Source organism: Frigoribacterium sp. CFBP9030 (assembly GCF_034045195.1).
Lineage (GTDB): Bacteria > Actinomycetota > Actinomycetes > Actinomycetales > Microbacteriaceae > Frigoribacterium.
Genome location: NZ_JAXCWG010000008.1, coordinates 59,250 through 116,699 on the forward strand (window position 1 = coordinate 59,250; position 57,450 = coordinate 116,699).

Consider the following 57,450-nt stretch of genomic DNA (forward strand, 5'->3'; position numbering starts at 1 on the left):
CGCCCTCGTGTTCTCGCTCGCCGCGTGCTCGATGGACTCCAACAGCGGCTCCACCGAGTCGACCACCTCGGCTTCGGCATCGGCCGAGCCCAGCGCCGAGGCCACCCCGGTCGCCTCGCTCCCCGACCTCAGCAACGGCGTCGACACCCAGGTCACCGTCGACCAGTCCTTCGTCGACGCGCTCACCTCGCTGGGTCTGACCCCGGCCCCGGTCGGCACCGGCACCTTCGACGGCGCCACGGGCACGTTCGCGTTCCCGATCACCGGCGGCAACGTCGACTACTACGACCCCTCGTCCGACGTGCGTCCCTACGTCCAGGGCGAGCTCGACCACGACGGCTCGGGCCTGTCGCTGACCGCCGGTGACACCACCGTCGAGCTCACCGACTTCCGCATCGACCCGGGCGAGTCGAAGCTCTACGGCACCGTGTCCGCCAACGGCGAGGTCGTCGTCGAAGACGCCTACCTGTTCAACCTCTGGGGCGGCACCCTGAAGCCCCTGCAGATGGAGGGCACCAACGCCGTCCTCGAGGGCACGACCGTGCACATCAGCCCCGACGCCGCCGCGCTGCTGAACGAGACCTTCAGCACCGACGCCGTCCAGGACGAGATGCTCGTCGGCGTCGCGAAGATCACCGTCGCCACGGAATAACACCCTCTGGTGAATCCGTGACGACAGCCGGCCTCGCCCACCCGGGCGGGGCCGGTGTTCCCGGTGGGCCCCCTCTCGCACCTCGTGCGGGAGGGGGCTTCTCCTCTGCGCCCGCCGCACCCCGGGCGCACGAGTAGCCACCGGGCTCGGCTCCTGCCTACTATTGTCAAGACATGTCGGAGGGGCGAGGTGGCGAGTGACTGATACGCAGCTCCCAGCCGACCTCTTCGCCGATCTCGACCGGCACGGGCCCGTCCCGCTCTGGTATCAGATCTCCACGCGTCTCGAAGCCTCCATCTTGAGCGGCCGACTCCCCGCGGGGGCCCGACTCGAGAACGAGGTCGGTCTCGGCGAGAGACTCGGACTCTCTCGACCGACCATCCGTCGGGCCATCCAGGAGCTCGTCGACAAGGGCCTCGTCGTCCGTCGACGAGGCATCGGCACACAGGTGGTGCACGGCCCCGTCACGCGCAACGTCGAACTGACGAGCCTGTTCGAGGATCTCACCGAGAGCGGCCAGGCCCCCACGACACGCCTTCTCGCGCACGGCGTCGTCCCCGCCGATGAGAAGACCGCCCTCGCGCTCGGCATAGGAGTCGGAGACCAGGTGAGCAACGTGAGGCGTCTCCGTCTGGCCGACGGTGTGCCCGTCGCGATCCTGGAGAACTTCCTCCCACTCGATCTCGCGCAGTTCTCCGACGACGACCTCAGCACCCGAGGCCTGTACCAGCTGTTGCGAGCACACGGCGTCACCATGCGGGTCGCCAAGCAGCAGATCGGCGCTCGCGCCGCCCACTTCGACGAAGCGCACCTGCTCGAGATCGAGCCCCGGGGCGCCGTGCTGACGATGACCCGTACCGCGTACGACGCCTCTGGTCGCGCCGTGGAGGTCGGGCACCACTGCTACCGACCCGACCTCTACTCGTTCTCGATCACCCTCGTCGACAAGTGACCCTCCTCGACAGGTGACGCCCGTCGAGGAGTGACGCTCGTCGACAAGACGATCCGTCAGCCGAGGGTCGGCGCCGCGGCGGGCACTCTCAACTCGCCGTTCAGGTACTGAGCGACCCCGAACCCGAACGACCAGTCTTGCGGGCCGTTCTCGACGTAGCCGATGAAAACGTCCTCCCCCGCGACGCCGACCGCGTCGAGGCCCGCGGCGATGCGGGCATAGAGGGCCTGCTTCGTCTCATCGCTCCGCCCCCGTTGCGTGAAGATCTGGATCATCACGACGCCGCGGGTCCGTTCGAAGCCCAGCCCGGCGTCTTCGGCGATGATGCGCCCTGCGGGCAGCTCGTTGACGACTTGGAAGCGGTCACGGACGGGGATGCCGTAGACATCGACGATCGCCTGGTGGATCGCGTCGGCGATCGAGGTGATCTGTTCGGGTGTCCGGCCGGTCATCAGGTCGATGCGAACGAGGGGCATGGTGGTCGTCCTAACGTCAGGGCAAATGTCATTACATACTAACAAAGAGCGACGGATCGCACCAGCCCGGACAGCAGGAGGCGCGGTGCCCTGATGCGGACACCGCGCCTCCTGCGCGTCTTTGCCGTCGGATCACACGGCGGGCACGAGCACGTCGCGGACGAGGGCGTCGAGCTGGGCGTCCGCCTCGAGGAACTGCCGCAGTGTCCTGACGACGGCGCCGAACCGCTCGAACTCGTCGAGCGTCATGCCGTCGACGTCGTAGGCACGGTGCCACTCCTCGGGCAGCTTCGTGGCCAGCGAGTCGAGGATGCGCGGGTCGACGGGGACGTCGATCCTGTCTTCCGCAGGCAGCTCGGCCGCGTTCATGTCGACCTGCCACGCGAACGGGGGCGACACGACGAGGTCTCCGCCGACGAGCTCGGACCACTGCAGGTGATTGCGGAACGCCGCCGACAGGATGCGCGAACGGAAACCCCGGGCGACGAACTCGTGGTGCGCCTTCTTCAGCGCAGAGACACCGGCCCATTCGAGGTGCCCCGGGTCGATCATGATGTGGTCGCGCTTGACCACGGCCTTCAGCCAGTCGTCGAGGCGCCCGCCCATGATCGTGACGACCGATCCGAACTCGTGGTTCTCGATCCCCTCGGCCGTGCGGCGATCGAGACCCCGTTCGATGGCGGTGCCCACCGCGACGGCCTGGGCGACGGTGAATGAGACCGTCGCGTTGATGCTGACACCCCGATAGGTCGCCTCCTCGATGGCCTCGATGCCGACCCGCGTGGCGGGGATCTTCACGATGATGTTCTTCGCCAACGACGAGAAGTGCACGGCCTGCTCGACGAGCGCGTCGGCGTCTCGGTGGAGGCGCGGATCGGTCTGCATCGACAGCCGACCGTTGCGACCGCCCGAGGCCTCGAACTCGCCTTCGAGCAGTGCCGCCGCCTCGATGCTGAGCCGCTCGACGGCGAGCCAGCCGATCTCGGACTCGCCGGCGGTGGGGTGCTCCTCGGCGATCTGGCGGAGGCGGGGAACCCAGGTGCCCAGGTCGTTCTTGATGGCCGTGTAGGCGATGACCGGATTGCAGGTCGCACCGACCGCACCGAATCCGATGGAGGCGGCCAGCTCGGCGGGATCGGCCGAGTCGTTCCACAGGCTGGTGGGGGTGTCCTGCGCTGCTCTGAGCAGAGGGGGGCGGTCGTCGAGGGGTGTGACTGCGGCTTCGGTGACGGTCGTCATCGGTCTCCTCCTGGAGGGGTCGTCGGTTTGCTGGGCTGAGCGCGGTCAGGCGCGGGACGCGGCGATGATCCGGTTCCGGATCTGCTCTCGCTGGTAGCGGCTGACGGCGTCGACGTCTTCGTCCTCGGCGAAGACGCTGGACACGGCGATCGTGTCGGAGCGGTCGAAGAAGCCGAGCTGCCCGAGACCGTCGAAGAAGGAGTCCCAGTCGACGTCTCCGTCGCCGATCTTCAGGTGCTGGTGCACCCGGGCCGCGGTGCCGGGCGGGTTCGTGATGTAGCGCAGACCGTGCGACCGGCGGTGGTCGAAGGTGTCGGCGATGTGGACCAACCCGAGTGTCGGCCCCGCGGCGGCCATGATCTCCGCCATGTCGCCGCCGTAGTGGAACGTGTGGCAGGCGACGTAGGCCAGACCCACGTTCGAGGAGTTGAGCCCTCGGATCACGCGCAGAGCCTCGAGTCCGTCTTCGACGAAGTCGTCGGGGTGCGGATCGATGTAGACCTGGATGCCCTCCCGCTCGATGATCGGGAGCAGCTCCTCCATCGACCAGTAGAACTGGCGCTCCGACTCCTCCTGCAGCTCGGGGCGCCCGCTGAACTCGGTGTTGATCACGCCGACGCCGAGGCGGGCGGTGATCTCGATGACGCGCTTCCACTGCTTGACGGCGGCCCGACGGGACTCCTCGTCGGGGCCTGACCAGCGGAGAACCGGCAGCACCGATGCGATCTCGACCCGCGCCTCCCGGCAGGCGGCGGCGAAGGCGTCGACGAGGTCGTCGTCGGCCTTCGGGTGACGGAAGAACGGGATGAAGTCCCGGTGGGGCGTGAGCTGGAGGTGGTCGTAACCCAGCTCGGCCACCTTCGCCGGGATCTCGAGCAGGGAGTGGCTGTGGTGCAACGGCGTAGGGTCGAGTGCGATCTTGACCACGGACTAGGCCTCGATGGCGGCGTCGGCACCGGCGGGCAGGTCGTAGAACGTCGGTCTCTCGATCGCGTAGTCGACCTCGACCCGGCGCCCCGTCCGCTGGGCCTCGACGCCCGCGGTCGCGACGACGCTGGCCAGGTAGCCGTCCCAGGCGCTCGGCCCGTCGATGGTCCCCCGGCGGGCGGCGTCGACCCAGCGCTGCACCTGCGTGTCGTAGGCGGCGCCGAAGCGCTCCTTGAACGTCGGCGGGACCGGCGCGCCGACGCGACCGGCGCTGGTCAGCTGGAGGCCCGTCTCGCGACCGATCGAGGCCACACCGCTCTCGAAGACGGCGTCGGTGGTCACCTGGTAGCCGAACTGGATGTTGACGTTGATCTCGACGACGGCCAGTGTGCCCGACACCGTCTCGAGGAGGACGAACTGCGGGTCGCGGAGACCGTCGGGGGCGAGGGAGTTGCGGCGCGGCTTCTTCACCTCGACGGCGACGATCGGCTCGCCGGCGATGAAGGGCACGGCGTCGATCTCGTGGATGACGGAGTCGAGGATCAGCATCTCTTCCGAGTAGCTGGGCGGGGTCGTCGCGTTCCGGTGGGCGCAGTGCAGCGCGACCAGGGCGCCGTGCTCGCCCGAGGCCACGAGCGCCCGGAGGTCTTGGTAGCCCTGGTCGAAGCGGCGCATGAATCCGACCTGGATATGCGGTCGGTCGAGCTTCTGCTCGGCCTCGAGGACGCGCAGGGAGGCGGCCTCGTCGGTGGTGAGCGGCTTCTCGCACAGGATCGCGAGACCACGCTCGAGGGCGGGCATCAGCACGGCCTCGTGAAGGAAGCCCGGGGTCGCGATGATGACGGCGTCGATCTCTGTCGCGTCGAGCGCCTCCTCGAAGTCGGCCGCGGTGATGGCGCCGGGCGCCTGGGCGGCGGCTGCGGTCGCTCGCGCGGTGTCGGGGTCGACGACGGCGACGACCGTGGCGCCGCTGATGGTCGAGGCGATGCGGGCGACGTGGTCGGCGCCCATCATGCCGGCGCCGACGACGGCGACGCGGAGATCGTGGGTGATGGGGGTCATGGCTGGTTCTCCTTCGAACAGGGGTGTCGTCAGACGAGGCGGGCGCGGGGCGAGCAGCTGAGGATGTGCTCGCGGGTGCGGGTGGCGATGCCGAGGGGCAGGTCGATCGACGCGACCGGGAACATGTCCTGCTCGACGATGGCGAAGATGTCGGGATCGATGCGGCTGACCGCCTCGAGCACGGGCGCCAGCTCGGGCACGCCCTTCGGGGGCTCGACCATCACGCCCATAGCGACGGCGTCGCCGAAGGGCACGTCGTTCTTCAGCACGGTGAAGCGGAGGTCGCTGTCGACCTGCTTGAGGTGCAGGTAGCCGATGCGGTCGGGGTGGGCCTCGATGAGGCGCACGTTGTCGCCGCCGTAGTAGGCGAAGTGGCCGGTGTCGAGGCAGAGGTTCGTGTAGCGCGCGTCGGTCTCGGCGAGGAACCGCTCGGTCTCCTGATACGTGCCGACGTGGCTGTCGGCGTGGGTGTGGAACTGCTGCTTCACCCCGAACTCCTGAAGCAGCGCCTTGCCGAGCTTGTCGTGGCCGGCGCCGAGCTTGGCCCACTGGTCGTCGGTGAGTGTGCGGGCCTCGAGGACCTCCGTGGTCGAGTCGCTGCGCCAGAGGTCGGGGATGACGACCAGGTGCTCGGCGCCGAGCTGCGAGGCGAGCCCCGCGACGGCGAGCGCTTGGTCCCACGCGCGCTGCCACTGGTCGTCGCCTTTGTGGAACCCGGTGAAGACGGTCCCGGCCGACAGCAGCAGGTCGCGCTTGCCGAGTTCGTCCTCGAGCTGGTGAGGGTCGGTGGGCAGGTAGCCGTAGGGGCCGAGCTCGATCCACCGGTAGCCGGCGTGCTGCACCTCGTCGAGGAACCTCGGCCACGGGATCTGGCTGGGGTGCTCGGGGAACCAGACGCCCCACGAGTCGGGGGCGGTGCCGATGCGGAGTCCGGGCGCGTCCGGGGCGGTCGAGGCGGCGGACGGCGTGGTGTCGGGATCGGTGACGGTGTCGGTCATGGCGGCGGTGCCTTTCGAGAGGATGTCGTCGAGTTCGAGGTGGAGGTGCGGGTCAGCCCAGCAGGGGGCGCTGACCGGCCTGGTGGTCGCGGTAGTCCACGAGGGCGGCACGGGTGCTGTCGAGGGTCGAGACCTGCGCGACCGGGACGTCCCACCAGCCTTCGCCGTCGGGGGCGTAGACCAGCGGATCGCTGTTGATGTGGATGAGCGTGCTCGTCGACGATGCCTTGGCCGTGGCGAGGGCGGCGGAGAGGTCGGCCACGGCGTTCTCGGTCGGCTGCACCTCGATCACGTCGACCCCGTAGCTGCGGGCGTTCATGGCCAGATCGACCGGGAGCACCTCGGTGCCCTGGAAGTCGAGCGACTCGGGGTCCAGTCGGCGGTACAGGGTGCCGAAGCGCTCGGCGCCGACGCTCTCGGAGAGATGCCCGATGGAGGCGTAGCCGTGGTTCTGGATGAGGACGACGATGATCTTGATGCCCTCCGCCACGGCCGTCACGAGCTCGGTGTGCAGCATCAGGTACGAGCCGTCTCCGACCATGACGATGACGTCGCGATCGGGAGCGCCCCGCTTCACGCCGAGTCCACCGGCGATCTCGTAGCCCATGCACGAGAACGCGTACTCGACGTGGTAGCCGAGCGGGTCGCGGACCCGCCACAGCTTGTGCAGGTCGCCGGGCAGCGACCCGGCCGCCTGGACGACGACGTCGCGGGGGTCGCTGGCGGCCTGGACGGCGCCGATGATCTCGGGCTGACCGGGCAGGGCGAGCCCCGACGGGAGGAACGCCTCGTCGACGAGGGCATCCCATGCCGTCTTCTCTGACGCCACGCGGGCGGCGTGCTCGGCGGGAACGGCGTGCCCGGCGAGGGCCTCGAGGAGTGCGTCGAGGGCCTCGCGCGCGTCGGCTACGACGGGTAGCTGCGAGCCGTGCTTGTAGGCGTCGAACGAGGCGATGTTGATGTTCACGAATCGGACGTCGGCGTGTTGGAAGGCGGTTCGGGAGGCGGTGGTGAAGTCGCTGTACCGGGTGCCGATGCCGATGACGAGGTCGGCGTCGGCCGCGATGCGGTTAGCGGCCGTGGTGCCGGTGGCCCCGATGCCGCCGAGGTACTGCGGGTGATCCCAGGTGAGGGAGCCGCCACCGGCCTGCGTGGTGCCCACGGGGATGCCCGTGGCGCGGGCGAACTCGTCGAGACGCTGTTCCGCCCCTGAGTAGAGGACTCCCCCGCCGGCGACGATCACCGGCCGCTCCGCCGAACGGATCGCCGCGATCGCCCGCTCGAGCGGCCCGCGTTCGGGGACGGGCCGTCGGATGTGCCACTCGCGCGGCTGCAGGAACTCCTCGGGCACGTCGACCCACTCGGCCTGCACGTCTTCGGGCAGGGCGATCGTGACGGCTCCGGTCTCGGCCGGGTCGGTGAGCACGCGCAGGGCGGCGAGAGCGATCGAGAACAGCTGCTCGGGTCGATCGACCCGGTCGAAGAACCGCGACAGCGGCCGGAACGCGTCGGTCACCTGCAGAGAGGTGTCGTGCGGCAGCTCGATCTGCTGCAGCACGGGGTCGCTGACCCGGGTCGCGAAGGTGTCGCTCGGCAGCAGGAGCGCAGGGAGGCGGTTGGTCGTCGCCAGTGCGGCGGCCGTGAGCATGTTGGCCGCGCCAGGACCGACGGAGGCGGTGCTCGCGTAGGTGGCGCGCCGCCGGTGCATCCGGGCGTACCCGACGGCCTCGTGGACCATCGCCTGCTCGTTGCGCGCCTGCAGGTAGGGCATGAGGCCGGGCCGGTCGACGTGGTACTGCTTCAGGGCCTGGCCGACGCCGGCGACGTTGCCGTGGCCGAAGATGCCGAACATGCCGGGGATCGTGCGCTCGCGCACGTCTCCGTCGATCGTCCACTGGTTCGCGAGGAACTCGACCAGAGCCTGGCCGACGGTGAGTCGTCTCGTCGTCATCGACGTGGTCCTTTCGGTGCTGCTGCGGGGAGGTAGGGCAGTCGGGGGTCAGGAGCCTGCGACTCCCACTGCGTGCGGACCCAGCCGTGTGCCGGGTCGTCGGTGATGAGCCAGGCACGCTCGGGATCCGGGCCTGCCATGACGTTCAGGTAGTAGAGGTCGTAGCCCGGAGCCGCGACGGCCGGGCCGTGATAGCCGAAGGGGACCAGGGCGACGTCGCCCGTGCGGACGAAGTGGTTCACGTCGATCCGCCCCGCCGGTGAGCTGTAGGTGGCGAACAGGCCGAAGGGGTCGGCCTGCTCGGGGGCGTCGAGACCGCGGCTGACGGCCGACTCGAAGTAGTAGATCTCCTCGAGTCGGGACTCGACGCCGGGGATGGACTCGTCGTGCTTGTGGGCGGGGTACGACGACCAGTTCTCGGCCGGGGTCACGACCTCGCAGACGATGAGCTTCTGCGCGTGGAGGCCCGCCGGCGTGCCGAAGTTGTGCACCTGGCGGGTGGAGCGGCCCGACCCTCGGATCTCGACCGGGATGTCGGCGGCTCGCAGCACCTGCACGTCGAGCACCTGGTCGGCGGGGGCCTCGGCGACCGCGACCCGGCCTTCGCCGGTGAGGCGCGCCTCCGTGTCGATGCCGAGGTAGACGACGTCGGCGGGGCCTTCGAAGACGGAGGAGCGACCCGCCAGCTCGACGGTGCCCGAGCCGCCGCGGGCATCGCTCCACTCGACCACGACGTCGCCGCACAGCGGCACGATCATCCGCTCGACGCCGACCGCGGGCAGCCGCGCCCCGGTGCCGGCCAGCTCGCCGACCCTCAGCCCGGTGTGCTGCCAGCCGTCGACCTCGCCATCGACCACCGTCTGCCAGTCGTGGCGGGCGAGGTCGCCGCGGGGGAAGAACCAGCGTGTGTCGTCGTCCATGTCGTCCACCTCATCATCGAGTGCCGCGACACCGTGGTCGCGAGCCTGCAGCCTGGGGAGAGATCCTCCGTCGGGTCAGTTCTGGGGGAATCCCAGGTCCACCCCGCCGTGGCTCGGGTCGAGCCACCGTGATGTGATCGCCTTCTCGCGTGTGAAGAACTCGAACCCCTGCATGCCGTACGCCTTGTCGGACCCGAAGATGGAGTCTTTGAAGCCGCCGAACGAGTAGTAGGCGACGGGCACGGGGATGGGCACGTTGATGCCGATCATGCCGACCTCGATCTCGGCCTGGAATCGCCGCGCCGCGCCTCCGTCGTTGGTGAAGATGGCGGTGCCGTTGCCGTACGCGCCGGCGTTGATCAGGGCGACCCCCTCTTCGTAGGAGGCGACCCTCACCACCGAGAGGACCGGGCCGAAGATCTCCTCCGTGTAGACCCGGCTCGTCAGCGGCACCCGGTCGATCAGCGTCGGGCCGAGCCAGAAGCCATCGGCCTCGCCGTCGACCTCGATGCCGCGGCCGTCGACGACGACGTCGGCACCGTCTTCGATAGCGATGTCGATGTAGCCGGCGACCTTGTCGCGGTGCTGCTCGGTGACGAGCGGGCCCATGTCGCAGCTGCGACGCCCGTCGCCGACGGTGAGGCCGGACATGCGCGACGTGATCTTCTCGATCAGCTCGTCCGCCACTGGCTCGACCGCGACGACGACGCTGATCGCCATGCAGCGCTCGCCCGCCGAACCGAACCCCGCGTTGATCGCGCTGTCGGCCACGAGGTCGAGATCGGCGTCGGGCAGCACGAGCATGTGGTTCTTCGCACCGCCGAGAGCCTGGACGCGCTTGCCGTGCTTCGCAGCGGTCTCGTAGATGTACTGCGCGATCGGCGTCGACCCGACGAACGAGATGCTCTTCACCTCGGGGTGCTCGAGCAGACCGTCGACGGCCTTCTTGTCGCCGTGGAGGACGTTGAACACACCCTCGGGCAGGCCGGCCTCGGCGAAGAGGCGGGCGAGGAACATCGCACTCGACGGGTCTTTCTCGGACGGCTTCAACACGACGGTGTTGCCGACCGCGATGGCGATCGGGAAGAACCACATCGGCACCATCGCCGGGAAGTTGAACGGGCTGATGATCCCGACGACGCCGAGCGGAGCCTTCGTCGAGTACACGTCGACACCGGTCGAGACCTGCTGGGAGAACTCGCCCTTGATCAGGTGCGGGAACCCGGTCGCGAGTTCGACCACCTCGAGGCCACGGGTGATCTCGCCGAGAGCGTCGGAGAGGACCTTGCCGTGCTCGCTCGTGAGGATCTCGGCGAGTTCGCCCTTCCGCTCGTTGAGCAGCTCGCGGAATCGGAACATGATCTGCTGCCGCTTCGTGATCGAGAGGTCGCGCCAGGCGGGGAAGGCCTTGGCGGCGGAGGCGACGGCGGCGTCGATCTCGGACCGGTCGGCGAGCGACACGTTCTTCGTGACGCGGCCGAGAGCCGGGTCGTAGACGGGCGCGGTGCGTCCGCCGGCGCCGGGTGCTTCGGCGTTATCGATCCAGTGCGCGACGAGAGGGAGGTCCGTGGGCGTGGAGGTCATCGTTCTGTCGATCCGTTCGTGTGGGCGGGCGTGTGGACCAGGCCTGCTGCGAGGTCCACGGCGGCGGCGACGTCGTCGTCGCCCGGGTAGAGGAGGGTTCGTCCGACGACGAGACCTCGGACGCCGGGGAGGGCGAGCGCCTCGGCCCAGCGACGGTAGGTGTCGGCCGGGTCTCCGCCGGGGTCTCCGCCGAGGAGCAGCGTGGGGAGGGTCGTGGCCGCCATGACGCGCTCCATGTCGTCGACCACGGGGAGCTTCAGCCAGCTGTAGGCGGACGACTCTCCGAGCCCTGAGGCGATCGCCACCGACTTGATGACGGCGTCGGCGGTGAGGTCGTTCTTCACCCGCCCGTCGACCCAGCTGCTCATGAACGGTTCGAGCATGATCGGCAGGCGCAGCCTTGCCGACTCGGTCACCGCGCGCGCCGTCGCGTCGAGGGTCGCTGCGGTGCCGGCGTCGTCGAGGTTGATGCGGACGAGCAGCTTGGCGAAGTCCAGGTTCGACTCCGTGATGGACGAGGCCGAGTAGGCGGTGAATCTGTCGTCCATCTCGAACGAGGCGCCCTGGAGTCCGCCGCGGTTCATGCTGCCGACGACGACCTTGCCGTCGAGTGCTCCGAGCAGCGCCAGGTCTTCGAGGATGTCGGGGGTGCCGAGCACCCCGTCGACGCCGGGTCGGTCGAGGGCGACGACCAGTCGCCGGAGGAGGTCGTAACGATCGGCCATGGCGGTGGCGTCGTCCCGCACTCCGAGGGCGCCCCGGGCGGGGTGATCGGCGGCGATGATGAACAGGCGCCCGTCGGCCGCCAGCGGTGCGGGCCGCGTTCTCGATGCGAGGAGTTCGGCGATCCGGTGCGGGGCGGCGGCGCGGATGCTCCGGAGTCGCTCGAAGTCGACGGTGGGTGCGATGGGATCAGACATGGTGCGCCTCCTGGAGGACTGCCTCCACCTCGTCGGTGGTCGGCATGGCGGTGGAGCACTCGAAGCGCGTGGCCACGATGCCCCCGGCGGCGTTGGCGAACCTCAGGGTGCGTTCGAGCGACCAGCCGGAGAGCAGACCGTGGCAGAGCGCCCCTCCGAAGCCGTCGCCGGACCCGAGGCCGTTGATGACCTGGACGCGATGCGCGGGCACCTCGATGCGTTCGTCTCGCGTCTTGGCGAGGACGCCCTTCGGCCCCTGCTTGACGATGGCGATCTCGACGCCTCGATCGAGGAGGGCGTCCGCAGCGCGTTCGGGTTCGGTCTCGCCGACCGCGATCTCGCACTCCTCGCGATTGCCGACGGCGACGGTCACGTGCTCGAGCGCCCGACCCACCTCGCGGGTCGCCACCTCGGGGCTGCTCCAGAACATGGGCCGGTAGTCGAGGTCGAGGATGGTCAGCGGGCGGCGGTCACGGGTCTGCCACGCGATATGGTGCGCCTGCCTGCTGGGCTCTTCGCTGAGACCCGTCACGGTGGCCCAGAAGACGCTCGCCTGCTCGATAGCCGCGTGGTCGAGACCGCCGGCCGTGATCATCAGGTCGGGGGCTTTGGGCTGCCGATAGAAGTACAGCGGGAAGTCGTCGGGCGGGAAGATCTCGCAGAAGGTCACGGGCGTGTTCAGACCGTCGACCGTCGAGATGAGCCGGGTGGAGACGCCGAGTCGTTCGAGCTCACGGACGACGTAGCGACCGAAGGGGTCGTCGCCGGTGCGGGTGAGGACGGCGGAGCGACGCCCATGACGAGCGGCGGCGATGGCGACGTTGGTGGCGCTGCCGCCGACGGACTTGCTGAACGTGTCGACCTCTTCGAGCGGGACCCCGGACTGCTGAGGGTAGATGTCGACGCCGACACGACCCATCGTGAGGACCTCGAGAGAGCTGCTGTCGGTCACTTCCTGCCTTCTTTCACGATGTAGATGGCCCCTGTGCTGAAGTCCTCCTCGAGCTGCTCGAGCGAGCGGCCGTTGGTCTCGGGGACGCGTGTCGCGGCGAAGACGAAGGAGGCGGTGTTCAGCACCGCGAAGATGAAGAACGTCGTCGAGATGCCGATGCCGGCGACCAGGATCGGGAAGAGCAGGCTGACGGCGAAGTTCGTGAGCCACAGGATCAGCACGGTGAGGCCCATCCCGACTCCGCGGAGCTTCAGGGGGAAGATCTCGCTGAGCATGAGCCACACGAGCGGCCCGATGGTGCCCTGCATGGTGCCGACGAAGCAGATGACGAAGATCAGGACGACGATCGCACGGCCGAGGCCCTCGGGGATCAGGAGGGACGACAGGCCGATGAGCAGGTGGAAGATCGCGACGCCGGCGAAGCCGAACATGAGCATGTTGCGTCGGCCGACCCTGTTGATGACTCGGAGGGCGACGAGCATGGCGACGACCGCGATCACACCGGCGCCGACGTTGGCGATCAGGGCGCCGCTCTGCGAGAAGCCCGACTGCTGCAGCACCTGAGTGCCGTAGTACATGATCGAGTTGATGCCGGTGAGCTGCTGGGTGACGGCGAGGCCGATCCCGATGAGCAGGATCTTGCGGAGCCATGGCTCGGCGACGAGATCGGCGAGGCGGGCGCTCTTCGCCTCCTTCTCCTCTTCAGCGAGTTCGCGGACCTCGGCCATCTCGGCCACGGCGCGGTCGTCGGCGCGGATCTGCTTGAGGACTGCGAGGGCGTCGTCGTCGCGGCCCTTCGCGATGAGCCAGCGCGGGCTCTCGGGCACACGGAACATGCCGATGAAGAGTGCGATGGCGGGGAGCACGGCGACGGAGAGCATGTATCGCCAGACGTCGTCGTGCTCACCCCAGATGCTGCCGATGACGGCGTTGATCGTGAACGCGGCGAGCTGGCCCGAGACGATCATGAGCTCGTTGCGACTGACGAGACCGCCGCGCTGCTCCGTCGGGGCGAGCTCGGCGAGGAAGACGGGGACCGTGACGGAGGCGCCGCCGACCGCGATCCCGAGGAAGAACCGAGCCCCGGTGAGGAACTCCCAGGTGGGGGCGAGGACGCACGCGAGAGCGGCGAAGAAGAACAGGATCGCCAGGGTGTTGATGGTGGGCTTCCGGCCGAAGGCGTCCGAGATGCGTCCGATGAAGAACGCGCCGACGGCGGCTCCGATGAGGATCGCCGACACCATGACGCCTTCGCTGGCGGGCGTGAGCCCGAGGCTCTCCTCCATGGAGTCGAGGGCGCCGTTGATGACACCGGTGTCGTAGCCGAAGAGCAGCCCGCCGAACGTCGCGATGACCGCGACGGTGCCGAGTCGTCTGGTGTGAGGCCCTGAGACCAGGGCGGGAAGCGCTCTTCGGGGAGAGCCTCCGGATGCGTTCGTGACCACGATTCCTCCATTGGTTGTGGTGACTGCTCCCCGCTCTGCCGCGGGGTGCCACCCTGATGCCGGCGACAGGATGAGGCTAATCATGTTCTCATGTCCTGTCAATCAGTCAAATGATCTGATCATGGACGACGACGAGTTGCTGAGCTCGAGGCCGTCTTCGCCTCGCGCCCACGGTAGTGCACTACGGTGCACTCTATGGTGAACGGAATGGGCGACCTCGCGGCACTGATCGGCGGACGCGTCCGGGCGTCGCGCCAGGCGAACGGGTGGACGCTCGACCAGATGGCGGAGCGATCCGGGGTCAGCCGGCGGATGGTCGTCAAGGTCGAGAAGGGCGACACGAACCCGAGCGTGACGACGCTGCTGCTGCTGAGCGACGCGCTCGGGATCGGACTGCCCACCCTGGTCGCCGAGCGGGAGGGCGTGCCCGCGGCCCTCACCCGCGACGGCGAGGGGACGACCCTCTGGCGCAGCCCCGGAGGCGGATCGGGGGTGCTGCTGGCAGGGACGCCGTCGCCGGACGTCCTCGAGCTCTGGCAGTGGAGCCTCGAGCCGGGCGACGAGCACGACAGCCTCCCCCACGCACCGGGCACGAGGGAGATCCTGCACGTGACCGCCGGCACGGTGACCCTGAGGACGGGCCCCGCCAGCACCACGCTCGGCACCCGCGACACCTGCGCCTTCGACGGCGACCAGCCCCACTCGTACGCGAACACGACCACCGAGCGGGCCGCGTTCACCCTCGCCGTCTTCGAACCGGACGTCGGCACCGCGCCCCTCCGTGACATCGCTCCGCACCCGATCGACGAAGGGACCGACTCATGAACGAGACCACGAAGGGCTGGCTGCTCCTCGCGGCGGCGATCCTGTCCGAGGTGACCGCGTCGCTGTCGCTCAAAGCCGCCCTCGAGCAGCCCGCCTTCTACGCCGTGGTCGCCGTGGGCTACCTCGCCGCGTTCATCCTCCTGGCCCTGGTGCTCCGCACCGGGATGGCCCTCGGGGTCGCCTACGGCATCTGGGGTGCCAGCGGCGTCGCCCTGACGGCGGTCGCATCGAGTCTGTTCTTCGGCGAGCCGATCACCCTCCTGATGGGCATCGGCATCGTCGTCGTCATCGTCGGCGTCCTCTGCGTCGAGCTCGGCGCCCAGGCTGCGAAGAAGCCGGAGACCGACTGATGGCCTACCTGTTCCTCCTCCTCGCCATCGCCTTCGAGGTCGCCGGGACGACGTCCCTCCGCCTCGCCATCGACGACAGGCGCTGGTACGGCGGCGTCGCCGCCGGCTACGTCGTCGCCTTCTCCATGCTCGCCCTCGCCCTCGCCGGCGGCATCCCCCTCGGAGTCGCCTACGGCATCTGGGCCGCGGCAGGGGTCGCCGTCACCGCGATCATCTCGAGGTTCCTGTTCGAGGAGCCGCTGACCTGGCTGATGAGCCTCGGCATCGTCATCATCGTCGGCGGCGTGCTCCTCATCGAACTCGGCGCCAGCCACTGATCGTGCGTTCTGCACCGGGGATGCTCGGGCGGCGCTGGTATCGTCGGCTGATCGATGCACCCCGGGGGACGACCTCCGCGGGTCGGCAGCTCTCGGGGACGACCTCGCGGAGGTGACCATGCCCCACACGACTCGTCCACACCCCTCGACAGAGGCACCGGCGACGCCCCTCGGCGTCGTCCTCGCCCCCTCGACCCTCGTGCCGCTGATCGCCGTGTGGCTGGTCGTCGCCGCCTCCGTCATCGTCGGACCGGGTCTGCTCCGCGACCCCGTCGCTCCCCCGGTGGCCGCGGTGTCGTTCGTCGTGATCCTCGCGGCGATCGTGGTCGCGGCGTTCCGCGTCGTCCACGAGGCCGAGCATCTGGCGAGAGCCCTCGGAGAGCCCTTCGGCACCCTGATCCTGACCCTGTCGATCGTGATCATCGAGGTCATCCTGATCGCCTCGGTCATGCTCGGCCCGGGTGAGTCGACGACCATCGCCCGCGACTCCCTCTTCGCCGTGATGATGATCATCATCAACGGCGTGCTGGGTGCCGCCCTCCTGGTGGGCGGACTGCGGCACGGCCCCCAGCGCTACAACCGGGAGGGCACGTCGCAGTACCTCGGCATGATCGTCGTCTTCACGCTGCTCGCGCTCGTCCTGCCGAATGCCACCACCTCGGCCGCCGCCGGGTCGTTCTCGGACGTGCAGGCGGTCGGCGTCGCCGTCCTGGCGGCCGCCGCCTACGCGATCTTCCTCGGCCTGCAGACCACGAAGAACCGCGAGCTGTTCACGCAGCCCTCCCCCACAGCGGCGACGATGTCGGAGGCGACGACGGGCGGCACGGGGAACGAGTCCGCGGCCCATCCGAGCAGATCCATCGTCATCACCCACTCGGCTCTGCTCGTCGTCACCGTCCTCCCCATCGTGCTGCTCTCGCACGATCTGGCCACCCTGCTCGACGTCGGGATCGCCCTCCTCGGCGCCCCCGCGACCCTGAGCGGCGTCCTGATCGCCCTCATCGTCTTCACTCCCGAGGCTGTGACGGCGATCCGCGCCTCCCTGGGCAACGAGACCCAGCGGACCATCAACCTGGGGCTCGGCGCCTTCGTCTCCACCGTCGGCCTGACCCTCCCCGCGGTGCTCGTCATCGGCCTGATCACCGGCGAGACGGTCGTTCTCGGCGAGTCGGCCGCGAACACGGTCCTCATCGCGGCGACGCTCGCGTTGAGCATCGTCACCTTCACGTCGAAGCGCACCAACGCGCTGCACGGGCTCGCCCACCTCGTCCTGTTCGGCGTGTTCGCCCTGCTGATCTTCTCCCCGTGACCAGGACGGGTCGTTCCCCAACTGGGGGTGCCCTGCCGCCCCCTCCGGCGGCTTAAAATACCGTGGGGGTCCGAGGCGTGCGAGGCCGCCGATACGACCCGCCGAGGTCGAGTTCTCCGGTCGCCCGACTACGAAGGAACAGAGATCCTCCTTGCTCGACTCCATCACTCTGCGGATCGCGTTCGGCGTCATCACCCTCACCCTGTTCCTGCTCTTCGCGTTCGTCACCTACCGCAGCACGAGATCCGCCTTCAGCTTCTGGTGGTGCGCGGCGCTCGTCCTCTTCATGGCCGGGTCCTTCGCCTATCTGCGAGACGGTACGGCCGACCAGGTGTGGGGCAACCCCCTCGGCAACGGCGTCGTCGTCGCCGGTGCCGCATCGGTCTGGATGGGCAGCAGATCCCTGCGGGGCCGACCGACGCCGTGGTGGCTCGTCGTCGCACCGTCGGCCTTCGTCACGTCCGTGTCGGCCTTCGACTCGCCGGCGACGAACGACTGGTCGGGCGGACCCTTCTATCTGGCCCTGATGGGCGCTCTCATCAGTCTCTCCACCCGCGAGATCGTGCTGCTCGACGCCCACCTGTCGCGAACCCGCTGGCCGCTCATCCTGGCCTCGGGGGCCCTCGGTCTCTACTACCTCGTCCGCTTCGGGGTCTTCCTGGCGGTCGGCCCGCGCAGCGACCTCTTCGTCACCTTCTTCGGAACCCCGTCGACGACGCTGATCACCCTCGTGCTCCTCGTCGTGGTGTCGTTCAGCATGGCGTCGCTCAGCGGCGAGCAGACCACCAAGGTGCTCGCCGCCCGCGCGGCCCGCTCGCGTCAGGAGCTGCTCGACGGCGGCGGGGTGCAGCGCCGGCTGCTGCCGCAGTCGACCCCCGATCTGCCGGGCTACGACGTCGCCGGCACCTGCATCCCGAGCGGTGCGGTCAGCGGTGACTTCTTCGACTGGCAGCGGACCCCGGACGGCCTCGTGGTCACCCTCGCCGACGTCATGGGCAAGGGGGTCGGTGCGGCGATGATCGCGGCGACCGTCCGGGCGTCGCTCCGCGCCGCGACCCCGTCTCACGAGCCCGGTCAGACGATGTCCATCGTCGATCGCGCGGTCGAGACGGATCTCGAGGCCGTCGACGCCTTCGTCACGCTGCTGCACCTGCAGCTCGACGCCGAGAGCGGCGTGGTGACGGCGGTCGACGCGGGTCACGGTCTGGGCGTCATCTGCCGAGCCGACGGCACCCGCGAGGTGATCGCCTCCGAGAACCTCCCGATGGGGGTCTACGGCACGCAGACCTGGGTGACGACCACGACGCGTCTCGATCCCGGCGACCTGCTGCTGATCTGCAGCGACGGGGTCCTCGACCTCTTCGACGACGACGTGTCGGCGCTCAGCAGGGCCGCCGACGTCGCGACCGCCGCCGAGCCCACCGCGTCGGGCGCGGTGACGAGCATCACCCGTCTGGCCGCCGAGGGCGACTACCCCGACGACGTGACCGTGGTGGCGATCCGCCGCGATCTCGTCAGCGCCTCGACCACCTCGCCCATCACCTGACCCGGCGACACCTCGCCGGTGGCGGGCGAGTCGAAGGCCGACCCGAGGGCGATGTCGATCAGGAGGCGCGCGAGGGTGTCGGAGGTCAGTCCCGTGACCTGCACCGTGCCTCCGGCGAAGACCTGATCGATCAGCCCGCGCAGCTTCTCGAGCACGGCCCGACGCTGCTCGACGAAGACCGCCATGACCTGCTCGTCGGCGAGCGCCTGCGAACGGAACTCGGACATGAGCGCGAAGTCCTCGGCCGTGCCGGGGCCGTACGGCTCGAACGCCCGGCGCACCGCGTCGGGCAGCGAGGTCAGCTCGGTGCCGGGCAGCATCATGTCGTCGAGGGCCTTCAGCGCCCCGTCGGTCTCGCGGCGCAGCAGCTCGACCACGAGATCGGCCTTCGACGCGAAGTTCGAGTAGACGGCGCCCTTGCTGAAGCCGGCCTCGCGGGCCACCTCGTCGAGCGTGGTCGTGTGGACCCCGCCGGTCGAGAACAGCCGGGCCGCGGCCACCAGCAGCCGTTCTCGCACCTCCGCCTTGCGGGGCCGAGAACCGGGGGCGTCGGCGGTGCTCACCATGACTTCGACCCTAGGGGACTCTCCGTCGCCGCCGCTGCGACGCTGGCCGTCATCCGCTACTCGAGTTCGGCGAGGTCGCTGTAGAGCGACGTGATCTGACCGACCCGCGTCCGCCCCGCCCGCGGATGCTCGGCGAGCACGGCCGAGGCGAGCAGCGCCGCGAGACTCATCGCCGCGGCGTAGCTGTCGAACGGCGACTCGCTGTCGACCGGGCACTCGAGCCGCAGCGCACCGGGGGCGCGGGCCGTCACGTCGCCGATCAGCACCACGGGCACGCCCTGCCGCCCGAGGGCGCTGACGAGCCCCGCGAAACCGGCCGGTCGCCGACGGAACCCGACGAGCACCACGACGTCGCGCTCGCCCAGCCCGGCGAGCTCTTCGCCGACCGACTGCCCGGGCTGCGGCGCGAGACGCACGTCGTCGCGCGCCTGCACGAGCTGCTGCCGCAGGTGCGAGGCGACCGGGTAGCTGTTGCGGAACCCCGCGACGACCACCCGGCGGGCCCCGGCGATCAGCGTCGCCGCCCGCTCGAGCCGCCCGTCGGCGAGACCGTCGAGCATGCGCTGGAGGTTGCGGTGCTCCGCCGCCGCGTGACGCACGAGATCCGAGGAGGCGCTGGCCGACCCGACCGGGACCCCTCGGCTCCGTGAGGCCCTCGCCTGATCGCGGACCTCCTGCGCGTCGGTGAACCCGAGGCGCCGGAACAGCCGCGACACCGTCGCCTTCGACACCCCGCTCTGCTCGGCGATCTCGGTCGCCGTGTAGACGGCGAGGTCGTCGAGGTGATCGAGGATGAAGTCCGCCGCACGCTGCTCGCTCGGGCTCAGCGCACCGTAGCCCGAGTCGATGCGGTCGCGGATGCCCTCGGGCGCTGGGACGGGCGACGAACCGGGGGCCGGGTCGGGGGCCGGCGACCCGGGGGCGGTGGCGGCGGGGTCGACCCGACCCGCGCCTCCTGCGGGGGCGTCGCTCATGCGGTCGTCTCGGCGGAGACGTGCCGGGCGGCGAGTTCGCGGACGGCCGCCTCGAACGCGTCGAGCGCGACGGCGACGTCGGCCGCGGTGACGGTCTCGTCGGGGTGGTGGCTGATGCCGCCGTTGCCGCAGCGGACGAAGAGCATGGCCCAGTCGGTCAGGGCGTCGATCGCCATGGCGTCGTGCCCGGCCTTCGAGAACAGGGTCATCGGTTCGGCGTCGCCGGTCGCGACGATGCCGGTGCGCACCGCGTCGGCGAGCGCCGCCGACGCGACGACGGCCGGTGCCGAGTGGGTCTCGTGGGCGGCGAAGACGAGCCCGCGTTCGACGCAGGTGCGGGCTGCGGCGGCCTCGATGGCGGCCCAGACCTCGTCGCGCCGGTCGTCGTGCTCGGCCCTCAGATCGAGGCTGAACTCGACGAGCCCGGGGATCACGTTGACCCCGCCGGGGAACGCCTCGAGACGCCCGACCGTGGCGATGCAGCCGGCGTCGCGGGCGATGCGCTCGACGGCGAGCACGACCTCGCTCGCCCCGGCCAGGGCGTCGTGCCGCCGGTGGAAGGGCACACCGCCGGCGTGCCCGGCGACCCCCGTCATGGTCAGCTCGAACCGGCGCGCACCGGCGATCGACGACACGACGGCGAGCGCCCGATCGGCCTCTTCGAGGTACGGACCCTGCTCGATGTGGGTCTCGAGATACCCGATGACGGAGCCCCGAGGAGGCGCGGCGTCGCCCACGGCCTCGGGGTCGAGCCCGAACGCGACGAACGCGTCGCGCAGGCTCACGCCCTCCGAGTCGACGAGCTGCCACCACGCGTCGTCCCAGGTGCCGGCGACGGCGCGCGATCCGAGCAGGGCCGTGCCGAAGCGGGTGCCCTCCTCGTCGCCGAACGCGAGCACCTCGACGGCGAAGGGCAGCCGGATGCCGGCGGCGCTGAGACGCTCGACGACCGCGATCGCGAGCAGCACGCCGAGCATGCCGTCGTAGCGACCCGCGTCGGGCACCGTGTCGAGGTGCGAGCCGAGCAGCAGGGCGGGCGCCCCGGGCTCCCGGCCCTCGTAGCGGCCCCGCTGGTTGCCGGCGGCGTCGAGCCAGGTCGTCATGCCCGCCTGCTCCATCCACCGGCCGGCGAGCTCGTTGACCCGCGCGTGCTCGGGGCTGAGGTAGACGCGGGTCAGACCGGTGCTGCTCGACGACACGGCGGCGAGCACGTCGCAGCGCTCAAGCACCGTGCGGGCGTCGGGGGCGATGCCGGAGGCGCGGGGCTGGGGTGCGGAGGCCTCTTCGGGACTCACGCCGCGCCTCCTGCGCCGTCCGTCTCGGTCGCCGCTGCTGCGGTCGCCGCTGCTGCGCTCGTCGCTGCCGCCGTCGCCGCCGCCTCCGTCGCCGCCGCGCGGTCCGCGTCGGTGTAGACGTCGTAGGCCGCGCCAACTCCGCCGCCGGTCGTGATCGGGGCTCCGGCCCGGCGCAGCACGGCCTCGAGCGCCGAGAGCGTGGTCAGCACGGTGTCGCGGCGGGCGTTGTAGCCCATGGTGCCGATGCGCCACACCTTGCCGTGCAGCGGACCGAACGAGGTGCCGATCTCGATGCCGAAGTCGGTCAGCATCGCACCGCGCACCGCGTCGCCGTCGAGCCCGTCGGGGATCACCACGGCGACGACGTTGTTCATCTTGTGCGCGAGATCGCCGAACACCTCGAGACCGAGGCCCTGCACGCCGGCGAGCATGGCCGAGCCGTGCAGCGCGTGCCGGGCGATGGTCTGCTCGAGGCCCTCGTCGACCACGAGCCGGGCGCACTCGCGGGCGCCGTAGAGCATGGTCGTCGCCTCGGTGTGGTGGTTCAGCCGCTGGGGGCCCCAGTAGTCGAAGATCATCGCGAGATCGAAGTAGTTCGAGGCGATGCGCCGGCTGCTCGTGACATCGCCGTCGCCGCGGATGCCCGCCTCGATCGACGTCCGCGACCGGATCGCCTCGACCGCACGCGGCGAGAACGTGGCCGGCGCCGAGCCCGACGGACCGCCCAGGCACTTCTGCAGCCCCGCGGTGACGGCGTCGAGACCGAGCGCGTCGGTGTCGAACGCGTTGCCGGTGATCGACGCCGTGACGTCCGTGTAGAACAGCACGCCGTGCTTCGCGCAGACCTCGCCGAGGCCCTCGAGCGGCTGGGCCACTGTGGTCGACGTGTCGCCGTGCACGACGGCGAGCAGTTTCGGGCGCACCCGCTCGATCGCGGCGGTGATCTGCTCGAGCGTGAACACCTCGCCCCACGGCACCTCGATGGTGTGCACCTCGGCGCCGCAGCGCTCGGCGATCTCGCGGAGGAGGTGCCCGAACCGCCCGAACACCGGCACCAGCACGCGGTCGCCCGGCTCGATCAGCGACACCAGGGCCGCTTCGATGCCGGCGCGCGAGGTGCCGTCGACGAGCACGGTCTGCTCGTTCGCGGTGCGGAACACCTCGCGGTAGAGGGCCTGCGTCTCGTCCATGTAGGCGGTCATCGCCGGGTCGTACTGACCGACGAGCTGCGCCGACATGGCGCGCAGCACTCGCGGATCGGCGTTGATCGGGCCGGGGCCCATCAACAGTCGAGCGGGGGGATCGATCTGCTGGAAGACTCGTTTCACCCGGCCCATCTTACGCAACCCGTGTTTCAGGCGGATGAACTCGTGCTGCTCGGGAGCACGGGCCGCGGCTCGGGAGGCGCAGCTTGGGACGCGCGGTGCAGGAGGCGCGGTGCAGGAGGCGCGGCTCAGCCCGGCCACCCCGCCGCGAGCCCGAGCAGCGCGAGGTCCGACCCCCGCGGCCCCACGAAGCACAGTCCGACCGGCGCCAGGCGTCGAGATGCCTCGAACGGCGCCCTCGACGGGCCCGACTGCCCCCGTTGCGTCACTTCGATGGGCCCGGCGACGGGCACCTCGAGGCGCGGCGCCGAGACAGCGGGCGCGCCGAGCACCCCGGCCACGCAGGTCAGCCCGAGGGTCGCCGACCGCACCGCGTCGACCTCGGCCGCCGACGCACTGAGCGACGGTGCCGCCGACGACGCGCTCGGCAGCAGCAGCACCCGGTCGGCGAGGAGGGACTCGAGACGGCGACGCTCGTCGGTCAGGGCGACCCGCGCCTCCTCGGCACGTTGCGGCGACACCGTCGAGCCGAACGCGAAGCGCGCCGCGACGTCGGGGGCCAGGCACCCCGGGTGAGCGGTGATCCACGCTCCGTTCGACCGCCACGCCTCGTACGCCTGCAGCACGCGGAACAGCTCGAACAGCTCGGCGACGTCGCCGAGCGCGACGGGTTCGGGGCGGGCGATGCTCCCTGTCGAGACGGCCTCGTCGATCGACCGGGTGAAGGCGGTCCGAACCTCGGGCGTGACGGCCGCGAGCAGCGAGGGGTCGACGACGTACGACGGGTCGACGGCGCGCTGGTCGACACCCGGACGATCGACGGCGGGCAGCGTCACCGCAGCCGCCCGCAGCAGTGTGTCGGCGTCGCGCGCCAGCCAGCCGACGGTGTCGAAGGTCGGGGCGAGCGGCAGCAGCCCCGTGCGGTCGACGGCTCCGTGCGTCGTGCGGAGACCCCAGAGCCCCTGGTACGAGGCCGGTACGCGCAACGAACCGCCCGTGTCGGTGCCGAGACCGATGCTCGCCTGGCCGAGGGCGACGGCCGCGGCCGGTCCGCTGGTCGATCCGCCCGAGATCGCACCGGGCACCGCGGGGTTGGGCGGGGTGCCGTATGCGGAGTTGCGGCCGGCGATGCTGTACGCGAACTCGTCGGTCTGGGCGATGCCGGTCACCGACGCCCCCGCCTCGAGCAGGAGCCGCACCGCGGACGCGTGCTCCGTCTCGGGGGCGGCCTCGTCGAGGAACGCGGGCACTCCGGCGCCGATCGCCTGACCGGCGACGGCGAAGAGGTCCTTCACGGCGACGGTCTCGCCCACGAGCGACCGGTCGGGCGCACCGCCCCCCTGATCTGCAGGAGGCGCGGTGCCGGTCGCCCCGTCGCCTCGCCGACCCGGCACGAGCGGCTCCCCCACCACGCGCCACACCCGTCGGTCGAGGGCGGGCGCCGGCGCCTGGACCTGCGCGGACGCGATGCGCCAGGTGCCGCCGGCAGGGGCCTCTACGTCGGCACCGCGGCGCCAGAGCTGGGTGACGACCCCGCGCCCGCCGCCCGCCGGCGCGTTGACCGAGACGATCAGCGCGGTGTCGTCGTCGAGCACCCGAGCGTGCACCTCGATCACCCGACGCACCGGCCCCGAGCCCCGTCGACCACGGAACGCCGTGATCGCCTCGTGCCCGACGAGGAGCCCGCCGGCGTCGGCGCGCAGCACGGTCGCGGTCGGCTCGAACGCGGCCGCGAGCGCCACCTGGTCGTCGGCGGCGAGCGCACGCTCGTACGCGTCGAAGGCGGCGAGCAGCCCGTCGGGCGGCGACCCCTCGACCGAGGCGAGGGCCGTGACCGAGTCGACCCGCGCCTCCTCGGGGACGCCCTCAGCCACGGTCGACCCCGTCGAAGTCGGCGACGCGGATGCGGGCGTGCACACCGGTGACGAGATCGACGACCTGCGAGATGTCGAAGTCGGTGGCGGCGCTGAGATAGGCGTAGGCGAGGGTCTCGTCCATGCCCCAGCGGGCGCGGAGGAGGGCGATCGCGGCGCGGACGCAGGCCCTGACGGCTTCGTCGAGGTCGGGGTCCATGCCGGTGGGGACGAGGTGCTCGTGCGTCTCGGCGAGCGGGCCGACCAGTTCGCCGAACTCCGCGACGGCGACGTCGTGCGGCACGACGTCGAAGCGGAGGGTGACCCGCAGCGACGCCTCCATCGCGGTCAGCGCCACCTCGCCGTCGCCCTGCGCGAAGTGCGGGTCGCCGACGTAGGCGAGGGCCCCGTCGACCTGAACGGGCAGGTAGAGCGACGCACCCTCGGTGAGCAGGTTGATGTCGATGTTGCCGCCGTGCGGACCGGGCGGCACCGAGTGCGGACGCTCGTCGCCCGCGACCGCGACGCCCATGATGCCGAGGAACGGCCGCAGCGGGAACCGCACCGCATGCGGGCCGCCCGGCACGACCGGCATCGTGCCGACCAGTCCGTCGGGGCCCGCGTCGACGGCCGCGAAGACGCTGACCGAGTCGTCGCCGAGCGGGTACTCGCCGGCGAGGGCGCCCCGCCCGTGCCGGTTCGACACGACGCCGTACGGCACGCGCGGCGTCGCCGTCACGACGGTGATCTTGAGGAGGTCGCCCGGTCGCGCGCCACGGACCTCGACGGGGCCGGTGACCACGTGCGGACCGTCGACGGAGGCGTCGCGACCCGAGGCGTCGGAGGCGGCGATCTCGATCGCGTCACGCAGCACCGCGTCGGCGGGCACCCCGTGCGACGCGAAGAAGGCGAGCGGGTCGCGGCCCTGGTCGTCGAGCACGCCCTCGTGGCTGACGGTGTCGATCGTGACCGTCGAGCCCGACTCGATCGAGAGCACCGGAGCGTCGGAGGCGCAGGGCAGTCGACCCCAGAGCGTCGTCTCGGGGATGGCCGGCAGGTAGGCGTCGCCGGGCAGGTCGCCCTCGCCCGGCTGCAGGACGGGGACGACGGGTGCGGCGGCTGCGGCGGGTGCGGCGGCGTGGGGGTCGGTCATGCGGGGCCTCTCGATCTCGCGCGCCCGGGACGGTCTTCACCGGGGCCCTCCCGACCCTAGTGACCCGACCTCCCCTCCCGAGGGCGACCCTGAAACAAGCAGTTCACAAACGGCCGATCGTGAAACACGCCGTTCACACGACCGTGTGAGGATCACCGCATGGCGATCATCCTCGGCGACAACCAGTACGGCAAAGCGGAGTCACGGCTCGTGCGCATCATGCGCGACGCCCCTCGGCACGAGATCCGCGACCTCAACGTGACCACCGCGCTGCGCGGCCCGTTCGAGGCCGCCTACCTCGAGGGCGACCAGTCGGCCGTGCTGCCCACCGACACCCAGAAGAACACGGCGTTCGCGTTCGCCAAGTCGCACGGCGTCCAGTCGATCGAGGGCTTCGGGCTCGATCTCGCCCGGCACTTCGTCCGCGACGTGGGGCCCGTCGAGGGCGCCCGCATCGAGATCGAGGAGTTCGCCTGGCAGCGCGCCGTCGTCGACGGCGTCGAGCACGACCACACCTGGCTGCGCACCGGTCAGGAGGTCCGCACGGCCGCCGTCACCGTCGACGCCACCGGCGAGCACGTGATCGGCGGCTTGAAAGACCTCGTGCTGCTGAAGTCGACCGGGTCGGAGTTCGCGGGGTTCCTCAGCGACGACTTCACCACCCTGCCCGAGACCCACGATCGCGTGATGGCGACAGCGCTCGACGCGAAGTGGCGGTTCACGTCGACCGAGGTCGAGTGGGACTCCGTCTACGCCGAGGTGAAGAGACTGCTCGTCGCGCACTTCGCGACCCTCCAGTCGCTCGCTCTGCAGCAGACGCTCTGGCACATGGGCCGCGCGGTGCTCGAGGCCGTGCCCGAGATCGCCGAGGTGCGCCTCGTCGCACCCAACAGGCACCACTTCGCCTACGATCTCGACCGGTTCGGTCTCGAGAATCAGAACGAGGTGTTCTGGGCGGCCGACCGGCCCTACGGTCTGATCGAAGCCACCCTCATCCGCGACGACGCTCCCCCGGCCGGCGAGGCCTGGCGCGCCTCCGCCGGTCTGGCCTGACTCACCGGTCTCTCGCCCGCACCCCGACACCCGAACCCGACACCCCAGGAGGCGCCATGCCCGGCACCGACGACGCCCAGTGGCTCGCCCGCTCCATCGACCTCGCGGTCGCGAACGTCGCCGACGGCGGTGGCCCGTTCGGTGCGCTGATCGTCCGCGACGGCGTGGTGCTCGCCGAGGGGCAGAACCGGGTCACCCGCGATCTGGACCCGACGGCGCATGCCGAGGTCGTCGCGATCCGAGCCGCCTGCTCGGCGATCGGCGACTTCTCTCTCGCCGGGGCGACGCTGTACACCTCGTGCGAGCCGTGCCCGCTCTGCCTCTCGGCGGCGCTCTGGGCTCGCGTCGACCGCGTCGTCTACGCCGCCGACCGGCACGACGCGGCGCGCGGCGGCTTCGACGACCTCGAGTTCTACGAGCTCTTCGGTCGCGACCGCTCGACTTGGGACCTCCCCGTCGACGCCGTCCGACCCGAGAACGCCCCGGCGCCGTTCGACGCCTGGCTGGCCCACGACCACCGGACGGACTACTAGGCCGGTGCCGGTGGCGGAGCGCAGGAGGGGCGGGTCAGCTGCCCCGGTACGTCGAGTACGCGAAGGGGCTGAGCAGCAGGGGCACGTGGTAGTGCGCGGCCTCGTCGGCGAGGTCGAAGTCGATCGTCACCCGCGGGTAGAACGACCGCCGCTCGGAGGCCGCGAAGTAGGCGGCCGTGTCGAAGGTCAGCCGGTAGGCGCCGGCCGGGAGGGCGTCGGGCCCGAGGTCAGCGACCCGGCCGTCGGCGTCGGTCACGGCCGAGGCGAGCACCGCGCCCGTCTCGTCGGCGAGCACCACGGGCACCCCGGTCGCCGGGCGACCCAGCGCCGCGTCGAGCACATGCGTCGTGACGTGACTCATGCGAGGCGCGTGCCGGCGTCGGCCGCGGGCTCGGTCTCGCGCGGCGACGCCGTCTCCGCCGAGCGCCCCGACTCGGCGCTGGTCTCGCCGAAGGTCTGCCGCAGTCGCAGCACCGCGATCTCGACCAGCTGGGCGCCCGCTTCGCGCTTCTCGGTCTCGTCGTCGAGCTTGAGGCGCCGTTCGAGCTCGTCGATGATCTCCTGCCTGCTGCGCCCCGCAGCCCTGATGACGAAGACGCGATCGAAGCGCGCCTCGTACGTCGTGTTGCCCTCGGCGAGCGCCTTCACCTCGGCGGGGTCGTCGGTCAGCTGCGACGCCTGCTGCTCGCGGCGGCTGAACTCCTGTGCCGAGCCCTCTCCGACCGGCGCCTCGCCGATGCGGGGGTGGTGGGCGAGGGCCTCGTCGATCTCGTCGCCCGTCAGCTCGGCCCCGGCGCGCTCGGCGACGGCCACCAGCTCGGAGACGTCGGAGTACGGGGCACCGGACGCCACCTCGTCGACCCAGCGCTGCACGGACAGCGCGGTCGTGAGGTGGTCGCGCAGCTGGCTCTCGGAGACGTCGATCATGGACGACACTGTATCCACGACTGGCTGCACGCCGACGACCACAGGCGGGAGCATCGCATGGACCTCGTGACGGTGACGGACGTCCGCACGCCCTCCTCCCGTGCGGAGCTGTCGTTCGGGCCGGGCGAGCGGCCGATGGGCGGCGGCACCTGGCTCTACTCCGAGGCGCAGCCGGGGCTCACGGGTCTCGTCGACCTCACCTCGCTCGGCTGGTCGCCTCTCGACGAGACGCCCGACGGGGTGACCGTGGGCGCCACCTGCACCATCGCCGAGCTCACCCGGCTGCGGGCCCGACCCGAGTGGGCCGCGGCGCCGCTGATCCGTCAGTGCGCCGAGAGCCTGCTCGCCTCGTTCAAGATCTGGAACGTCGCGACCGTGGGCGGCAACGTGGCGCTCGGCCTGCCGGCCGGCGCCATGACGTCGCTGATGTCGACGCTCGACGCGACCGCCGTCGTCTGGACGAGCGACGGCGGCGAGCGCCGCACCCCGGTGGCCGAGTTCGTCACCGGCGTGCGCGAGTCGGCGCTGGCCCCGGGCGAGGTGCTGCGGGCGCTCGAGATCCCGACCGCGTCGCTCGAGTCGCGGACGGCCTTCCGGCGCATCGCGCTGAGCCCGCTCGGTCGCTCGGGCACCCTGGTCACCGGGCGCCTGGCCGAGGCGGGCGAGTTCGTCGTCACCGTGACGGCCGGCACGATCAGGCCCGTGCAGCTCCGCTTCGACGAGGTGCCGAGCGAGAGGGCTCTGTCGGCCGCGCTCGACGGGGTCGACGAGTGGTACGACGACCCGCACGGGGCACCCGACTGGCGGCGGGCCACGAGCACGGGCTTCGCCGAGGAGATCCGACGAGAACTGGGGGGCTCCTGGTGAGCAGAGACGACGAGGGAACCCGGGGCCGGCACGGCTCCACAGGGGTGCAGGGCATCACGAACAACGGCCGCCGGGTCGTCTTCGAGGTCGACGGCGACACGCTCGACGCCCCCGTGGCGCCCGGGCAGGTGCTGCGGACGGTGCTGCGCGACGCCGGCGTCCATTCGGTGAAGAAGGGCTGCGACGCGGGCGACTGCGGCGCCTGCTCGGTGCTGGTCGACGGCGACCCCGTGCACTCGTGCGTGTATCCGGCCCACCGGCTGGACGGCCGGGCGGTCACGACCGCGGCGGGGCTCGGCACCCCCGACGCCCCGCACCCGATACAGCAGGCGTTCGTCGACGCGGCCGGGTTCCAGTGCGGCTTCTGCACGGCGGGCATGGTCGTGACGGCCTCGACGTTCACGGAGGCCGATCGGGATGATCTCCCGCGCCTCCTGAAGGGCAACATCTGCCGGTGCACGGGGTACCGGTCGATCCGCGACGCGATCTGCGGGGTCGGCAACACGGTCGCCCCGGCGGTCGGCGAGGCGGCGGGCCGCTCGGTCAAGGCGCCCGCCGGGCTGCGCGTCGTGACGGGCCGCGAGGAGTTCACCCTCGACTCCCCCGCCCCCACCGCACTGCTGCACATCGCCGTGCTCGGCAGCCCGCACCCGCACGCCCGCATCGTCGCGATCGACACCGCGGCGGCGCTGGCCCTGCCGGGGGTGCACGCCGTGCTGACGCATCACGACTCGCCGGCCACCCTGTTCTCGACCGGTCGCCACGAAGACCGGGAAGACGACCCCGACGATGGCCTCGTGCTCGACCCCGTGCTGAGGTTCCGCGGTCAGCGGGTCGCCGCGGTCGTCGCCGAGTCGCGCCGGCAGGCCGAGCTCGCCCGCGACGCGATCGTCGTCGAGTACGAGCAGCTGCCCGCGGTCTTCGACCCGGAGGAGGCGCGGCTCCCCGGGGCCCCGCTGCTGCACGGCGAGAAGACCAGCGAGGTCTCGCGCATCGCGTTCCCCGAGCGCAACACCGTCGCGGCCATGCACGGCGAGACCGGCGACGTCGAGGCGGCGCTGGCCGCGGCCGACACGACCGTCGAGGGCACCTGGACGACGCAGCGGGTCAGCCACGGCTCGCTCGAGACGCACGCCACCCGCGGCTGGCTCGACGACGACGGGCGCCTCGTGCTCCGCACCTCGAGCCAGGTGCCGTTCCTGGTGCGCGACGAGATCGCCCACGTGTTCGGTCTGCCCGAAGACCGGGTCAGGGTCTTCACGAAGCGGGTCGGCGGCGGCTTCGGCGGCAAGCAGGAGCTGCTGACCGAAGACCTCGTCACGCTCGCCGTGCTGGCCACCGGCCACCCGGTGCAGTACGAGTTCACCCGCGACGACGAGTTCACGATCGCGCCGACCCGGCACCCGATGCGGGTGCGCGTGCGACTCGGCGCGACGGCCGACGGCACGCTCACCGCGCTGCACGTCGACCAGCTGATGGACACGGGCGCCTACGGCAACCACGGCGTCGGCGTCATGTACCACTCGGTGCACGAGTCGGTCGCGGTCTACCGCTGCGCCTCGAAGCGGGTCGACGCCGAATCGGTGTACACGAACAACCTGCCCTCGGGCGCGTTCCGCGGGTACGGCCTCGGGCAGGTGATCTTCGCCATCGAGTCCGCGATGGACGAGCTCGCGATCAGGCTCGGCATCGACCCGTTCGAGCTGCGACGGAAGAACGTCGTCGTGCCGGGCGACGCGATGGTCGTCACCGATCCCGACGAGGAGACCGATCTGATCTGGGGCAGCTACGGCCTCGACCAGTGCCTCGATCTCGTCGAGGAGGCGCTGGCCGGCCCCGACGCGCAGCCCGCCCCCGAGGGCCCCACCTGGTCGACCGGCACCGGCATGGCCCTCGCCATGATCGCCACCATGCCGCCCCGAGGGCACTTCGCCGACACCACCGTCGAGCTGCGACCCGACGGCGGCTACGACATCGGCGTCGGCACGGCCGAGTTCGGCAACGGCACGACGACGGTGCACACCCAGCTGGTCGCGACGGCCCTCGGCACGACACCCGACCGGGTCTCCGTCCGCCAGTCGGACACCGACGTCGCCCGGTACGACTCGGGGGCCTTCGGGTCGGCCGGCGTCGTCGTGGCGGGCAAGGCCCTCTGGGCCGCGGCGCACAAGCTGCGCGCCGCCATGATCGACCGTGCGCTGACCCTCGCCGGAGGCGCGGCGGACGTCGTCGACGGCGGCACCGCCCCCGAGGTGGTGCCCGGCGGGGTCGTGGTGACCCGCGCCTCCTCGGCGGGGTCGGCTGGGTCGGCTGGGTCGGCGGGGACCCGTCTCGTGACGGTCGACGAGCTGCTGGCCGACGGTCCGCTCGTGGCCGACGGCAGTCACGACGGCACGCCCCGATCGGTGGCGTTCAACGTGCACGCGTTCAAGGTGGCCGTCGACCGCTCGACCGGCGAGGTGCGGATGCTGCGCTCGATCCAGGCGGCCGACGCCGGCACGGTGCTGAACCCCGAACAGCTGCGCGGGCAGATCGAGGGCGGCACTGCCCAGGCGATCGGCACGGCCCTCTACGAGGAGATGATGCTCGACGGCGAGGGGCGGGTGCTGACGACGGCGCTGCGCAACTACCGGCTGCCGAAGTTCTCGGACGTCCCCGAGACCGAGGTGCACTTCGCGACCACCCACGACGAGCTCGGCCCTCTCGGCGCGAAGAGCATGAGCGAGGCTCCGTACAACCCCGTCGCCCCGGCCCTCGCGAACGCGATCCGCGACGCGCTCGGGGTGCGGCCGCACGAGCTGCCCATGTCGCGCGACCGCCTCTGGCGCCTCGCCCGCTGACGGCCGGCACGGGTCCGGGGCCTGAGCCTGGGCACCGGGCGGCGTCGACGGCACGGGCAGGGCCGGCGGGCCGGGCCCGGTGCCGAGGAGGCGCGGGTCGGCCTCAGCCGATCGGCGCGGGCATCGGGACGACGCGGTACGCCGCCTCGAGGGTGTCGCCGGTGGTCGGGTCGTGCATCTCGACCGACCACGAGTCCGCGAACTGGTCGACGCCCGGCAGCATCGCCACGGTGCCCGAGATGAGAACGGTGCCGGGGGTCGCGAGGTCGCGCTCGGCGAGCACGTCGAGCCAGTAGTCGGGGGTCAGCAGGGCGCCGAGCGTGGAGTCCTGGATGAGCTCGCGCGAATCGCCCGACCCGACGTAGCCGCGGAGCGTGATCTCGTCGAGGTGGTCGCGCACGTCGTCGAGGCGCCAGGCCCGCGTGCCGAGCACGTCGGGGCTCGCGTTCTTGCTCCACGCGACGCCGTGAACCTCGAGGGCACGGTCGGTGTGGTCGCAGGCGACGGTGAGCAGCACGCCCGAGTCGGTGATGACCAGGGCCCACTCGGCCTCGCCGCTGGTGCGCCCGTGCTGCACGTCGACCTCGGTCGCCTGCGACGCCAGGTAGGGCGAGACGGGGTAGAGCGCCGGGGTGGTCGTCGGGCCGGGCACGCCGAGCTCGGCCAGCTCGGCGATGTGCGCCTGCACCTCGTCCTGCTCACGACCGGCGTAGCCGGCGTTCAGGAGGCGCGTGACCTCGACGGTCTCGGTCGAGCCGTCGGGCAGGGTGAAGCGGAGCGTGCTCATGGGGGTCTCCTCGAGGGTGGTCGCGTGTTTCGGCCTGGTAAAAAGTGCGCCGTTCCGGCCCTCGACACTGTCGCCGGGGGCCGTCGTACACCTACTGTATACACACGGTATCGCCGTGGCACCACCCCTCCGACCGATCCCCACCGAACTCGACAGGACAGCCCATGACCACCGATCCCCAGGCCCCCGGTCCGACCTCCGGGCCCGAGTCCACGCCCGGAACCGCAGCCGACGCCGCAGTCGACACGGCGCCGGTCAGCCGCCGCTCGCTCGCGAAGGCGTTCACCGCCTCGCTGACCGGCACCTCCCTCGAGTGGTACGACTTCGCCGTCTACTCCGCGGCGTCGGCCGTCGTCTTCCCCGTCGTGTTCTTCCCGGCGAGCGACCCCTACACGGCGACCATCCTCGCGTTCTCGACCTACGCCGTCGGCTACGTCTCACGACCGGTCGGCGGGTTCGTGTTCGGTCGACTCGGCGACAAGATCGGCCGGAAGCCCGTGCTCGTCACGACCCTGCTGATCATCGGCCTCGCGACCTTCCTGATCGGCCTGCTGCCGAGCTACGCGACGATCGGGCTCGCAGCGCCCATCCTGCTCGTCCTGCTGCGCTTCGCCCAGGGCGTCGGCGTGGGCGGCGAATGGGGCGGTGCGGTGCTGCTGTCGAGCGAGTTCGGGGATCCGAGGAGGCGCGGCTTCTGGTCGTCCGCCGCCCAGGTCGGTCCCCCGGCCGGCAACCTCCTCGCCAACGGCGCGCTCGCGGTGCTCACGGCCGTGCTCACCGAGGAGGCGTTCCTCGACTGGGGCTGGCGCGTCGCGTTCCTGGCGTCGGCGGTGCTCGTCGGCTTCGGCCTCTGGATCCGCCTCAAGCTGGAGGACACCCCGGTCTTCCAGGCTCTGGAGGCGCGGGGCGACGCTCCGGCCGCTCCCGTCCGCGAGGTGTTCACCACGCAGCTGCGCCCCCTGATCGCCGCCATCCTCAGCCGCATCGGACCCGACGTCACCTACGCCCTCTTCACCGTCTTCACCTTGACCTACGGCACGGTCACCCTCGGTCTCGAGCGCAGCCAGGTGCTCGTCGCCGTGCTGATCGGCTCGGCGTTCCAGCTCGCCTGCATCCCCCTCGCCGGCGCGCTCTCCGATCGCATCAACCGTCGACTGCTCTACGCCGTCGCCGCCGTGGGTGCGGCGATCTGGGCCTACGTCTTCTTCGCCATCACCGACGGGTCGTCGACGGTCGTGCTGACCATCGGCATCGTGCTGGCCCTCGTCTTCCACTCGTTCATGTACGGACCGCAGGCGGCCTTCATCGTCGAGCAGTTCTCACCGCGACTGCGCTCGACGGGCAGCTCGCTGGCGTACACGATCGCCGGCGTCTTCGGCGGCGCCATCGCTCCGCTGATGTTCACCATCATCTTCGAGGAGACGGGCAGCGGGCTCGGTGTGGCGATCTACCTCACCGTGGCCGTCGCACTGACCCTCGTGGGGCTGGCGCTCGGTCGCGACTCGAACGTGCAGGAGGACGCCGACTACCTGGCCGACGCCCCGGCCACGGACGGGGTCGACGCGACCCGCGCCTCCTCGGGGACGACGTCGTCGAGCGACTGACGCTCGTCGAGCGACTGACGCCCGTCGACCCGGGTGACGCCGTGCCGTCAGCTGCGGAGGAGCAGGTCGAGCGTCACCCCGAGGTGACGGTCGATCGCGTCTCGCGCGGCCTCGGCGTCGCCCGACTCGAGAGCGGCCACGATCTCGTCGTGCTCGGCGCACACCCGCTCCTGCCGGTCGGTCCGACGGAAGAGGGCCTCGACGCCGACCATGACCTGCCGGGCGCGGAGCTTCTCGTAGCTGCGCGACATGAGGTCGTTGCCGGCGGCGTCGACGAGCAGCTGGTGGAACTCGCGATCGTGCTCGATGAACCGCTGGCCGCTCTCGCGGGGGTCGACGTCCTTCAGCTCGTGCTGCCGCGCGAGGACGGCGCGCATCGCCGCGAGGGGCACGCGCCCGGCGGCGAGGGTCGTGGTGGCGGCGTGACGCTCGAGCACGCCGCGCAGCTCCATCAGCTCGGCGATCTCGCGGCCGCTGATCACGGGGACCCGCACGCCGCGCTTGGGGATCATCTGCACCAGCCCGTCGGAGGCGAGCAGCAGCAGCGCCTCACGGACCGGGGTGCGCGAGACGCCCACCCGCTCGGCGATGTCCTGCTCGCTGAGGAACGCCCCCTGCATGGCGGGGTCGACGAGCACCTGCGAGTAGAGGTACTCGTAGGCCCGGTCGCGACCCGAGGCCGCGGGGACGGGCGATTCCGGGCTCATCTGCATACCATACGTATACACCACCGATCGGAGAAACCATGCGCATCGCGCTCGCCCAGATCATCAGCTCGGCCGACCCCCGGGCGAACCTCGCCGAGATCACGAGGACGACGGAGGCGGCGGTCGCCCAGGGCGCCGAGCTGGTCGTGTTCCCCGAGGCCGCCATGTGCGCCTTCGGCAACGACCTCGGCGCGATCGCCGAGCCGCTCGACGGGCCGTGGGCCACGGGGGTGCGGGCGCTGGCCCGGCGCCTCGGCACCACGATCGTGGCGGGTGCCTTCACACCGGGGTCGGGCGGGCGGGTGCGCAACACCCTGCTCGTCGCCGGACCGACCGCCGACACCGACGACTCGTACGACAAGATGCACCTGTTCGACGCCTTCGGCTACGCCGAGTCGGACTCGGTCGAGGGCGGCGAGCGCGCCGTGACCGTCACGGTCGGCGACACCCTCGTCGGCCTGGCGACGTGCTACGACATCCGCTTCCCGTCGCTGTTCGTGGCGAACGCGGCGGCGGGCGCGCAGCTGAGCGTCGTGTGCGCGTCGTGGGGTGCGGGGCCGGGCAAGGTCGAGCAGTGGGAGCTGCTCGCACGCGCCCGGGCGGTCGACACGACGACGGTGGTGGTCGCCGTGGGGCAGGGCGACCCGGCGTCGCAGGGCGTCGAGACGGCGGGGTCGGCACCGACCGGCGTCGGGCACAGCATGGTGGTGTCGCCGTTCGGGGTGGTGCTGCACGAGCTGGGGGCCGAGCCCGAGCTGGTCGTCGTCGACGTCGACCTCGCGTCCGTCGATGCCGCGCGCGGGTCGCTGCCGGTGCTGGCGAATCAGCGGTTCGCGGTGGGTGCGTTGCGCGACTGAGGGGCGCCGCGCCTCCTCGGCTCTCAGAGGCGCAGCGCCTCGTGCGGCTCGATGCGGCTCGCCCGCCAGGCGGCCACGAGCCCGCCCGCTGCCCCGACGACGACACCGCCGATCAGCGCCGCGGGGGCGAGTCTCAGATCGAACACGGGGATCCACTGCCGCGCGACGGTCATGACGAGCACGGCGGCGAGTCCCAGAGCGAGACCGAGCAAGCCGCCGAGGGCGCCGATCACGACCGACTCGGCGAGCACGAGCCCGGCGATGTGACTCGGGCGGGCGCCGAGCGCCCGGCGCAGACCGAACTCCTTGCGGCGCTCGAGCACGGCGAGCACCATCGAGTTGCCGAGACCCGCCACGGCGGCGAGCAGAGCCACCCCGGTGAAGGCGAGCAGGGTCGACTCGACGTCCGATTCGATCTCGGCGCGGAGCGTGGTCGGGTCGATCGGCGCATCGACCCGGAACGTCTCGGCGGCGACGGGGTCGATGGCGAGCGGCGCCTGTCGGGCGACCTGCTGAGCCGCGCCCGCACCGGTCCGGATCAGCACGGATGTCTGAGAGGGGGTCTCGACTCCTGGCAGGGAGTGCGCACCGGTCGTCACGGCTCCGACGAGGCTCGGCACGCGCGGCGACTCGTCGACGATGCCGACGACGGCGACCTCGGTGTCGCCCAGGGTGATGACGGGCGCCGCGGCGAGCGGACCGAGGGGCAGCTGGGCGGCGAGACCACGGCCGATCAGCACCTCCCGGTCGCCGAGCGTCGGGCCGTGACGGGCGAGCCACTCGACGTCGACGCGGGCGGCCGCGAGGAGGCTCCCCTCGATGCTCACGACCGGCGCCTGCAGGGCGTCGCGCACGGCGGTCGCCCGGACGACGGCCGACCCGCGCTCGTGCAGCGCCCCGACCGACTCCACACCGCTGAGCTCCGCCACACGGGCGAGCCTGCCGTCCACATCGGCCGCGGCCTCGGGACTCCCGAACGGAGCGACGACCGCGCCCGCGCCGATCGCCCCCGGGGCCTCCCCCTCGTCCGTCGGATCCACCGGGGAGTCCCACGAGACGCCGACGTCGCGGTTCGTGTGCAGATCGAAGGTGTCGCCGACCTGGGCGCCGGCCGACACCGAGAGCCCGAGGCTGGCGACGGCGAGCGCCACCGCCACGGCGACGGCGGCCACGAGCCCCGCGGTCTTGCCGAGCCGCGACGTGACGGAGCGCACGGCGTCGTCCGCGAGGTCTCGGAACCGCAGGCGTGACGGGCGACCCGGTCTCTCGGGTCGGTGACCCGCGCCTCCTCCGCCTGCCGATCGGGGAGCCGAGGAGGCGCGGGTCGGCTCCGTGACGACCGTCGCGTCGGCAGGGCCTCCCGTCCCGAGCGCGGAGGCCACGGCGATCTCGTTCGTCGCGACCGACTCGATGCGCCCGTCGCGGAGGTGCGCCACCCGGTCGGCCGCGCGGGCGACGGTCGGGTCGTGCGTGACCAGCACGACCGTGGTGCCTTCGTCGCGGAGGGCGAGAAGGGTCTCGACGACCGAAGCGCCGTTCTCGGAGTCGAGGTTGCCGGTGGGTTCGTCGGCGACGACGACGGGTGTGCCGGCGGCGAGGGCCCGAGCGATGGCCACGCGCTGCCGCTGCCCGCCGGAGAGCTTCGCGGCGAGCTGGTCGCCGAGCCCGTCGAGGCCCACCTGCTCGAGGGCTCGATCGGCGAGGACGCGGCGCCGGTCGGCAGGCACCGCGCGATACAGGAGGCCCAGTTCGACGCTGTCGCGGACCGGGCGGTGGTCGAGCAGATGGAAGCCCTGGAACACGAATCCGAAGGTCTCGGACCGCGTCTCGGCGAGCCGACGCGAGGTGGATCCGCCGATGTCGTCACCGGCGATCGTGTACGTGCCCGTGGTGGGGTGGTCGAGCAGTCCGATGGTGTTGAGCAGTGTCGACTTGCCGCCCCCGGAGGGGCCCATGATGGCGAAGAACTCGCCCGCCTCGATGTCGAGGGTGACGTCGTCGAGGGCCGTGACCTCGACCGCGCCCGAGAACGTGCGTCCCACCCCGTGGAGCTGCAGCAGCGCCATCAGTCGACCCGCACCCGGTCGCCCTCGGCGAGGTCGCCGGGGTCCGTCGGCTCGACGGCGCTCTCACCGTCGAGCTGGCCGGTCTCGACGACGGGGATGCGACGGAACGTCCCGCCGTCCTGTTCGACGAGGAGGTGCGCCTCACCTGATCCGCCGCCGGCGACCGCGACCGTGGGGACGATGAGACTCCCGGTCTGCACGGTCTCGATGTCGAGGGCGACGAGGCCCTCGGCCCCGAGCAGGTCGGGCACGAGCTCGCCGTTCGCCGCGTCGAGGATCACGCGGGACTCGGCGTCGTCGTCGCCCCCGGGCACCACGGTCTCGAGCGTGATCGGAGTGGTCGCGCCGTCGGCCGCGGTGAAGGTGCCGATGGAGCCCTCGATCAGGGTCTCGGCGATGAGCACGGGAACATCGGCGGCGATGCGCAGACGGCCGGACTCCAGGCGGAGCTCGACCTCCGACCCGGCGGCGGTTCCGACCGCGGGCGTCTCGGCCGCGACGGCCGGGAGGGTCGGCACGACGACGAACTCGGCCGGTGAAGCGACCACTCGTCGCGTGACGGGGCGGTCGGAGGTCGGGTCGGTGTCGCTCACGTCGGCCGCGGAGGAGGCGGAGGGGGCGGCGCTCGGGGAGGGTGCGGGCGCAGGGGTGCCTGCCGGTGCGGACTGAGCGCCTGTCGCGTCGACGGCCGCGTCCGTGTCGGGGGTGGCGTCCGTGCCGGGGACGCCGCGGTCCTCCTCGATGTCGACCTCGGTAGGAGGCGCGTGTCCGGTTCGCGAGTAGAGCGCCGCCAGGGATCGTTCGGTACCGGCGCCGAACACACCGTCGACGGTCGTGGGGATGCCGGCGTCGCGCAGGGCCGCCTGCAGTTGTCGCACGTCGGGGCCCGTGTGGTCTCGACGGAGTTCGCGGTAGAAGGGGAAGCCGCCGGTGACGGCGAAGACCGGGCGACCGTTGACCTCGGTGACGACCTGGCCCGCGGTGACGGGGGCGCCCGACGACGTGGGCTTCCCGGTCACGTAGGCCGGCTCGGCGGCGGGGGAGGGCAGCGCGACGGACATGAGGCCGGTGCGACCCACCGTCGCCTGGAAGGTGATGCGGCGTGTGAGGTCGCCGACTCGGACCTCGCTCGTCACCGGGAGCGGTGACGGGGCGGTCGCGGCCGCCTCGCGCTGGGCGGGCGACTCGAACGCGTGGGCAAGCCCCCAGCCGCCGGCGAGGAGCGCGACGATCGCCACGCTCCCGCCGACGGCGAGGGTCTTGCGGGACCGGATGAGGGTCATCCTTCACCTCTCATCACGAGGGGGCGCGCGGAGCTCATCGGGCCTCGGGCGCGTTCTCCGCGAGATAGGCCTCGGCGCGAGCTCGTTGCTCTTCGAGTTGATGGCCGTACCGCACGAGGTCGTCCGCATGCGACTTCATGGCTTCCGCCTGCGCATGCCACTCCGCGTCGTACAGCGCCCTGGCATAACCAGAGGAGTCCTGACACGTCGCATCGGCGACCGCCACCCGGCGCTCCTCCGCGGAGACGTCGAACTCGTCGCCGACCGAGTACGGCGCGTCGATGGCCGGGCCACCACCGTCATCGACAGATGCGGGTGGCATCTCCTCGGGCACGGCCGGAAGGTCGGGGAGCCCGACCTCCGCCATGCATTCGCGCCATCGAGAGGCCGCCTCTCCGACCTCCGGAGACTCTTGCGCATCACCAGAAGCGCCACCCGCGATCTCCATCGCCAGGTCGTAGACCTGCCAACTCGGTTCGTCATCCAGGACCGCCGTGCTCTGATCGAAGCAACTCTCGGCGGCTTCCGGCGCCTGGTCAGCCACAGCCCGTCTGGATCTCTCGCCATCGAGCCAAGCCTGTTCAGCTTCCGGCGATCTCGCGATCTCGCCAGAGTTCCCGTAACCAAACGTTTCGCCGAGCTCGACTGAGAAGAGCTTGCGGCCCGCAGCGTTCCAGGACTCGCCGGTCGTGGTACCCGGAGGGTCGAGACGGACCACCCACTCGTGCCCAGCCTCCGCCATGCACTTGTGGACGAACACCTGCTGGGCGTCATACTCGACGTTTAACAGCGGTGGCATGTACTGGTCGAGCGGGAGTCGCCACTGGGACTGGTTCTTTGCGGGCAGGTCGAGGTCCGTGCGCTGGGCAGCATCGGTCGCACACCCCGCGAGGGCCGCCGACACGACTGCCGCCGCGGGGACGATCAGAACGAATCGTGAACGTCCCCTCACGGCGAGACAGCGTTCTCTGCGAGGTACCTCTCGGCGAGAGCGCGCTGCTCTTCAGCCTGCTGCCCGAACCGCTCCAGATCGTCGATTCGGGAGTCCATGGCTTCTACCTGGGCGTCCCATTCGGCGTCGTAGAAGGTCGTCGTGTAGCCGGTGGAGTCTCGGCAGCTGGCATCGGCGACAGCGACGCGACGCACCTCGGTGGGCACATCGAGTTCGTCACCACTCCGGAACGGAGCATCGATGGCATCTCCGCCGTCACCCATGTCGACCGACGCCGGGGGCATCTCCTCGGGCACCTCCGGCAGATCAGGCAGGCCGACATCCCTCATGCACGCCCGCCAGTCCCCTGCGGCTTCGCGGACCTCGAGCGCCTGCTCTGCTTCGGCGTAAGCGAGGTTGCCGATCTGTTGAGCCAAGTCGTACGCAGAACCGTCCGCGACACCGAGAATCGGAGCAGTCTCTTCGAAGCACGCGTCGACCGCCTCAGGGTGCTGTTGCGAGACTGCGCGGTTCGCGCGATCCGCGTCCATTCGAGCCTGGGCCTGATCGAGCATTGGAGAGTTTCCGTAGCCGAATTTCTCGGCGAGCCCGACGGAGAAGAGTTTGCGGCCGGCGTCGCTCCAGGAATCTTGTGGAATCGCTCCATCCTCATTCAGTACGACGCGCCACTCGTATCCGGCCTTCGCAAGGCATGATGCGACGATGACCTGCTCTGCATCGAAGACAGGATCCACAAGAGGCCACTGGTACTGGTCGAGAGGCAGGACCCACCTCTGTTCGTTCTTCTCGGGCAGCGTCAGTTGAGACTCATTCACCGAGGCAGTCGAGCAAGAAGACACGAAGACGACTGAGACGGCTATGATTCCGACCCCGAGTGCACGTGAGAGCCCTCCGCGGAGGCTCTCCATCAGCAGTAAGCCCTGAAGCACGCAGAAGAGATCTGATCATTCAGGCCCTTGGCACTGAAATTGACTCCCTTGCCTTTATCAGCATGGATGTACGGACCCGTGTAATTCGCATGCTTGTACCAACGAGCCGCCATCCCGGACTGCCCGTTGTTGAATCCGGACGAACCCGCGTCATTGGTCCGCGTATGGAAGGTCCGCGCCCAGTAACCGACACTCTCGAAGTTTCTGACGTATTCATAGAAGTTGATGTTGCCGCCACCGTAGTTATTGTTCTCGTAGGTGCAGCCCAGTCCGCGGACGGGGCATCCAGCCGGGGCGGCCGATGCGGGCGCGGGGGTCATCACGGCGACGGAGCCCAGAACGAGACTCGCGGTCACGAGCAGGGTCGACAGCGTTTGGCGTGGCAGGATCATGAATAACACCTCGAATGAACCGCGAGCGCAGCGAGAGCCGCTGCGGTTCGTCAGTCGGCTTCCGAGGCCGCACGGTGGGTGCGACGTGCGAAATGCTACCGACTGTTATGCCTTGAGGTCAAGACCTGGCCGACCCGCTCCTCCTGAGGGTTGAGACGGCGTCGCTCGATTAGTCACGACATGCCGCGCTCCTCCTGAAGGGCACGGCGCGTCGTGACTCATCGACGCGGCGGGCTAGGGCGCGCTGGGCGACTCCACCGTCACGGCCCCGCTGACGATGTCGGCGCGGAGGGCGTCGAGCTCGCCGTTCAGCTCCGCCGGCACCGACGACTCCAGGTCGTGGAACGACGCCAGCCCGACGCCGTCGTTGTCGAGCGTGCCGATGTACGGCTCGTTCGTGAACGACCCGTCCGCCGACGAGATCGCGATGTCCTGGACGGCCTGCTCGGTGTCCTTGATGACCGAGGTCAGCAGGATGGGCCGGTACTCGGCGGGCAGCGTGTCGTACCCGTCGTTGTCGACCCAGACCACCGACACGTCGCCGGCGTCGAGCGCGGCCGACGCGGCCCCCTCGCCTACCTGACCGGCCACCGGCATGATGACGTCGGCGCCCTGGTCGATCAGCGCCTGCGCCAGCTGCTTGCCCTTGTTGACGTCTTCGAAGTCGCCCGTGAACGAGCCGTCCTGCGCGGCCTTGTCCCAGCCGAGCAGCTTCACCGTCGTGCCGTGAGCCTCGTTGTAGGCGTCGACGCCGTCCGAGAAGCCGTCCATGAACAGCGTGACCGGGGGCTGGTTGCCGCCGCCGAACGTCGCCACGGTGCCGGTCTTCGAGACGCCCGCGGCGAGATAGCCCGCGAGGTACGACGCCTGCGCCGTGTCGAACACGATCGGCTTGACGTTCTCGCCCTCGACGGTCTCGTCGACGATGGCGAAGTCGATGTCGGGGTTCGCCGCCGCCTGCTCCTCCGTCGCCGGAGCGAGCTCGTAACCCACGGTCAGCACGAAGCCGCACCCCGAGGCGACGGCCTGCGCGACGTTCGGCGCCAGGTCGGTCTCGTTGGTCGAGACGAGCACCTCGGCCGCGATGCCGTCCTCCTTCTCGGCCTTCTGCAGCCCGGCCCAGCTCGACTGGTTGAACGAGCGGTCGTCGAGGCCACCCGAGTTCGTGACCATGCGCGAGCAGTGCGTCGAGTCGGTCGACGCCGGGTCGACGGAGGGCTCGGGGGCCGAGGCGCATGCGGCGAGCGCCAGCAGGGCGACGGCCGACAGAGCCGCGGAGCCGAGGAGGCGCGGGTGGCGGAGACGGGACGACGGACGATTCGTGCGGGCAGACACGGCGGTGACCTCCTGGTCGGGCGAGAGGAGCTCTCGAGACGAGGCACCCGATCGGCGAGCGGCCCTCCGATGATCATGGCAGCAGCCCTCGCCGGGGTCGACCTCCCGGCGACGCTGTTACGAGATCGTCGCCGAGCCCCGCCCGGCGGCGTGCACGAGCAGCGCCACCTGCACCCGGTTGTCGACCTCGAGCTTCTCGTAGACGTGCCCGACGTGCGTCTTGATCGTGGCGATGCTGACGAACAGGTCGGCAGCGATCTGCGCGTTCGTCGCACCGCGGGCCACCGCGAGGGCGACCTCGGCCTCGCGGTCGGTCAGCCGGTCGAAGCGCTCGCGCTCGACCCGGCCGACCGTCGGCGCCTGCGCGTGCGCCTGCGCCTCGGCGCCGATCCGGCCGGCGGCGACCCCGATCACCCGGTCGAGCACCGACGGCGACAGGATCGAGCGCCCCGACGCGACGGTCCGCACGGCCTGCACGAGCTCGTGCGGCGGGGTGTCCTTCACCAGGAACCCGCGGGCGCCGAGCCGCAGAGCCGAGAGCACGAGCTCGTCGGCGTCGAAGGTGGTGAGCACGAGGACGGCGAGGTCGGGTCGCCTCGCGAGCTCTCGCTCGGTGGCGACGAGACCGTCGCAACGCGGCATCCGGATGTCCATCAGCACGACGTCGGGCTCGGTCCGATCGATCACCGCTTCGGCCTCGAGACCGTCGGAGGCCTCACCGACCACCTCGATGCCCTGGTCGCCGCCGAGCAGGAGGCGCAGACCGGTGCGGACGAGGGTCTCGTCGTCGACGATCACGACGCGGACCGGTGCGGTGGCGGAGGAGGCGGGGGTCAGCTCCACGGGAGCACCGCCTCGACGACGTGCCGCCCGTGCCCGTCGGGCCCCGCCTGGAACGTGCCGCCGACCAGCCGCACGCGCTCCGCCAGACCGGTGAGACCGTGCCCCGGCGCCGATGCGCGGTGCTCGATCGACGGGTTGCCGACGACGATGCGGAGGGTTCCGCCGGCCGCACCCGTGAAGGCGATGTCGACCGGTTGAGCCGGGGCGTGCCTCCTCGCGTTCGTCAGCGACTCCTGCACGATGCGGTACGCGTGCCGACTCAGCGAGGTCGGCAGATCGACCAGGACGCTCGTCGTCCGGTCGTCGATGGTGCAGGCGACGACGGCGCCCGCCGCCCGGGCCTCGTCGAGCAGACCCGACAGGTCGGCGAGGGTCGGTTGAGGAGGCGCGATCTGCGTGACCTCGGACTCCCCCGTGGTCGACGGGTCGCGCAGCACCCCGAGCACGTCGCGCAGCTCGCTGAGGGCTGACTGCGCGTTGTCGCGGACGACGCCCGCCGTCTCGACGACCTCGTCGGGGCTCAGATCGCGACCCCGGTACTCGAGGGCACCGGCGTGGAGGGCCACGAGCGAGAGACGGTGACCGAGGACGTCATGCATCTCACGGGCGATCCGGGCGCGTTCGTGGTCGCGGACCCGCTCCTCCCGGAGGGCCTGCTCGTGCTCGGCGAGCACCGCCCGGTCGCGCAACGAGGCGATCAGGTCGCGACGGCTGCCGATGGCGGCGCCGACGGCCACGACGAGGGCGTAGAGGACGACGCCGCTGAGCAGCAGCTGCCAGGCGGGCAGGGAGTCGCCCATCGCGGGGAACATCACCGACTCCGAGAACCAGCCCGCGGCGAGGTACACGAGCCCGACGGTCGCCAGCTCGCGAGCGCGGCGACGGGTCGCGAGCGAGACGAGGCCGAGGACGGCGGCACCGGTCGCGAGGGTCGAGACGCCCCCGCAGAGCGCCAGGATCAGCGCGATGACGAAAGGTGCGCGATGCCGGAACGCGACGAGCACCAGGGTGGCGACACCGACGGCGAGATCGCCCATCATGCCGAGCCCGAGCCGGGCGTCGCTCCAGTCGGCGGTGGCCGTCTCGGGCCAGACGAGCGCGAAGGCCAGGAGGCCCACCAGCGTCGCGAGGCCGAGTCTCCAGGTCTCGGCCCAGACGCGCCGTGCCCGGGACAGGTGCGCGCGGCCGGGCCCCGCACCGGTCGCGGGACGCCGCGGCGGGGCCGGCGAGACGGGCGCCGGGGCCGGCGGCGCCGCCGGGAGCGACGGCGCGACCGGCGCCGCGTGGGGGGTCGATGCCGAGGAGGTCATGCCCCGAGCCTAAGGAGGGCGCCCGGCCCGCCGGATCGCCCGAAGGTCGGAGTTCGCGCGTGGGCGGCTCGACGGCACCGGCCCCTGCGTGGCACCGCGGACCGACCGCGGAACCACGGGATCGCGCGTGCGCGGGATCCGGCGGGGCGACGGCCGTTTCGCGGCGTCCGACCGGACGACGGGCCGTGCGCGACGGGCCGTGCGCGACACTGGACGGATGGACACCCTCCCGCTGCTGCTCGGTCGCTGGCGCGTCGAACGCCGCATCGTCGACCGGCTCGTGGGCGACGAGACCGTCTTTACCGGCACCGCGACCGTCGAGCCGGCGCGCGCCGCACCCGATCGACCCGCCTCGTACGTCGAGGAGGGGGAGGTCGTGCGGGGCTCGCACCGCGCCTCCGCGGCTCGTCGGCTCACGTATCACCCGCGGGCGGACGGGTCGCTCGACGTCCGGTTCGCCGACGGTCGGCACTTCGTCGACCTCGACCTGCGGACCGGAGCCTGGGAGGCGCGGCACCCGTGCGCCCCCGACGACTACCTCGTCGAGACGCGCGTTCTGACGCCCACGTCGTTCGTCGAGCGGTGGACGGTGCGCGGCCCCGCCAAGTCGTACGACGCCGAGACGACGTACACGCGCGCTGGCTGACGCCGGCAGCCGTCGCGCACGCTCGAGGGTGGGCAGAACCCGCCCCTCGCGGCGCCGAGAAGGGCGACTTCCGACCACCGTCGAGGCCGAGCCTCCGCGCGCACGCTCGAGGGTGGGCAGAAACCACCCTTCGCGTCGCGGAGAAGGGCGACTTCCGACCACCGTCGAGCCCGGCGCGCGGGACGGGCGGGCTACGCGGCGAGCCCGCTCGTCGGATCAGCCGGTGTTCTGCAGGCCGGCGGCGATCCCGTTCACGGTGAGCAGCAGGAGGCGGTGGTCGGCGTCGGCCGGGTCGCCGCCGCCGTTCACGCGGATCGACCGGAGCGCCCGCAGCTGCAGCAGCGACAGCGCGTCGACGTACGGGCTGCGCAGACGCACCGAGCGGCTCAGCACCGGGCGCCCGTCGAGCACCTCGGCGTGCTCGCTGACCTTCAGCACCCACTCGCGGGTGAGCGCCATCTCGTCGAGCACGGCTCCGGCGAGGTCGTCGCGCTCGGCCAGGCCGAGGTACTCGCGGGCGATGTGCCCGTCGGTCTTCGCGAGCGACAGCTCGACGTTCTTCACCATCGTGCGGAACAGCGGCCACGTCTTGTACGCATCGCGCAGCAGGTCGACGTCGCCGACGGCCGCGAGGGCCGAGCCGAGTCCGTACCAGCCGGCCAGGTTGATGCGGGCCTGGGTCCAGGCGAACACCCACGGGATCGCCCGCAGGTCCTCGAGCGACTCGACCGAGAGACCACGACGGGCCGGGCGTGAGCCGAGTGCGAGCAGGCCGACCTCCTCCATCGGGGTGACGGCGGCGAACCACGAGGCGAAGCCCTCGGCCTTGACCAGTCTGAAGAAGGTCGCCCGCGACGCCTCGTCCATCGTGGCGACCACGTCGGCGAAGCGGGTGGCGGCCTCGGCGTTCTCGGCCTCGTTCGACGGGCTCGACGCCAGCAGCGTCGCGGCGGCCATCTGCTCGAGGTGCCGGGCGCCGATCGCCTGGTTGCCGTACTGGGCGACGATGACCTCGCCCTGCTCGGTGATCTTGAAGCGCCCGTCGACCGAGTGCGGCGGCTGGGCCAGCACGGCCTCGTTCGCCGGCCCGCCGCCGCGGCCGAGGGCCCCGCCCCGACCGTGGAAGAGCGTCAGCGTGATGTCGTTCGCAGCCGCCCAGTCGGCGATGCGCGCCTGCGCGTCGTACAGGGCGAAGGTCGCCGACACCGGCCCGACGTCCTTCGACGAGTCGGAGTAGCCGAGCATCACCTCGAGGCGGCGCCCCGTCTCGGAGAGGCGACGCTGCACGACCTCGGTGGCCAGCGCCTCCTCGAGGATGCGCGTGCTCGCCTCGAGGTCGGCGAACGTCTCGAACAGCGGCACCACGTCGAGCACGGGCGCGGCCTGTGCCGACCCGAGGGCGTACGCGGCGAGCTCGTGCACGTTCGCGAGGTCGGCGGACGACTGCGTGAACGACACGATGTATCGGGAGGCGGCACGGACCCCGTAGCGCACCTGCAGATCTTTGATGGTGCGGAAGACGGCGAGGACCTCGTCGGTCATCGGGCTCGTGTCGCCCCCGGCGCGCAGCTCGGCGAGCGCCGTGCGGTGCACCTGCGAGTGCTGACGGACCTCGAGCTCGGCGAGGTGGAACCCGAAGGTCTCGACCTGCCAGACGAGGCCCTGCAGCTCGCCGTTCGCGGCACGATGCGCACCGGCCGCACGCAGCGAGTGCTGCACCACGCGGAGGTCGGCGAGCAGCTGCTCGGGCGCGTCGTAGCCGAGCGGGTCGCCGTCGCGACGCGTGGCCTCGATGCGCGCCGCGACGAAGAGCAGCACGCGGCGGTGGGTCTCGTTCGGCGAGCGGACACCGATGCTCGACGCGAGCTCGGGGTCGAGGGCCCGCTGCGCGTCGGCGAGGGCGATCAGCGTCGCATCGGCGGGCGTGTCGGCCTCGTCGAGGGTGAGGGTGGCGCCCACGCGGGATGCGGCCCGGTGCAGCCCGAGCAGCACGTGCTCGGCCGCGATGTCGGCGGCCTGGCGGGTGACCTCGGCGGTGACGTGCGGGTTGCCGTCGCGGTCTCCGCCGATCCAGCTGCCGAGTCGGAGGAACGCGGGGGCGACGGCGGGTTCGCGGCCGGCCCGGTCGCCGAGGAGGCGGTCGTCGAGCAGGCGGTACACCTGCGGCACGATCTCGAACAGGGTCTGGTCGAAGACGCTCATCGCCGTGCGCACCTCGTCGAGCGGGGTGGGGCGCGTGGTGCGGAGCGGCGATGTGCGCCAGAGCGTGTCGACCTCTTCGAGCAGGCGACGCTCGGCCTCGATGACGGCGATGTCGTTCTGCAGCCGGTCGCGCTCGTCCATCAGGTCGCTGATGCGACGGATGGTCGACGCGACGGCGCGGCGCCGCGCCTCGGTGGGGTGCGCCGTCAGCACGGGGTGGAACCGCAGGTCGCTGAGGCGCTTCGAGGCCTCGTCGGCGCCGACCTCGGCGACGAGCTGCTGCAGCGTGTCGGCGACCGAGTCGGAGGCGGTGCGCTGGGCGCTGCCGCGGCGACGCAGCACGCGCACGCGGTGGTGCTCTTCGGCGAGGTTGCTGAGGTGGAAGTAGCAGGTGAACGCCCGGGCGACCTGCTCGGCGCGCTCCTGGTCGAGACCGTCGACGATGGTCTGCGCGTCGTCGAGCGAGGCCCCGCCCGCCCCCTCGTACGCGGCGATGACGGCGGCGCGCACCGCCTCCACGTCGCGGAAGAGGTCGTCGGAGCCGGACTCGCGCAGCACCCTGCCGAGCAGGCTGCCGAGGAAGCTCACGTCGCCGCGCAGGTCGCCGTCGACGGCCCCGCGGATGTCGTCACGGCTGCTGCCGTCGGCACGTCTCGATGTCTCGATGTCGGTCACGGCCCCATTGTGGACGATGCGGGGGCGTGTGACGCACACCGCGCCTCCTCGGCTCGTCTCGGGTTCGCTCGGCGTCGCGGCGTGCGGCGGGTCCGTGTCATCCGTGGCGGGTCAGCGCTGACCCGCCACGGATGACGGGAACCCGCCGCAGGCCGAGGCACGGGCAGGAGCGCGGGCACGGGCACGGGCGGGCTCAGCCGCGGGCGCGGGGCACGAGCCGCTCGAGCTGCGTGACGTGCTTCGGCTCGAGCTCGTCGAGCGAGTTCACCCCGAGGAGGCGCATCGTGCGGGCGATCTCGACCGACAGGATCTCGATGGCCCGGTCCACCCCCTCGCGTCCGCCGGCCATGAGCCCGTACAGGTACGCCCGCCCGATCAGCGTGAAGCGCGCGCCGAGGGCGACCGCCGCCACGATGTCGGCGCCCGACATGATGCCCGTGTCGAGGTGCACCTCGGTGTCGCCTCCGACCTCGCGGACGACGTCGGGCAGCAGGTGGAACGGGATCGGCGCCCGGTCGAGCTGACGCCCGCCGTGGTTCGACAGGATGAGCGCGTCGACCCCGAGGTCGGTCACCCGCCGGGCGTCGTCGACGGTCTGCACGCCCTTGACGACGAGCTTGCCGGGCCACTGCGACTTGATCCATGCGAGGTCGTCGTAGGTGACGGTCGGGTCGAACATCGTGTTCAGCAGCTCGGCGACGGTGCCCGACCATCGGTCGAGCGAGGCGAACGCGAGCGGCTCGGTGGTGAGGAAGTCGACCCACCACCACGGGCGCGGCAGCGCGTCGATGATCGTCTTGGGCGTCAGCGACGGCGGGATCGTCATGCCGTTGCGCGAGTCGCGGAGCCGCGCACCCGCCACCGGCACGTCGACGGTCACCAGCAGCGTGTCGAACCCGGCCGCGGCGGCCCGGTCGACGAGGGCCATCGAGCGGTCGCGGTCCTTCCACATGTAGAGCTGGAACCAGTTGCGGCCGTCCGGGGCCGCCTCGGCGACGTCCTCCACCGACGCGGTGCCCATCGTCGAGAGGCTGAACGGGATGCCGGCCGCCGCGGCGGCCGCCGCCCCCGCCTTCTCGCCCTCGGTCTGCATCATGCGGGTGAACCCGGTCGGTGCGATGCCGAACGGCTGCTCGACCCGTTTGCCGAGGACGTCCCAGCCGGTGTCGACGGTCGCGACGTCGTGCAGGATCGCCGGGTTGAACTGCACGTCGCGGAACGCCTGCCGCGCCCGCCGCAGCGAGATCTCGGCCTCGGCGGAGCCGTCGGTGTAGTCGAACGCGGCCGTCGGCGTGCGTCGCTTCGCGATCCGCCGCAGGTCTTCGATCGTGAGCGCCTCGCGCAGCCGCTTGGCCTTGAGGTCGAACGTCGGCCTCTTGAACTGCATCAGCGGCGCGAGGTCGTGGAGGTTCGGGATTCTGCGGTCGACCATGGTGGTCCTTTCGAGAGGAGCGTGAGGGAGTTCAGGAGGCGCGCGACGGCACCCGGGGCAGGTATCTGGCGGGAGCGGACGACGCCGAGACCAGGGCCCGCAGCGCCTCGAGCGACGACGACGGGTCGACGATGCCGACCGCGCGGGCCTGGACGAGGATGTTCCCGAGCGCGGTGGCCTCGACCGGCCCGGCGAGCACGGTGCAGCCCGTCCGGTCGGCCGTGAGCTGGCAGAGCAGCGCGTTCTGCGACCCGCCGCCGACGACGTGCACGGTGCGGATGCGGCGACCCGAGAGGCGTTCGGCGTCGCGCAGGGTCTCGGCGTAGGCGGCGGCCAGCGACTCGAGGATGCTGCGCACCACCTCGGCCCTCCCCCGCGGCGGCTCGACGTCGTGCTCGACGCACCAGGCCCCGATGCGCGCGGGCATGTCGCCGGGCGGCGCGAAGCGCTGGTCGGTGGCGTCGAAGACCGGGACCGCGCGGGTGACGTCGGCCGCCTCGGCGAGCAGGGCGGCGAGGTCGCTGCTGCGCTCGGCGGCCGTGGCCCCCGCGCCGTCCCAGGTGCGCATCGACTCGCTCAGCAGCCACAGCCCCGACACGTTCTTCAGGAACCGGGTGCGACCGTCGACTCCGCCCTCGTTGGTGAACCCCGCGAGGCGCGCCTCGTCGGTGACGAGGGGTGCGGGCAGCTCGAGCCCGACGAGCGACCAGGTGCCGCTCGAGACGTAGGCCGCGTCGTCGCCGGCGAGCGGCACGCCGACCACGGCCGAGGCGGTGTCGTGCGACCCGACGGCCGTGACCTCGAGCGACGTCGGCGCCCCGATCGCCGAGGCGACCGACGGCAGCAGCGGACCGAGGGCGGCACCGGGGTCGACGAGCGGGGCGAAGAGATCGAGGGGGACGCCGACGCGGTTCATCAGATCGACGTCGAAGGCCCGCTCGACGGGCGACAGCAGCCCGGTGGTCGACGCGTTGGTCGACTCGGTCGCCGCCACCCCGGTCAGCCACCACGAGAAGAGGTCGGGCACGAGCAGGGCGCGGTCGGCGAGGGCCAGGGTCCCGGAGGCGCGATCGGCCGCCAGCTGGAACACCGTGTTGAACGGCAGATGCTGCAGCCCCGCCCGCGTGAACAGCTCGCGGGGCGACACCGCGGCGTGCACCGCCTCGACCCCCGCCGCGGTGCGCCCGTCGCGGTAGTGGTACGGCGCACCGAGCAGCCGGCCGTCGCGGAGCAGCGCGTAGTCGACCGCCCACGAGTCGACCCCGATCGACCGCAGCCCCGGCTCGTCGCGCACGGCGGCGGCCAGCCCCGCGGTGACGGACCGCCAGAGCCCGAGGACGTCCCAGTGCAGACCGACACCGTGCAGACCGAGACGACCCGCGCCTCCTTCGGGGACGGTCACGGGGTCGTTCGCGAATCGGGCCACCGGACGCAGCCGGACCCCGTCGCGGTCGACCCGGCCGAGCATGACCCGACCGCTCGTGGCGCCGAGGTCGACCGCGGCGACCGTGCCGCCGCCCATCGGGGTTCTGGTCGTCATCGTCGCCTCAGCGGAGGAACGCCGCGGCGACGCCCGCGTCGACCGGCACGTGCAGCCCGGTCGTGTGCGAGAAGTCGCTCGTGCAGATGGCGAAGACGGCGGCGGCGACGTTCTCGGGCACGACCTCGCGCTTGAGGATCGTGCGCTGGGCGTAGAAGGCCCCGAGATCCTGCTCGTCGATGCCGTAGGTCGCGGCCCGGTTGGCGCCCCAGCCGCTGGCGAAGATGCCCGAGCCCCTCACGACCCCGTCGGGGTTGATGCCGTTGACCCGGATGCCGTGCTCGCCCAGCTCGGCCGCGAGCAGCCGCACCTGGTGGGCCTGGTCGGCCTTCGTGGCGCTGTAGGCGATGTTGTTCGGGCCGGCGAAGACGGAGTTCTTCGACGAGATGTAGACGATGTCGCCACCGAGCCCCTGGTCGACGAGCACGCGCGCGGCGTTCTTCGCCACGAGGAACGACCCCTTGGCCATGACGTCGTGCTGGAGATCCCAGTCGGCCTCGGTCGTGTCGAAGAGCGACTTCGACAGGCTGAGCCCGGCGTTGTTGACGACGAGGTCGAGACCGCCGAAGGCCAGCAGCACCTCGTCGATCGAGGCCTTGACGGCCGCCTCGTCGCTCACGTCGGCCGCGACGCCACGTGCCACGTCGGGCCCGCCGATCTCGGCCGCCGCGGCCTGCGCCTTCGCGAGATCGAGGTCGGCGATGACGACGCAGGCCCCCTCGGCGGCGAGGCGCGTGGCGATGGCCTTGCCGATGCCCGAGGCGGCGCCGGTGACGAGCGCGATGCGGGTCGCGAGGCGCTTCGGGGCCGGGAGGCGACGCAGCTTGGCCTCTTCGAGCGCCCAGTACTCGATGCGGAACTTCTCGGCCTCGTCGATCGGAGCGTAGGTCGAGAGCCCCTCGGCGCCGCGCATGACGTTGATCGCGTTGATGTAGAACTCGCCGGCGACCCGGGCGGTCTGCGCGTCCTTGCCGAACGAGAGCATGCCGACGCCGGGCACGAGCACGATGAGCGGGTCGGCCCCGCGCATCGCCGGGCTGTCGGGGGTCGCGTGCCGGTCGTAGTAGGCCTGGTAGTCGAGGCGGTACTGCTCGTGCAGCTCGCGGAGGCGCGCGATGGACTGCTCGACGGAGGCGGTGGCGGGCAGGTCGAGCAGCAGCGGCGTGACCTTCGTGCGGAGGAAGTGGTCGGGGCAGCTGGTGCCGAGGGCGGCCAGCCGCGGGTGCTCGGCGCTCGCGAGGAACTCGAGCACGGCGGGGTCGTCGCTGAAGTGCCCGACCTGCGGGGCGTCGTGCGAGGCCAGCCCGCGGATCGTCGGGGCGAGCGCGGCAGCACGGGCGCGACGTTCGGCCTCGGGCAGGGCCGCGTAGCCGTCGAGAGCGGGGCCGAACGGGTCGGCCCGCGAGTGCTCGGCGATGTGCGCCTCGGCCGTCTCGATGATCCAGCGCGAGTTGGCCTCGGCCTCGTCGCTCGTGTCGCCCCAGGCGGTGATGCCGTGACCGCCGAGGATCGTGCCGATCGCGTCGGGGTTGTCGGCCTTGATCGCGGCGATGTCGAGCCCGAGCTGCCAGCCCGGTCGGCGCCACGGCACCCAGACGACGCGCCCGCCGAAGATCTCGGCGGCGAGGCGCTCGCCGTCGGCGGCGGTCGCGATGGCGATGCCGCTGTCAGGATGCAGGTGATCGACGTGCGCGGCGTCGACGAGACCGTGCATGGCCGTGTCGATCGAGGGTGCCGCTCCCCCTTTGCCGTGCAAGGCGTAGTCGAACGCGGCGACCATCTCGTCTTCGTGCTCGGGGCCCCGGTAGACGTTCGCGAGACCGCGCAGCCGGTCGAGCCGCAGCACCGCGAGGCCCTGCTCGGTGAGCGTGCCCAGGTCGCCGCCGCTGCCCTTCACCCAGAGGAGCTCGACGGGCTCGCCCGTGGCCGGGTCGGTCGCGGTGCCCTTTGCCGAGGTGTTGCCGCCGGCGTAGTTCGTCACGCGCGGGTCGGCGCCGAGCCGGTTGCTGCGCGCGATCAGGTCGGCCGCGGCGGCGGGGGTCGTGCTGGTGGACGAGGAGGTGCGGGTCTGGTTCATGGGTCCGTTCTCGGTTCGCAGAGGAGGGGCGGGGACGATCGCGGCTCAGGTCCAGCTGAGCTGGGTCCCGCCGGCGCGCTCGTCGGCGAGGCGCTCTTGAGTGCCGCTCGCCAGGTACGCCGCCATCGGGTCGCGGGGCAGACCCCGGCCCTCGCGCCAGTCGGCGAGGGCGGGGCGGACGTCGGTGTAGAAGGCGTCCATCAGCACGGCGTTGGCGCCGAGCACGTCGTGGGCGGCGCGGGCGGAGTCGAGCGCGGGCCGGTCGACGAGCAGCGCCCGCGCCGTCATCTCTTGCACGTTGAGCACGCTGCGGATCTGGCCGGGGATCTTGTCCTCGACGTTGTGGCACTGGTCGAGCATGAACTGCACCGGCGAGCCGACCTCGAGCCCGCCGCCGTCGACGACCTCGAACAGGATGCGGAACAGCTGGAACGGATCGGCCGCGCCGACGATCAGGTCGTCGTCGGCGTAGAAGCGCGAGTTGAAGTCGAACGAGCCGAGCTTGCCGAGGCGCAGCAGCTGCATGACGATGAACTCGATGTTGGTGCCCGGGGCGTGGTGCCCGGTGTCGAGGCAGGTCAGAGCCTGGTCGCCGAGGGCGCTCACCTGGGCGTAGCTGGTGCCCCAGTCGGGCACGTCGGTGTGATAGAAAGCCGGCTCGAAGAACTTGTACTCGAGCACGAGCCGCTGCTCGGGGTCGAGCCCGGCGTAGATCTCGGCCAGCGACTCGGCGAGGTGGTCCTGACGCTGACGCAGACTGTCTTGACCGGGGTAGTTGGTGCCGTCGGCGAGCCAGATCTTGAGGTCGCGCGAGCCGGTCTCGCGCATGATCTCGAGGCAGCGCAGGTGGTGGTCGATCGCCTTGCGTCGCACGGCGGCGTCGCTGTGCGCCAGGCTGCCGAACTTGTACGCCTCGTCTTGGAAGGTGTTCGAGTTGACCGTGCCGAGCGCGACGCCGTGGTCGGCGGCGAACGACCGCAGGGCGGTGAAGTCGCTCACCTCGTCCCAGGGGATGTGCAGTGCGACGCTCGGGGCGAGCCCGGTGTACTCGTGCACGGTCGCCGCGTCGGCGATCTTCTCCTCGGCGCTTCGCGGGGTGCCCGGGGTGCCGAACACCTTGAACCGGGTGCCCGAGTTGCCGAAGGCCCAGCTGGGCAGCTCGATCGCCTGACGCTCGAGCGTGGGGGCGATGGACTCGAAGGTGGTCATGATGCTTCTTCCGTGATCGTGTCGGTGGTGGTGCGGCGGCCGGCGCCCGGCAGGCCGAGCTGCGCCTCGAGGTTGAAGACCTGGGTGAGCAGCTCGAAGCCCTCGTCGGGCGGGGTGCCGTCGAGCGAGGTGAAGAACTCGGCCATCGAGGCCTGCCAGCGGGTGTTGACGTCGGTGAGCGCCATCGCGGCCTGCGCGGCCTCGAGCGACGCGGCCTCGACGTAGCCGATCAGCAGCCCGTCGGGTGCGGCGAAGAGCGAGTAGCCGTGCCAGCCGCTGTCGTGGAGGGCCTGCAGCATCTCGGGCCAGACCTCGGCGTGGCGCCGGGTGTAGTCGGCCAGCCGCTCGGGGGCTACCTGGAGGCGGAACGCGTAGCGCTCGTGCTCGTCGGCGGTCATGGGGTGTTCTCCGGTTCGTCGTTGAATCGTTTCAATGGCACGAGCGTAGCAAGTGCCGGTGGTGCGGACAAGAGGGTCTAGGGGTGCGCCGAGCCGAGGCTGCCGGCGAAGCCGTCGGCGTCGTCGAAGGGTGCCGAGACGTGCCGGTGCTCGACGCCGAGCAGCGAGGCCGCCGCCGCGACGTCACGCGCGACGTGCCCGACGCAGAGTCCCCAGTGATGACCGATGCCGCTCCGCGACCACTCGTCGACCCATTCGCCCGGGTCGCCGCCGAAGTCGACGCGCGACGTCGTGTTGCCGATCGCGAGCAGCGGGCCGGGCACGACCTCGCCCTCGCTCGTGACGAACGACAGGGCGCCGTCGCGATCCTGTCCGAGACCGAAGGTCGTCACCGGGCCGGGCTGCACGTCGAACTCGACGCTGACGCCGTAGCCGCGCTTGCCGTGGAACACCCCGAGACCCCGCAGCACGGGCCGTGACGACGAGATCGCCAGGTGGGCCGGCCCGTCGTGACCCATCTCGACCACCCCGTCGTCGAAGTCGATCGCCTGGATCTCGGTGAACGAGCCACCGACGCCGAGGGCCTGCGCGGCGAGCATCGCGACCGAGGTGCGGAGCTCGTACTCCCCCACCGTCGGCAACCCCCGCGCGTTGAGCAGCGACGCCCCGAGGATCATCCCGGCGCCGAGCCGCTCGTGCTGCTCGCCCTCGAGACCCCGGTGGTAGTACGCGAGCGAGTCGAGGTCGAAGTCGGCGACCAGCCGGTCGAGCCCGACCGAGACGCGCGCGCCCCAGTCGAAGTCCTGCTGGCCGACCGACGCGTCGACCTCGAACACCTCGCGGGCCAGGGCGACGCGCTCGCGCACCTCGGCGTCGGTGACGGCGTCGACCCGCACCCGCAGGTCGTCGAACTCGAGCACCTCGACATGCGACCCGAAGTGCGTCGACAGGAGGGTGAGGTCGGTGGAGACGTCGAGCATGCCCGGGTAGAGATGCCCCATCAGGCCGTGCCGCGCCTCCCTCAGCCGCGCCCGGACCCCGGCGGCGTGCACCCACCGCTCGATGCGCCGCCACGCGCGCTCGCTCCGCAGATGACCCGAGACCGAGCGGAACTCGATGCCGGCCCGACGGAACACGTTCGCGACCTCGGGCACCGGGCACTGCCCGCAGTAGGCGAGCCACATGCCCGTGTCGAACCGCTCGTGGTCCATCCTCTCGGTCGGCTGCAGATCGATCACGAGCACGGGCACCCCGGCCCGCTGCGCGATGGGGAGGACCATCGACGACGTCAGATAGGTCGTGAGGAAGACGACGATCAGGTCGCAGTCGGCGGTGCGCAGCGTGTCCGCCGCGACCCGCGCCTCCTGGGCGTCCGAGATGAAGCCCGTGTCGATCACCTCGGCGTCGAGACCGCCGAAGCGGTCGACCACGTAGCGGGTGGACTCCTGCAGCTGCGGCAGCAGGCCGGGGAACTGCGGCCAGTAGGTGCCGAGACCGCCGGCCACGAGCCCGACGCGGGTGCGGCGGCGGCGGATCGGGGGCAGCAGATCGTGCACGGCGGAGGTGCTGGTGCTCATGGGGTGACGACTCCGGTGTCGACGGGGGCGCTCGCGCGCCGGATGGGCCGAGGAGGCGCGGTGCGCGCCCCGAGGGAGGGCGGGACCGCCGAGGTGGTCACCCCGGCGGCCCCGCGGCGACGACTAGAAGTCGTAGTCGTCGATGTTGTCGGCGTCGAACTCGGTCGGCGGGCCGACGATCACGATGCCGTCGGCGCCGACGGTGCGCTCACCGAGGTCGCCGGCCTCGAAGGTGTCGCCCTCGGCGCCCGTGATGGTGCCGTCGACGAGCGCCTGACCGGCGTAGGCCGCGACGTAGCCGAGCTGCGCAGGGTCCCAGAGGGCGAACGCGGTGACGGTTCCGTCTTTCACGAACTCGCGCATCTCGTTTGGCAGACCGAGCCCGGTCAGCGCGACCTCGCCCTTGTACTCGGAGGTCGAGAGGTAGCGGGCCGTCGCGGCGATGCCGACCGTGGTGGGCGAGATGATGCCCTTCAGGTCGGGGTTCGCCTGCAGCAGGCCCTGGGCCTCCTGGAACGACTTCGCGTCGTCGTCGTCGCCGTAGACCTTCGAGACGATGTTGATCCCCGCGTAGTCGGGGTTCGTGTCGACCTCCTCTTCGATGTACTTGATCCACTCGTTCTGGTTCGTGGCGTTCGCGGTGGCCGAGAGGATCGCGATGTCGCCCTCGCCGCCGATCTGCTCGCTCATCTGGCGGATCTGGATCAGCGCGACGTCCTTCGCCTCGACCTGGCTGATGAACACGTCGCGGTAGTCGGGGTTCGTGTCGGAGTCGAACGCGACGATCTTCGCGCCGCCGTCGCGCGCCTCCTGCAGGG

51 protein-coding genes (1 of these 51 cut by a window edge) are annotated in these 57,450 nt (G+C 71.4%); 14 read left to right on the forward strand and 37 right to left on the reverse strand.

The genetic code is table 11. From position 1 onward, the window contains the following. The first annotated feature begins 7 nt into the window (after positions 1-7). A complete protein-coding gene (locus SOM13_RS10320) occupies positions 8-652 on the forward strand; it encodes a hypothetical protein (protein ID WP_320479701.1) in 645 nt (214 codons plus the stop codon). Positions 653-848: 196 nt separating this feature from the next. Beyond that, entirely contained in the window at positions 849-1,604 is a 756-nt protein-coding gene (locus SOM13_RS10325; protein WP_320479660.1) for a GntR family transcriptional regulator, read from the forward strand. A 56-nt stretch (positions 1,605-1,660) separates the two neighbouring features. Here SOM13_RS10325 and SOM13_RS10330 read toward each other — a convergent pair whose 3' ends face one another. The 11 genes from SOM13_RS10330 to SOM13_RS10380 form a co-directional block, all read right to left on the reverse strand. Continuing rightward, positions 1,661-2,080: a tautomerase family protein gene (locus SOM13_RS10330; protein WP_320478228.1), complete on the reverse strand. Its 420-nt coding sequence runs from the start codon at positions 2,078-2,080 to the stop codon at positions 1,661-1,663. 132 nt (positions 2,081-2,212) lie between these two features. Further along, positions 2,213-3,319 carry a transaldolase family protein gene (locus SOM13_RS10335; RefSeq protein ID WP_320479661.1) on the reverse strand — a complete coding sequence of 369 codons (1,107 nt, stop codon included), beginning with the start codon at positions 3,317-3,319 and terminating at the stop codon, positions 2,213-2,215. 45 nt (positions 3,320-3,364) lie between these two features. Then, positions 3,365-4,246: a sugar phosphate isomerase/epimerase family protein gene (locus tag SOM13_RS10340; RefSeq protein ID WP_320479662.1), complete on the reverse strand. Its 882-nt coding sequence runs from the start codon at positions 4,244-4,246 to the stop codon at positions 3,365-3,367. A gap of 3 nt (positions 4,247-4,249) precedes the next feature. Next, the gene (locus SOM13_RS10345; RefSeq protein WP_320479702.1) at positions 4,250-5,299 is read right to left on the reverse strand and encodes a Gfo/Idh/MocA family oxidoreductase; all 1,050 of its coding nucleotides are present in this window, start codon (positions 5,297-5,299) and stop codon (positions 4,250-4,252) included. Positions 5,300-5,337: 38 nt separating this feature from the next. Continuing rightward, positions 5,338-6,306: a sugar phosphate isomerase/epimerase gene (locus SOM13_RS10350; protein WP_320479663.1), complete on the reverse strand. Its 969-nt coding sequence runs from the start codon at positions 6,304-6,306 to the stop codon at positions 5,338-5,340. 52 nt (positions 6,307-6,358) lie between these two features. Beyond that, entirely contained in the window at positions 6,359-8,257 is a 1,899-nt protein-coding gene (gene iolD / locus SOM13_RS10355) for a 3D-(3,5/4)-trihydroxycyclohexane-1,2-dione acylhydrolase (decyclizing) (protein ID WP_320479664.1), read from the reverse strand. After that, positions 8,254-9,177: a 5-deoxy-glucuronate isomerase gene (gene iolB / locus SOM13_RS10360; RefSeq protein ID WP_320479665.1), complete on the reverse strand. Its 924-nt coding sequence runs from the start codon at positions 9,175-9,177 to the stop codon at positions 8,254-8,256. The genes iolD and iolB overlap by 4 nt, the downstream gene beginning before the upstream one ends. Positions 9,178-9,252: 75 nt before the next feature. Further along, a complete protein-coding gene (locus SOM13_RS10365) occupies positions 9,253-10,761 on the reverse strand; it encodes a CoA-acylating methylmalonate-semialdehyde dehydrogenase (RefSeq protein ID WP_320479666.1) in 1,509 nt (502 codons plus the stop codon). Then, positions 10,758-11,681: a Cgl0159 family (beta/alpha)8-fold protein gene (locus SOM13_RS10370; RefSeq protein WP_320479667.1), complete on the reverse strand. Its 924-nt coding sequence runs from the start codon at positions 11,679-11,681 to the stop codon at positions 10,758-10,760. The genes SOM13_RS10365 and SOM13_RS10370 overlap by 4 nt, the downstream gene beginning before the upstream one ends. Next, positions 11,674-12,633 carry a 5-dehydro-2-deoxygluconokinase gene (gene iolC, locus SOM13_RS10375; RefSeq protein ID WP_320479668.1) on the reverse strand — a complete coding sequence of 320 codons (960 nt, stop codon included), beginning with the start codon at positions 12,631-12,633 and terminating at the stop codon, positions 11,674-11,676. The genes SOM13_RS10370 and iolC overlap by 8 nt, the downstream gene beginning before the upstream one ends. After that, positions 12,630-14,078, reverse strand: a complete 1,449-nt coding sequence (locus tag SOM13_RS10380) for a sugar porter family MFS transporter (protein WP_320479669.1) — start codon at positions 14,076-14,078, stop codon at positions 12,630-12,632. The genes iolC and SOM13_RS10380 overlap by 4 nt, the downstream gene beginning before the upstream one ends. Before the next feature lie 195 nt (positions 14,079-14,273). On the opposite strand from SOM13_RS10380, the gene SOM13_RS10385 reads away from it, so the two are divergent. From SOM13_RS10385 to SOM13_RS10405, 5 genes are all read left to right on the forward strand, one after another. Beyond that, positions 14,274-14,903, forward strand: a complete 630-nt coding sequence (locus SOM13_RS10385; protein ID WP_320479670.1) for an XRE family transcriptional regulator — start codon at positions 14,274-14,276, stop codon at positions 14,901-14,903. Further along, positions 14,900-15,253 carry a DMT family transporter gene (locus SOM13_RS10390; RefSeq protein ID WP_192061443.1) on the forward strand — a complete coding sequence of 118 codons (354 nt, stop codon included), beginning with the start codon at positions 14,900-14,902 and terminating at the stop codon, positions 15,251-15,253. Before SOM13_RS10385 ends, SOM13_RS10390 begins: the two co-directional genes overlap by 4 nt. Next, the gene (locus tag SOM13_RS10395) at positions 15,253-15,570 is read left to right on the forward strand and encodes a DMT family transporter (RefSeq protein WP_320478240.1); all 318 of its coding nucleotides are present in this window, start codon (positions 15,253-15,255) and stop codon (positions 15,568-15,570) included. Before SOM13_RS10390 ends, SOM13_RS10395 begins: the two co-directional genes overlap by 1 nt. Before the next feature lie 118 nt (positions 15,571-15,688). Then, positions 15,689-16,879: a calcium:proton antiporter gene (locus SOM13_RS10400; protein ID WP_320479671.1), complete on the forward strand. Its 1,191-nt coding sequence runs from the start codon at positions 15,689-15,691 to the stop codon at positions 16,877-16,879. A gap of 151 nt (positions 16,880-17,030) precedes the next feature. Beyond that, on the forward strand, positions 17,031-18,425 hold the full coding sequence (locus SOM13_RS10405; RefSeq protein WP_320479672.1) for a PP2C family protein-serine/threonine phosphatase: 1,395 nt from the start codon (positions 17,031-17,033) through the stop codon (positions 18,423-18,425). Here the strand turns inward: SOM13_RS10405 and SOM13_RS10410 are convergent. From SOM13_RS10410 to SOM13_RS10435, 6 genes are all read right to left on the reverse strand, one after another. Continuing rightward, positions 18,350-18,991, reverse strand: a complete 642-nt coding sequence (locus SOM13_RS10410; protein WP_192061447.1) for a TetR/AcrR family transcriptional regulator — start codon at positions 18,989-18,991, stop codon at positions 18,350-18,352. The two genes, SOM13_RS10405 and SOM13_RS10410, sit on opposite strands and share 76 nt — an antisense overlap. A 56-nt stretch (positions 18,992-19,047) precedes the next feature. Then, entirely contained in the window at positions 19,048-19,965 is a 918-nt protein-coding gene (locus SOM13_RS10415) for a MurR/RpiR family transcriptional regulator (protein ID WP_320479673.1), read from the reverse strand. Then, positions 19,962-21,260: an allantoate amidohydrolase gene (locus SOM13_RS10420; RefSeq protein ID WP_320479674.1), complete on the reverse strand. Its 1,299-nt coding sequence runs from the start codon at positions 21,258-21,260 to the stop codon at positions 19,962-19,964. Before SOM13_RS10420 ends, SOM13_RS10415 begins: the two co-directional genes overlap by 4 nt. Next, positions 21,257-22,588: an alanine--glyoxylate aminotransferase family protein gene (locus SOM13_RS10425; protein WP_320479675.1), complete on the reverse strand. Its 1,332-nt coding sequence runs from the start codon at positions 22,586-22,588 to the stop codon at positions 21,257-21,259. Before SOM13_RS10425 ends, SOM13_RS10420 begins: the two co-directional genes overlap by 4 nt. A gap of 125 nt (positions 22,589-22,713) precedes the next feature. Continuing rightward, positions 22,714-24,459: an AtzH-like domain-containing protein gene (locus SOM13_RS10430; protein ID WP_320479676.1), complete on the reverse strand. Its 1,746-nt coding sequence runs from the start codon at positions 24,457-24,459 to the stop codon at positions 22,714-22,716. Beyond that, positions 24,452-25,591, reverse strand: coding sequence for an acetamidase/formamidase family protein (locus tag SOM13_RS10435; protein WP_320479677.1), 1,140 nt, complete (start codon positions 25,589-25,591; stop codon positions 24,452-24,454). Before SOM13_RS10435 ends, SOM13_RS10430 begins: the two co-directional genes overlap by 8 nt. Before the next feature lie 159 nt (positions 25,592-25,750). Between SOM13_RS10435 and pucL the strand changes: the two genes are divergently transcribed. Continuing rightward, positions 25,751-26,644, forward strand: coding sequence for a factor-independent urate hydroxylase (gene pucL, locus SOM13_RS10440; RefSeq protein WP_320479678.1), 894 nt, complete (start codon positions 25,751-25,753; stop codon positions 26,642-26,644). Between the two features lie 56 nt (positions 26,645-26,700). Next, a complete protein-coding gene (locus SOM13_RS10445; RefSeq protein ID WP_243216474.1) occupies positions 26,701-27,177 on the forward strand; it encodes a nucleoside deaminase in 477 nt (158 codons plus the stop codon). Positions 27,178-27,211: 34 nt separating this feature from the next. On the opposite strand, the gene uraH is transcribed toward SOM13_RS10445, so the two are convergent. Then, on the reverse strand, positions 27,212-27,538 hold the full coding sequence (gene uraH / locus SOM13_RS10450; RefSeq protein ID WP_320479679.1) for a hydroxyisourate hydrolase: 327 nt from the start codon (positions 27,536-27,538) through the stop codon (positions 27,212-27,214). Next, the gene (locus tag SOM13_RS10455; protein ID WP_320479680.1) at positions 27,535-28,104 is read right to left on the reverse strand and encodes a 2-oxo-4-hydroxy-4-carboxy-5-ureidoimidazoline decarboxylase; all 570 of its coding nucleotides are present in this window, start codon (positions 28,102-28,104) and stop codon (positions 27,535-27,537) included. Before SOM13_RS10455 ends, uraH begins: the two co-directional genes overlap by 4 nt. A 57-nt stretch (positions 28,105-28,161) precedes the next feature. Between SOM13_RS10455 and SOM13_RS10460 the strand changes: the two genes are divergently transcribed. Both SOM13_RS10460 and SOM13_RS10465 read left to right on the forward strand, forming a co-directional pair. After that, the gene (locus SOM13_RS10460) at positions 28,162-28,971 is read left to right on the forward strand and encodes an FAD binding domain-containing protein (protein ID WP_320478251.1); all 810 of its coding nucleotides are present in this window, start codon (positions 28,162-28,164) and stop codon (positions 28,969-28,971) included. A 53-nt stretch (positions 28,972-29,024) separates the two neighbouring features. Then, positions 29,025-31,811: a molybdopterin-dependent oxidoreductase gene (locus SOM13_RS10465; protein ID WP_414655523.1), complete on the forward strand. Its 2,787-nt coding sequence runs from the start codon at positions 29,025-29,027 to the stop codon at positions 31,809-31,811. Positions 31,812-31,914: 103 nt separating this feature from the next. Here the strand turns inward: SOM13_RS10465 and SOM13_RS10470 are convergent, their stop codons facing one another. Beyond that, positions 31,915-32,598: a DUF2848 domain-containing protein gene (locus tag SOM13_RS10470; protein WP_320478252.1), complete on the reverse strand. Its 684-nt coding sequence runs from the start codon at positions 32,596-32,598 to the stop codon at positions 31,915-31,917. 164 nt (positions 32,599-32,762) lie between these two features. On the opposite strand from SOM13_RS10470, the gene SOM13_RS10475 reads away from it, so the two are divergent. Then, positions 32,763-34,202: an MFS transporter gene (locus SOM13_RS10475; RefSeq protein WP_320479682.1), complete on the forward strand. Its 1,440-nt coding sequence runs from the start codon at positions 32,763-32,765 to the stop codon at positions 34,200-34,202. 47 nt (positions 34,203-34,249) lie between these two features. Here the strand turns inward: SOM13_RS10475 and SOM13_RS10480 are convergent, their stop codons facing one another. Beyond that, positions 34,250-34,909: a GntR family transcriptional regulator gene (locus SOM13_RS10480; RefSeq protein WP_243215439.1), complete on the reverse strand. Its 660-nt coding sequence runs from the start codon at positions 34,907-34,909 to the stop codon at positions 34,250-34,252. Between the two features lie 38 nt (positions 34,910-34,947). Between SOM13_RS10480 and SOM13_RS10485 the strand changes: the two genes are divergently transcribed. Beyond that, entirely contained in the window at positions 34,948-35,766 is an 819-nt protein-coding gene (locus SOM13_RS10485; RefSeq protein WP_320479683.1) for a carbon-nitrogen hydrolase family protein, read from the forward strand. A gap of 23 nt (positions 35,767-35,789) precedes the next feature. On the opposite strand, the gene SOM13_RS10490 is transcribed toward SOM13_RS10485, so the two are convergent. The 8 genes from SOM13_RS10490 to SOM13_RS10525 all read right to left on the reverse strand — a co-directional run bounded on the left by SOM13_RS10490 (position 35,790) and on the right by SOM13_RS10525 (position 44,876). Beyond that, positions 35,790-37,832, reverse strand: coding sequence for an ATP-binding cassette domain-containing protein (locus SOM13_RS10490; RefSeq protein ID WP_320479684.1), 2,043 nt, complete (start codon positions 37,830-37,832; stop codon positions 35,790-35,792). After that, the gene (locus SOM13_RS10495) at positions 37,832-39,115 is read right to left on the reverse strand and encodes a peptidoglycan-binding domain-containing protein (protein ID WP_320479685.1); all 1,284 of its coding nucleotides are present in this window, start codon (positions 39,113-39,115) and stop codon (positions 37,832-37,834) included. The genes SOM13_RS10490 and SOM13_RS10495 overlap by 1 nt, the downstream gene beginning before the upstream one ends. Before the next feature lie 34 nt (positions 39,116-39,149). After that, positions 39,150-40,019, reverse strand: coding sequence for a hypothetical protein (locus SOM13_RS10500; protein ID WP_243215435.1), 870 nt, complete (start codon positions 40,017-40,019; stop codon positions 39,150-39,152). Positions 40,020-40,063: 44 nt separating this feature from the next. Continuing rightward, positions 40,064-40,975, reverse strand: coding sequence for a hypothetical protein (locus SOM13_RS10505; RefSeq protein ID WP_192061461.1), 912 nt, complete (start codon positions 40,973-40,975; stop codon positions 40,064-40,066). Continuing rightward, positions 40,975-41,388, reverse strand: a complete 414-nt coding sequence (locus SOM13_RS10510) for a peptidase inhibitor family I36 protein (RefSeq protein WP_192061462.1) — start codon at positions 41,386-41,388, stop codon at positions 40,975-40,977. Before SOM13_RS10510 ends, SOM13_RS10505 begins: the two co-directional genes overlap by 1 nt. Positions 41,389-41,622: 234 nt before the next feature. Further along, entirely contained in the window at positions 41,623-42,723 is a 1,101-nt protein-coding gene (locus SOM13_RS10515; protein ID WP_320479686.1) for a BMP family ABC transporter substrate-binding protein, read from the reverse strand. Positions 42,724-42,840: 117 nt separating this feature from the next. Continuing rightward, positions 42,841-43,566 (reverse strand): response regulator transcription factor, encoded by a 726-nt coding sequence (locus SOM13_RS10520; protein ID WP_320479687.1) that lies wholly within the window; start codon positions 43,564-43,566, stop codon positions 42,841-42,843. Beyond that, entirely contained in the window at positions 43,557-44,876 is a 1,320-nt protein-coding gene (locus SOM13_RS10525; RefSeq protein ID WP_320479688.1) for a sensor histidine kinase, read from the reverse strand. Before SOM13_RS10525 ends, SOM13_RS10520 begins: the two co-directional genes overlap by 10 nt. Before the next feature lie 217 nt (positions 44,877-45,093). Between SOM13_RS10525 and SOM13_RS10530 the strand changes: the two genes are divergently transcribed. Next, positions 45,094-45,522, forward strand: a complete 429-nt coding sequence (locus SOM13_RS10530) for a DUF6314 family protein (RefSeq protein ID WP_320479689.1) — start codon at positions 45,094-45,096, stop codon at positions 45,520-45,522. Between the two features lie 216 nt (positions 45,523-45,738). Here the strand turns inward: SOM13_RS10530 and SOM13_RS10535 are convergent, their stop codons facing one another. From SOM13_RS10535 to rhaS, 8 genes are all read right to left on the reverse strand, one after another. Continuing rightward, positions 45,739-48,399, reverse strand: coding sequence for a phosphoenolpyruvate carboxylase (locus tag SOM13_RS10535; protein WP_414655522.1), 2,661 nt, complete (start codon positions 48,397-48,399; stop codon positions 45,739-45,741). Between the two features lie 193 nt (positions 48,400-48,592). Beyond that, positions 48,593-49,831 carry an alpha-hydroxy acid oxidase gene (locus tag SOM13_RS10540; RefSeq protein ID WP_320479690.1) on the reverse strand — a complete coding sequence of 413 codons (1,239 nt, stop codon included), beginning with the start codon at positions 49,829-49,831 and terminating at the stop codon, positions 48,593-48,595. A gap of 31 nt (positions 49,832-49,862) precedes the next feature. Beyond that, the gene (locus SOM13_RS10545) at positions 49,863-51,371 is read right to left on the reverse strand and encodes a rhamnulokinase family protein (protein WP_320479691.1); all 1,509 of its coding nucleotides are present in this window, start codon (positions 51,369-51,371) and stop codon (positions 49,863-49,865) included. A 7-nt stretch (positions 51,372-51,378) separates the two neighbouring features. Continuing rightward, complete coding sequence (locus tag SOM13_RS10550) at positions 51,379-53,448, reverse strand: bifunctional aldolase/short-chain dehydrogenase (RefSeq protein WP_320479692.1); 2,070 nt, start codon at positions 53,446-53,448, stop codon at positions 51,379-51,381. Positions 53,449-53,493: 45 nt separating this feature from the next. Then, entirely contained in the window at positions 53,494-54,657 is a 1,164-nt protein-coding gene (gene rhaI, locus SOM13_RS10555; RefSeq protein WP_192061470.1) for an L-rhamnose isomerase, read from the reverse strand. Next, complete coding sequence (locus SOM13_RS10560; protein WP_320479693.1) at positions 54,654-55,055, reverse strand: L-rhamnose mutarotase; 402 nt, start codon at positions 55,053-55,055, stop codon at positions 54,654-54,656. Before SOM13_RS10560 ends, rhaI begins: the two co-directional genes overlap by 4 nt. 77 nt (positions 55,056-55,132) lie before the next feature. Further along, positions 55,133-56,632, reverse strand: a complete 1,500-nt coding sequence (locus tag SOM13_RS10565) for an L-fucose/L-arabinose isomerase family protein (RefSeq protein ID WP_320479694.1) — start codon at positions 56,630-56,632, stop codon at positions 55,133-55,135. A 123-nt stretch (positions 56,633-56,755) separates the two neighbouring features. After that, positions 56,756-57,450, reverse strand: partial view of a rhamnose ABC transporter substrate-binding protein gene (gene rhaS / locus SOM13_RS10570; protein WP_320479695.1) — the 3' portion only. It continues 373 nt past the right edge of the window; only the last 695 of its 1,068 coding nucleotides appear in the window; its start codon lies beyond the right edge, outside the window; the stop codon is at positions 56,756-56,758.

Bases quoted from the DNA above. Each gene is read 5' to 3' on its own strand.
- iolB (WP_320479665.1), bottom strand. From the start codon at position 9,177: ATGGACGACGACACACGCTGGTTCTTCCCCCGCGGCGACCTCGCCCGC.
- SOM13_RS10560 (WP_320479693.1), bottom strand. From the start codon at position 55,055: ATGACCGCCGACGAGCACGAGCGCTACGCGTTCCGCCTCCAGGTAGCC.
- SOM13_RS10410 (WP_192061447.1), bottom strand. From the start codon at position 18,991: ATGGTGAGCACCGCCGACGCCCCCGGTTCTCGGCCCCGCAAGGCGGAG.
- SOM13_RS10330 (WP_320478228.1), bottom strand. From the start codon at position 2,080: ATGCCCCTCGTTCGCATCGACCTGATGACCGGCCGGACACCCGAACAG.
- SOM13_RS10415 (WP_320479673.1), bottom strand. From the start codon at position 19,965: ATGAGCGACGCCCCCGCAGGAGGCGCGGGTCGGGTCGACCCCGCCGCC.
- SOM13_RS10460 (WP_320478251.1), top strand. From the start codon at position 28,162: ATGGACCTCGTGACGGTGACGGACGTCCGCACGCCCTCCTCCCGTGCG.
- SOM13_RS10370 (WP_320479667.1), bottom strand. From the start codon at position 11,681: ATGTCTGATCCCATCGCACCCACCGTCGACTTCGAGCGACTCCGGAGC.
- SOM13_RS10540 (WP_320479690.1), bottom strand. From the start codon at position 49,831: ATGGTCGACCGCAGAATCCCGAACCTCCACGACCTCGCGCCGCTGATG.
- SOM13_RS10545 (WP_320479691.1), bottom strand. From the start codon at position 51,371: ATGACGACCAGAACCCCGATGGGCGGCGGCACGGTCGCCGCGGTCGAC.
- SOM13_RS10335 (WP_320479661.1), bottom strand. From the start codon at position 3,319: ATGACGACCGTCACCGAAGCCGCAGTCACACCCCTCGACGACCGCCCC.
- SOM13_RS10350 (WP_320479663.1), bottom strand. From the start codon at position 6,306: ATGACCGACACCGTCACCGATCCCGACACCACGCCGTCCGCCGCCTCG.
- uraH (WP_320479679.1), bottom strand. From the start codon at position 27,538: ATGAGTCACGTCACGACGCATGTGCTCGACGCGGCGCTGGGTCGCCCG.
- SOM13_RS10445 (WP_243216474.1), top strand. From the start codon at position 26,701: ATGCCCGGCACCGACGACGCCCAGTGGCTCGCCCGCTCCATCGACCTC.
- SOM13_RS10435 (WP_320479677.1), bottom strand. From the start codon at position 25,591: ATGACCGACCCCCACGCCGCCGCACCCGCCGCAGCCGCCGCACCCGTC.
- SOM13_RS10505 (WP_192061461.1), bottom strand. From the start codon at position 40,975: ATGGAGAGCCTCCGCGGAGGGCTCTCACGTGCACTCGGGGTCGGAATC.
- SOM13_RS10395 (WP_320478240.1), top strand. From the start codon at position 15,253: ATGGCCTACCTGTTCCTCCTCCTCGCCATCGCCTTCGAGGTCGCCGGG.
- SOM13_RS10480 (WP_243215439.1), bottom strand. From the start codon at position 34,909: ATGAGCCCGGAATCGCCCGTCCCCGCGGCCTCGGGTCGCGACCGGGCC.
- SOM13_RS10475 (WP_320479682.1), top strand. From the start codon at position 32,763: ATGACCACCGATCCCCAGGCCCCCGGTCCGACCTCCGGGCCCGAGTCC.
- SOM13_RS10365 (WP_320479666.1), bottom strand. From the start codon at position 10,761: ATGACCTCCACGCCCACGGACCTCCCTCTCGTCGCGCACTGGATCGAT.
- SOM13_RS10385 (WP_320479670.1), top strand. From the start codon at position 14,274: ATGGTGAACGGAATGGGCGACCTCGCGGCACTGATCGGCGGACGCGTC.
- SOM13_RS10485 (WP_320479683.1), top strand. From the start codon at position 34,948: ATGCGCATCGCGCTCGCCCAGATCATCAGCTCGGCCGACCCCCGGGCG.
- SOM13_RS10490 (WP_320479684.1), bottom strand. From the start codon at position 37,832: ATGGCGCTGCTGCAGCTCCACGGGGTGGGACGCACGTTCTCGGGCGCG.
- SOM13_RS10400 (WP_320479671.1), top strand. From the start codon at position 15,689: ATGCCCCACACGACTCGTCCACACCCCTCGACAGAGGCACCGGCGACG.
- SOM13_RS10470 (WP_320478252.1), bottom strand. From the start codon at position 32,598: ATGAGCACGCTCCGCTTCACCCTGCCCGACGGCTCGACCGAGACCGTC.
- SOM13_RS10565 (WP_320479694.1), bottom strand. From the start codon at position 56,632: ATGAGCACCAGCACCTCCGCCGTGCACGATCTGCTGCCCCCGATCCGC.
- pucL (WP_320479678.1), top strand. From the start codon at position 25,751: ATGGCGATCATCCTCGGCGACAACCAGTACGGCAAAGCGGAGTCACGG.
- SOM13_RS10550 (WP_320479692.1), bottom strand. From the start codon at position 53,448: ATGAACCAGACCCGCACCTCCTCGTCCACCAGCACGACCCCCGCCGCC.
- SOM13_RS10495 (WP_320479685.1), bottom strand. From the start codon at position 39,115: ATGACCCTCATCCGGTCCCGCAAGACCCTCGCCGTCGGCGGGAGCGTG.
- SOM13_RS10530 (WP_320479689.1), top strand. From the start codon at position 45,094: ATGGACACCCTCCCGCTGCTGCTCGGTCGCTGGCGCGTCGAACGCCGC.
- SOM13_RS10525 (WP_320479688.1), bottom strand. From the start codon at position 44,876: ATGACCTCCTCGGCATCGACCCCCCACGCGGCGCCGGTCGCGCCGTCG.
- SOM13_RS10510 (WP_192061462.1), bottom strand. From the start codon at position 41,388: ATGATCCTGCCACGCCAAACGCTGTCGACCCTGCTCGTGACCGCGAGT.
- rhaI (WP_192061470.1), bottom strand. From the start codon at position 54,657: ATGACCACCTTCGAGTCCATCGCCCCCACGCTCGAGCGTCAGGCGATC.
- SOM13_RS10390 (WP_192061443.1), top strand. From the start codon at position 14,900: ATGAACGAGACCACGAAGGGCTGGCTGCTCCTCGCGGCGGCGATCCTG.
- SOM13_RS10455 (WP_320479680.1), bottom strand. From the start codon at position 28,104: ATGATCGACGTCTCCGAGAGCCAGCTGCGCGACCACCTCACGACCGCG.
- iolD (WP_320479664.1), bottom strand. From the start codon at position 8,257: ATGACGACGAGACGACTCACCGTCGGCCAGGCTCTGGTCGAGTTCCTC.